We start from the raw sequence: 57,671 nt of genomic DNA on the forward strand, positions 1-57,671 counted from the left end.
CGGGGTCGCGCACGAGCGCAGGGACCGTTGAATTGTTGGTGCTGTTGTTGCCGAGCTGGCCATATTGGTTGTCCCCCCATGCGTAGGCGTATCCGTTGCTGCCGACTGCCAGCGAATGCGAGTATCCGGTGCTGACCTGTACGGCTTTCAGCCCTTGACTCGTATTAGTGGGGTCGGCGGGGTCGCGCACGAGCGCAGGGATCGTTGAATTGTTGGTGCTGTTGTTGCCGAGCTGGCCATATTCGTTGTCCCCCCATGCGTAGGCGTATCCGTTGCTGCCCACGGCCAGTGAGTAATGCTCTCCTGTGCTGACCTGTGTGGCTTGCAGTCCTTTGCTTGTGTCAGTGGGGCTGCTGGGGTCGCGCACGCGCACAGGAACAAACGAACCCGCACTGTAGCCCCTGGTGTTGTTGCCGAGCTGGCCATAATTGTTGTCTCCCCAGGAGTATGCGTATCCGTTGATGCCGATGGCCAGTGAATGACTATATCCTGCGCTGACCCGTGTGGCTTTCAGCCCTTGACTCGCATCGTAAGAACTAGCGGGGTCGCGCACGCGCACAGGAAAAGCCGAATTGCTGGAGCTGTTGTTGCCGAGCCGGCCATCGCTGCCGCTTCCCCAAGCGTATGCGTTCCCGTCCTTGCCCACGGCCAGTGAATGCCAGCCTCCGGCGCTGACCTGCATGGCCTGTAGTCCTTGACTCGCATCGTCAGGGCTGCTGGGGTCGCGCACGCGTACAGGAACAGAAGAATCCATCGTGGTGTTGTTGCCAAGCTGCCCAGAGCCGTTGGCTCCCCAGGCGTACACGTATCCGTCGCTGCCCAGCGCCAACGAATGAGAGGCTCCGGCGCTGACCTGCACGTAGGTGAAATCCGCAGGCACGTCCGGGTACGTCTTGCGATCAGGCTTCTTTACCATGACTGGCGTAGTCCGGGTGGTGGTTGTCTCGTCGCCGAGCCGGCCATACTCGTTGTTTCCCCAGGCGTATGCGTTCCCGTCACTGCCTACCGCCAAGGAAAAACCTTCGAAATAGTCTTTTCCTCCGCTGACTTGGCTGAACCTGATGCCTCGGCGGGTGTTTGGCGGGGTGATGGTGGTCTGCTGCCCGCCCACCTGGCTGCCCTTGTTTGGGTTGATTCTCCACGTGTTGTCGGGGTCTTGGCGTGTCCATTTGGCGGTGAGTGTGAGGTTTTCTGTGACGGGTTTGCTGAAGTCGTAGGCGACTTCGCCAATGAACCATCCGTCGAACAGGTAGCCTTTGCGCGTCGGGTCGGGCGAAGGTCTTTGCGCTCTACCGTACGGGTAGGGGATCTGCTGCAGGTCCGGCGCCTGGCTTCCTCCTGCTGTGTCGAAGCTGACCGTGTATGTGGTGCCTGTCTGTGTGTCTCTGGTCAGCTTCTGGTCGACCGTGTACTTCAGGTTCCTAGTGAAGGGCTGGCCGTCCTGTTTGCCGATGATAGTGATGGTGGCTTGTCCCGGCTTGTGGGCGGGAGCCTTGATCTGCCAGGATCCGTCCTCTTTGCTGAGTTTCATTGGCTGGCCGTCCATACTGGCTGTTTCCAGGATCGGTGCCTGCGTGGTGTTTAGTCTGATTGGTTTGTCTTGAGCGTCTAGGCTCCACATGGACATACCGCCCTGCCCGTCCAAGGCGGTGATTCTGTTGCCGGTTTCGGTGGCCTGCGTGTAGGGCTGGTTCCCGTTGTCTGCGCGCACGGGCCTATTGCCAGGCTCCCAGGACCATACATGACCGTCCGTGTCGGTGATGACGGCTTGGTCCTTGTTGGCGGTGATCCGGCTGGCATTCCCGCCGTCCGGCAGGCTGACCATGGTCATGCTGGTCTTGCCATCGGCCAGGTAGCGGGCCTGCCCGTTTGAATCCACGAGTAGGAACCCTTTGCTGAGGGCTTGGGCTTGGACGATGCGGATTCCTGAGTCTTGTTTGATGCGTGCGGGTTGGGCTTTTCCGATTGTGTTCGCATCCCAGATCCAGGTCTGTCCGTTCGCGTCCACGATGAGGATCCGGCTGGTGGAAGCGAGGGCTGTGACGACCTGCGCCGACCCGGGCAGGCTCGTTGCGGCTTGTTCTCCGGGCTTTGCAGTTGGGTCCTGGGTCTCAGACTGGCTGACTTGGAAGGTGTGGACCTGTCCTTGCTGGTCCACGGCCAGTAGCCTGTCATCGTTCATGCTGAGGCTGGTGAATTGGGTGTTCTGGCTGGTGTCGAGGATTGTGGGTGTGGGCTGTTGGTTGGTCCATGTGTAGATGTGATGGTCGGATCCGAGAGCTGCCTGCCGGTGGCTGCCGGCTGCGGCCTGCAGGTAGTGGAACCCGTCGGCAGCCTGGGCGGGGAAGGGGACCTGTTTTGGTGTACTGTCTTGTGTCCAAGTGTAGATGCGACCGTCACCGGTCAGGCCCACAATTTGGTCTCCCGCGGCGTGAATGCTCGTGTAGTAGGGCTCTTGCTTGTCGGGCGGGCTGATGGTCAGCTGGGCGCCGGTGGCGGGCCCATGGTTCGGGCTTAGGGTCCAGTCCGTGGTTTTGGCCCATTTTGCAGTCAGGGTTAGGTCTTGCAGGATGGGCATCTGGAAGTCATAGGGCTGGCCGTCAAGCGTCCATCCTTCGAACCGGAGGCTTTCACGTACAGGGTTGTGTTCTGGAGGGATGACGAGAGTGCCGGTTTTCACGGTTGACTGTGTCGGCTTGTTTCCGTTATTCGGGTCGAAGCGCACCGTGTGCGTGGCTTGATCATCCGGCTGTTGGGATGGCTTAGTTGAAGCGGAATTCGTACTGCCGGTAGTAGCCGTCGGCGATGACGGAGCAGATGGATCTGTTGTTTCGGGATTTAATGGTGATGTGGTTGTCAGTGGCGATGGTGTGGATAATGGTGTGTTAGTTGCGTTGCTGGGGAGAGTGCCGGAGTTTTGCTTAGCTACGCGAGGGGTCTGACGACCCCCCCCCCCCCGGTGAGTACAGGAGCGTCCGCCGCGTTTGCGGACGCGACGCCCAAGCCTGCCAGCAGGCCCAGCAGGACGATCATCATCGCCAACGCGCGACGCAGATGGGAAACCAGATGCATGACTCGTAAACCCCTTCATCAAATACCAAGCGGTATCAACGCCGCTTGCCTATTAAAGTTCTTCCTGCCAGCGCCCGCCCTACATCGGATTGCATGAGCAGTGTCGCAAGCCATTCGTCTTCTCGACTTCCCCTGCCTCTCACCCTATCACCAAGCTTACAGACAACACACAAGGTTACTTATGAGAGAAGATGCGTAACCGAAGGACTAGGCTTCATCAGCCTTGCCAAGCATAGTTTTTCCGGTTAAACGCATCCCTCGAAAAAGCGGCGCATGAGCATCGCACCGCTAGCTAGTTTCGTTTTCCAGGTTTCTATCTGCCTGGCAGTCAATTGGGCTGACTAATAAAAAATGAAAGAAAAGAAAAGTAATGACTGAGGGCACCGGCCTAATTCAGAGATAAGGCCGTTGCCGTTCTGGCGGAAGTATATGGGTGGCCCCATTGCGTTGGGGGAGTTGGGGCCACCCTTGTGGTCCGGGAGTGTGTTGGGGATAGTGATAACCCGGACCTACTTACACGAGGGAAGTCTTTATTGTTGTCGGCTGAGAGTTTCCAATCGGTGGCGCCTGGCTGCTGCGGCGCATGCAAAGGCGATCAGTCCTGCGACGAGCAGGGGAAGCAGGCCGCCTCCGCCGGCCCTGGGCAGTACGCTGATGGAGTTGTACCGATACGTGTTGCTGGTGTCGGGGGCCTGGGCTGCTCCGTTCAGTCTCCATTCGATGGTGACGGTTGACGTGCCGGGCATGTGTGCCGGCGTGGTCACCGTCCAGGTGCCGTTGGCGTTCTTGGTCAGGTCGGAAGCTTCCACATTGTCGAACTGGACGTGCGTGGGAATGCCAAGCCTGGGGAAGGTATCCTTGGCCGGGCTGGCGTCCTGAGTGCTGCCGGTGTCACGGCCCAGCTGGCCGCTTTCGTTGTCTCCCCAGCTGTAGAGGTTGCCGTCGGATCCCAGGGCCAGGCAGTACGATGCTCCTGCACTGGCCTGGGTGAAGGTGATCCCTGCCGGGGCATCCACCTTGTTGGGCCTGTCTGACGAGGTTTTGCCGCTGTCGCCCCAGGTGTAGAGGCTACCGTCGGATCCCAAGGCGATGGAATGCGCGCCTCCGGCGCTGGCCTGGGTGAAGGTGATGCCAGCCGGGGTTTCAACCTTGCCAGGCTTGTCTGCGGGGGCTTTGCTGGTGTCGCGGCCCAGGCGCCCATTGGCGGTGTTGCCCCAGGTGTAGATGCCGCCGTCGTCACTTACGGCCACGGAGTGGCTTTCGCCTGCGCTGGCCTGGGTGAAGGTGATGCCTGCTGGGGTGTCGGCTTTGCCGGGCTTGTCTGCGGGGGTGCTGGTGGTGCTGCGACCGAGTTCGCCCTGGGTGTTGTCACCCCAGGTGTAGACGTCGCCTTGCGTGTCCACTGCTACCGTGTGGCCCTGGCCTGCACTGACACTGGTGAAAGTTACGTCTGTTGGGGTGTCGGCTTTGCCGGGCTTGTCTGCGGGGGTGCTGTTGGTGACGGCACGGCCCAGCCGGCCAGCGTTGTTGTCTCCCCAGGTGTAGATGTTGCCATCCGAGCTTAGGGCCACGACATGGGATCCGCCTGCGCTTGCCTGGACGAAGGTGATGCCTGCTGGGGTTTCCACCTTGTTGGGCCTGTTGGCGGGGGTGTTGCTGGTGACAGTACGGCCCAGCTGGCCTCGGCTGTTGTCTCCCCAGCTGTAGAGGCTGCCATTCGAGGCCAGGGCCACAGAAAATCCGTAGCCTGCACTGACATGGACGAAGTTGACGCCCGCAGGAGTATCCGCCTTGCTTGGATGGCTGTCCTGCTTGTCGGCGGTGTCGCGGCCTAGCTGGCCTCGGCTGTTGTCTCCCCAGGTGTAGAGGCTTCCATCGGAACCTACGGCTGCGGAATGGAGGTCTCCTCCGTCAGCCTGGCTGATGCGGATGCCGCGTGCTGGCGGTGGAGTCAGCGTGACGGTCTGGCCGCCTGACTCGGGCCCGTTGTCCTTGTCGAGCTTCCACCTGTTGCTGTCGACACTGCTCCAGTGGGCGGTCAGGGTCACCTTGTCGGTGACCGGCCTGCTGAAGTCATAGGCTGTGTCGCCGATGAACCAGCCGTCGAACAGGTGTTTATCCTTGGTAGGATCCTTGGCAGGGCGTTTCACTCGGTTTCCCTCAGTGACGATTTGGAAACCGAACCCATTGCCACCGTCGGGGTCGAAAACGATAAGGTAATTGCCCAGGTACCTGTAGGACAGATGTGCGTCTGGACGCTCGCCGTTCATCCTCCAGGTGATGACTGTATCTACTCTGCCATGGTCATGTGGGGGCGTGGTGACGCTCCAGGTGCCGTCCGAGTTGGGGTCGAGGTTGGTTCCGGGCGTCCCGCCGAAACTCACGTTAACGGGCTTGGGATCCTCGGGGAATGCGACCATGCCGGGGCTGCTGTCGTACTTGCCGCTGGTGGGGCGTCCCAGTTCGCCATACTTGTTTTGTCCCCAGCTGTACAGGTTACCGTCGGAGCCGATGGCCAGGGAGTGGGAATAGCCGGCGCTGACCTCGGTGAATTGTGCGACACCTGCTGGTGTAGGCACTCTGCCCGGCTTGACGTCGTATTTGGCTGATCCGGTGTCGCGGCCTAGCTGTTCGCAATCGTTTAGTCCCCAGCTGTAGAGGTTGCCATCCGAACCCAAAGCCAGGGAATGCCTGTGTTCTGTGCTGACCTGGGTGAACTTCGTGACGCCTGCCGGCATGGTCACTTTGCGCGGTGTGCGGTCTTGCCTCGCCGGGGCGGTGTTGCGTCCTAGCTGGCCATATTCGTTCCATCCCCAGCTGTAGAGACTGCCGTCTGAGCTGGTGGCCAGGGATGTCCACTCTCCAGCCTTGATCCAAGTGAATTTCTTGACGCCTGCCGGCATGATCATCTTGCGCGGTGAACGGTCACGGAAGGGATATCCGCCGGCGTAGCGTCCCAGCTCGTCATAAGTGTTGTCACCCCAGCTGTAAAGGTCACCGTCCGAGTCCAGAGCCATGGAGTAGAAGGTTCCTGCACTGATTTGAGTGATTTTTGTGATGCCCTTCGGCAAGTTCACCTTGCCTGGCTTGACGTCGTATATGGCAGAACCCGTGTCACGTCCAAGTTCGCCGTACTTGTTTTGTCCCCAGCTGTAGAGGTTGCCGTCCGATCCCAGCGCAAGGGAATGCCATTTGCCTGCACATGCTTGGGTGAAGTGGACGCCGGCCGGTGGAGTGACCAGCCTCGGCTGATTGTCTATCTGGGAGTTGTCGTTTGGTGTTGTGCTGACAGTTTCACGTCCCAGTTCTCCGTCGGCATTGTGTCCCCAGCTGTAGAGGTTGCCGTCTGAACCGATGGCCAGGAAATGGAAGTTGCCCGTGCTGACCTGGGTGAAGTGGACGCCGGCCGGCGGGTTGACCAGGCTTGGCGTGCGCTTTTCTTCTTCAGGAGTTCCCAATTTGTAGTTGGTGTTTCCCCACCTGTAGAGGTTGCCGTCCGAGGCTATGGCCTGGGAGCCTTCTTCTTTTGCTGGGACGATATGGCTGAAGCGTATGTCTGGTGTGGTGGGCGGGGTCAGGGTGATCTTGGCGTATCCTGTGGTTTTCCCTGAGGTGGGGGAGAGGTTCCAGGCACTGGTGCCCTTGGTCCAGTGGGCGGTTAGGGTGAGGTTTGTGGTGACGGGTTGGGTGAAGTCGTAGGCCACCTTGGAGTCGCCCTTGGCGTCTTTGGTGAACCAGCCGTCGAACAGGTAGCCGTCCTTGATCGGGTCTTGTGCGGGACGACTGGCCTGGGTGCCTTCGGCAATGGTTTGTGAGTCGATACTGCTGCCGTTGTCGCTGTCGAAGACGACCTGGTACGAGGTTGAGCCTGCCTGAGCGCGGCTGGTTGCCGTGCTGATGGAAGCGTCAGTTTGCTGGGGTGGGCTGATCGGTTTGGCGACGGCGTCGGCCGCGGCGAGGCCACCGATGATCATGCTGGCTGGAAGAATGACGATGACCTTCAAAAGGTCTACAACAATGGCTGACCGGGAAGACACGTCCGGATGGCACATGATCGCTACAAACCCCTTTCCCAAGGTAAGGCGGTCCGATGATGAAAACCCCAAGTTTTTTCATCGGCTGCATGCCGGGCACGTTCCCGGTTGCTAGAAAGAACGCTAGCATGCAGGTTTGGGTCTGAAGGGGAGCAACACTCGGATAAAACGAGTAAAAAATATTATGTCAAGTTGGGAAGCAGATATTTTCCTCTAGGCGCAGAGATAAAAATGAAAATGGGTGGCTCCCTGATGTTAGCGGGGGGTGCGGAGCCACCCATCAAGGTCGGGCCGTTCTTGGGATGCGGCCCGACCGCTTACTCGAGCGAAGTGAATTCGTGCCTGTGGCGTCTGGCTGCCAGAGCACCGGCGGCGGCAAGCAGGCCGGAGGCGAGCAAGAGGAGTACCCCCGTGTTGCCTGTGAGGGGCAGGATGCCTTTGAAGGTATAGCTGAGGTGGGTCGGGGCTTGGTTGGCGGGACCCAGGGACCAGTCCACGATCACGTCAGACAGTCCCGGGTTGTGGGCTGGCGTGGTCAGGGTGACCGACCCATCCGCGTTCTGCTGCAGGCTGTTGGCTGCTGTTCGGTCGAACTTGACGCCGGTAATCAGCGGCGGCGGGTATAGCGCCACCAGCGTCGGCGTAATGATCTTCGTACCGCTGTTGCTGCCGATGCCGAGTTGCCCACGGTAGTCGTATCCCCAGCTGTAGCTCTTGCCGTCCTGACCGATGGCCAGGGAACAAGCCGATCCTGCGCTGATCCGCGCGACCGCGAACCCCTCGCCTGCGTTGCCCTGTCCGGCAGGGGGTGACACTTGCGAGGGAACGAGCAGTTCGAAGGTGTCCTGATTGCTGCCCAACTGATAAAAAATGTTTTCTCCCCATCCCCAGGCTTTGCCGCTCTGGTCGACGGCCAGCGAAGATGTGCCTCCGGCGATAATTTGGGCGGCCTTGAATCCCTGGCTGGGATCAGCAGGGTTTTTCACCTGCGTGGGTGTGGACCGGTCGGTTAGCGTGCCATCGCCGATCTGGCCATCCGCGTTCAATCCCCATGCCCAGGCTGTGCCGTCCTGACCGATGGCCAGTGCGTGGACTTCACCGCTGCTGATCATCCTGGCCTTAAAGGTCTTGCTGGCGTCCTTGGGATCGGGCACGGGAGCTGGGTCGGCAACATATGCGGTGCTGTATTTTCCTGTGCTTTGGCCGTTGCCGAGCTGTCCGTGGTTGTTGTATCCCCAGGTGTATACGTTGCCGTTGGAGTCCAGGGCCATGAGGAAGCCGTATCTTGCGCTTACCTGGACAGCCTTCAGCCCCTTGTCGGAGCCGCTGGGATCCTTGGCCAGGGTCGGCGTCAGTTTGGACGCGCTATAGGTCCTCTGGCCGTTGGTTTCGCTGCCCCAGACGTAGACGCGCCCATTCAGGTCGATGGCTGCCGAGTCGGTGAAGCCCGCGGTCACCTGAGTGGCCTTGAAGGGTTGGCCATCCGGACCCTTGACGGGTTGTGGCTTGGAGCGGTCTTGCGTGCTGCCGTCGCCAAGCTGGCCATATTGATTTTGGCCCCAGCTGTAGATGGTCTGGTCGGAGCCAATGGCCAGCACGTGGCTTCCGCCTGCGGCCACCTGCGTGTAGGTGAACCCGATGGGTACGCCGTCAGGCATGGGGACCTTGGTCGGCGCATTCTGTGTGGCTGTCGTACTCGGATCCTGACCCAGTTGCCCGTACTCGTTGTCGCCCCAGGCGTAGGCATTTCCATCGCTGGCCACCCCTACGGAAAAGCCGGTAAAATTATCGCTGGCGCTTATCTGGTTGAAGCGGATGCCCCGGCCTATTTTGGGCGGAGTAATGGTCACCTGCTGACCGCCCCGGGCATCGCCGTTATTCGGGCTGATTGCCCAGCTCCCGATGTCTGCCGGGCTCCAATGGGCCACCAGGGTGATGCTGCTGGTGACGGGCTGGCTGAAGTCATAAGCCACATTGGAATGGCCGTCGGCGTCCTTGAGGAACCAGCCGTCGAACAGGCTGCCGTCTCTGGTCGGGTCTGCGGTCGGCCGTGTGGCTTGCTTGCCTTCGGTGACGGACTGGGGCCCGGGCATGCCCGAGGGCGCCGGAGGTGAGTCACTGTCGGAAGAGAAAACGACATTGTAAGCGTTCATGTACTGGTAGGTCAGGTGGGTGTCGGGTCGGGGGCCGTTCATGTTCCAGGTGACGGTGACGTCGGTCTTGCCTGCTGCGTGCTGGGGCGTGGTGACGCTCCAAGTGCCGTCTGCCTTGGCGGTCAGATCTGCGCTGGGCGTGCCGCCGAAGCTTACGCTGATTGGCCTGGGATCCTCGGGGAACTTGACCATGCCGGGATTGCTGTCGGATCCGCCGATGATTTCGCGTCCCAGTTGCCCGTAGCGGTTGCTTCCCCAGCTGTAGACGTTGCCGTCGGAGCCAATGGCCATGGAAAAATTGTCTCCAACGCTGGTCTGGGTGCAACTGACGCCTGCCGGCAGGGGTACCTTGTCTGGCATGACGTTCCTCGTACTGCCAGTGTCACGTCCCAGTTGGCCATCGCTGTTGTTTCCCCAGCTGTATAGATTGCCATCCGAGCCCATGGCCAGAGCGTGTTCGTTTCCTGCGGTGAACCGGGTGAATCTTGTGACGCCCGCCGGCAGCGTTACCTTATCTGGCATGACGTTACTCATGGAATTACTGGTTTCGCGTCCCAGTTCGCCATCTTCGTTATATCCCCAGCTGTATAGATTGCCATCCGAGCCCATAGCTAGAGAACGCCATCCATTTATAGCGAATGAGGTAAATTTCGTGACTCCTGCCGGCAAAAGCACCTTGCCCGGCCGGTTTCGTGGCTCTGTACTGCTGGGGTAGCGTCCCAGCTCGCCTTGGTTGTTGTTTCCCCAGCTGTAGAGGTTGCCGTCCGAGCCCATAGCCATGGAGTAGTAGACTCCTCCGCTGACCTGGGTGAATTTCGTAACGCCGGCCGGCAGGGGCACTTTGTCTGGCGTGGCACTGTATGTGGCCGATCCTGTGTCGCGTCCCAACTGACCGTGATCGTTTGCTCCCCAGCTGTAGAGGTTGCCGTCCGAGCCGAAAGCCAGAGAATGCGTATAGCCAGCTTGGATATAGGTGAAGTGAATGCCATTCGGCGGGGTGACTAGACCTGGCATGCTGGCTGGCGTGCTTGTGGTGTCGCGTCCTAGTTGACCTAACCCGTTCCATCCCCAGCTGTAGAGGTTGCCGTCTGAGCCCAGGGCCAGGGAAAGGCTCAGGCCTCCGCTGATTTGGGTGAAGCGGACGCCTGGCGGTGCGGGGACCAGGCCTGGTGTGCTGTAAGGCGTGCCGGTTTTGTCGTCGCGTCCCACACTGTCGCTGTCTCCCCAGCTGTAGAGGTTGCCGTCCGAGCCTGTAGCCAGCGCCTGCCATTGGCCTGAACTGATGTGGCTGAATCGTATGCCGCGTTTGGCGGGCGGAGTCAGGGTGATCTTGTCGCCTCCTGTGGTTTTCCCTGAGGTGGGGGAGAGGTTCCAGGCGCTGGTTCCCTTGGACCAGTGGGCGGTCAGGGTGAGGTTTGCGGTGACGGGCTGGTTGAAGTCGTAGGCCACCTTGGAGTCGCCCTTGGCGTCTTTGGTGAACCAGCCGTCGAACAAGTAGCCATCCCTGGTCGGATCCTCGGCGGGACGGCTGGCCTGTGCGCCATCATCGACGCTTTGAGGGTCGACGCCTCTGCCGCCAGCGCTGTCGAAGGTGACGGTGTGCGTTGCTGAGCGTGCCTGAGGCCGGCTGGGTTGCGCAGGCGCCAGGGGCGTGGTTGTGTTCAGTGGCGAGGGCGTGGCCAGTGGGGACTGGGGTGTCGTCGGTGCGGTCTGCTCCAGCGGTTCGCTGTCGGTGTCGGCTGTGGCGAGGCTACCCATGATCAGGCTTGCGGGCAGGATGATGGCAAGCAAAAGGCTCACGGCAATGCATAGCCGGGCAGAAGCATCCCAATGGTGCACGATAGCTGCGAACCCCTTTCCCCAAACAGGTCGCTCGATGATGAAAATCCCCAAGTCGCTTCACGAGACGTGTGCCGGGGACCATCCCGACAGCTAGCTGACAGGCTATCATGCACGGACGGGTCAGAATGGGAGCAACACCCGAATGAAAAAAGAAGGGTGACTCCGCTCTGTTGGGGGAATGCGGGGCCACCCTTGTAGGTCCGGATCGTCATGATTTGGGGGATAGACGCAATCCGGACCTGCTTACTCGTGCGAAGTCTACTGCTTCTGGCTTCTAGCCTTTCTCAGGCGTCGCGCTGCAATGGTTGCCATGATGATGAGCAGACCGACGGCTAGGGGCAGGAATATGCCAGTGCCGCCAGCCCGAGGCAGGACGCTGATGGAGGTGTACAGGTAGGTGTTGCTGGTGTCAGGAAGTTGCTTAACCCCGTTCAGCGTCCAGTTGATGGTCACCGTAACCGGCCCTGGAGTGTAAGGCGGTGTGGTCACCTTCCAGGTACCGTCATTGTTGTCGGTCGGATAAATTCCGCTCGTATTGCCGAACTGAACGAGATTGGGAATGCCGACTCCGGGGAAGACGATCTTGCCCGGATGCGGATCCTGGTTGCCGCTGATGTCGCGTCCCAGTATACCTTGGTAGTTCTTTCCCCAGCTGTAGGTGTTGCCGTCTGATCCTATGGCCAAGGAGTGGTTTCTTCCTGCCTGAGGCTGGGTGAGGGTGATGCCCGTTGGAGCGTACGTTTTGGTGGGCAGGTAGTCGGATATGCCACTGGTGGTGCGTCCAAGTTGTCCGCAATCATTATATCCCCAGCTGTAGAGGCTGCCGTCCGATCCTGAAGCGAGGACAAAGTAACTTCCCGCCGCAAACCGGGTGAAGTGAACGCCTGAAGGCATGACGACCCTGGAAGGGGTCGCAGAAAGCAGTTCCGTGTTTCCCAACTGAGCTTTGTTGTTGCCTCCCCAGCTGTAGAGATTATTGTCGGAGCCGAGAGCCAGCGAGAAGTTCAGGCCCGTGCTGGCTTGCGTAAAAGTGACACCGGTTGGTGCCTTTATTTTGTAGGGCAGAGGGTCATATAGCCCAGTTCTCGGAGTACGTTGGCGGCCCAGTTGGGACGAATCGTTGTATCCCCAGCTGTAGAGGTTGCCGTCTGAGCCCAGGGCGAGGACATGCTTGCTGAATGGACCTGTGAAAACCTGGGTGAATGTGATGCCTTCGGGTGCAGCTACTTTACGGGGGTCTGTGCTCCTGAATACGGATCTGCCTTGCCCTAGTGCGCCTCCTCTATCGTCTCCCCAGGCGTAGAGGTTGCCATCGGAGCCTAATGCCAAGGCGAAGCCATCGCCCGCATAGACTCGAGTGTAGTGGATGCCCGCAGGCAGCGCGACTTTGTCGGGGGCATTGCCATTGATGCCGAAGACGTAGCGTCCCAGCTGTCCATTAGTGTTGTCTCCCCAGGTATACACATTGCCGTCTGAGCCTAATGCCAAGGCGAAGTTTTGTCCTGCAGCGGCCTGGGTATAGCGGACTCCAGCGGGGGTCTGCACCACGACAGGCTTACCTGAGGTGGTGTGTCCGAGTTGGTAAGTAAAATTAACACCCCAACTGTAAAGGTTGCCGTCTGAACCGAGAGCCAGAGAAAAATTATCTCCTGATTGGATCCAAGAGAAGCGGATTCCGCGTGTGCCTTGCGGTGGGGTAAGTTTGACGCTCTTACCGCCAGTTTCTGGTCCCTCTTTCTTGTCGATGGTCCAGTGCGAGACGGGACTGAAGTGGGCGGCCAAGGTGATGTCCCCGGTGACGGGCTGATTGAAGTCGTAGGCTATATTGGAGTCGCCCTTGGAGTCTTTGAGGAACCAGCCGTCGAACAGATAGCCGTCCTTGGCTGGATCCTTGTCCGGGCGAGCAGCCTGATCGCCATCCATGACCTGCTGGGTATCTGGTATTGGTGTACCACCCGCGCTGTCGAAGGTGACCGAGTACGTTGAACCATCATACTTGTAAGGCAGGTGTGCATCGGGCTGATGGCCGTTCCTGGTCCAGGCGACTGTTACGTCCACCTGGCCCTTTTCGTGCGCAGGGGTGCGGAAACTCAAGGTGCCGTTCTGGTTTTTGGTCAAGTCGGTAATCGGGGTTCCATCCAGTTTGGCGCTGACGAATTTGCATGCTTGTGGGTAGTCTGCCTTGCTGGGGGTCGTTGCTGGCACACCGCTGGAGGTGCCGGTGCCCTGCTGACCGCTGCTATTGTCACCCCAGCTGTAGAGGTTGCCGTCTGAGCCAAGGGCAAGGGTGTGTCTGTACCCTGCAATGGCTTGGGCATAGGTGACGCCGTCGGGCATGTTCGCTTTGTCCGGCTGGTTTGTGGTCTCACCACCAGTATTTCGTCCCAGCTGGCCGCTGCTGTTGTCTCCCCAGCTATATATGTTGCCGTCGGAACCAGTCGCCAGGGAATAGTCGTATCCCGCGCTGACAAGCTTCGTTTTGATGCCGTCGGGCAGAGCTACCTTGCTGGGCTGGCTGGTGCCGCCGTACCCCCAGCTGTATGCATTGCCATCTGAATCGATAGCCAGTGTGTGGCGGTATCCTGCGCTGATCTGGCTGAAGCGCATGCCGTCCGCCGTATTTATCTTGTATGCCCGATTGGCCGGTTCGCTGGCGGTGGGTGTACGTCCCAGCTGGCCGCTGCTGTTGTCTCCCCAGCTGTAGGCGCTACCGTCAGATGCGAGCGCAAGGGAGGACTTGCCGCCTGCCGTTACCTGGGTGATCTTCACACCTTTTGGCAGCGACACCGGGTTCGGGTACGCGTTCCCATAACTCTCACCATGGAGTCCGTCGGTATCTCGTCCAAGCTGGCCGCTGCTGTTGTCTCCCCAGCTGTACGCAGTTCCGTCCGAGGATGTAGCCAGCGCATAGTTTGGTCCTGCGCTGACTTGAACAAAAGTTTTGGAGGAATCTGCAAATGGGATCACCTGAGTTGGCACGTGGCTTGATGAGTGGACGGACCCTAGTCCTGACTGGCCTTTTTCATTGCTTCCCCAGCTGTATAGATGGTTACTGATATCGATGGCCACAACATATTCGTCTCCTGCACTGACCTGGATGAAGCGGGTGCCATCTGGCACGTCTACTCGTCCAGGCCGATCGGCAGGTTCGCTGGCGGTTGGTATGCGTCCCAACTGCCCCTCGCTGTTGTTCCCCCAGCTGTATAGCACTCCGAGCGAGTCGATGGCTATCGAAAAGTCTTTTCCTGCGCTGAACTGGCTGAAGCGAATATCTCCTATGGCCGGTGGGGTCAGGGTGGCTGTTGTGTTGCCGTCGGCAGGACCATGGCTAGGGCTAAGGCTCCAGGATTTGAGGCCCTTGACCCAGTGAGCTGTCAGCGTGAGGTTTGAGGTGACGGGCTGGGTAAAGTCATAGGCGGTATTCCCGATGAACCAGCCGACAAAGGTATAACCTTTGCAGTAGGGGTCTGGGGGACGTACCACTCTACTTCCTGGGTCGAGTGTTGACGGTAATACTGACGAACCTATCGTGCTGTCGAAAGTTACTCTGTATGAGGACAAGCGTGGCTGGACTGAGTTTCCGCTGTTTTTGCTGGCCTTGTCAGAATCCTTGGGATTATTTTCAGACGGGGTGGTCGTCGGAGCTGGGGAGGAGTCGGAAGAAGGATTCGGCTTGGTGGGATTCTGGGGCGCGGTAGTACCCGACGGGGAATCTGAAGTGCCTGGAGCGGTGGAAGGCGCTGTTGAGGTGTTTGGGGTTGCTGTAGGTGAAGACGGTGTCGCAGGTTTTGTTGACGGGCTCTGCGAGTTTACGGTGCTGGAGGAAGTGCCGGGGTTTTGCTTATCTACCCGAGCGGTCGGTCGACCCCCCCCCCCCGGTGCCATTTAGAGCAGTCTGCGCGCTCGCGCTGGCTGCTCTAGACTCATTCGTGACTGGCTCGGCATTGGCAGCAAGGCCAGTCAGAAGGCTGGTAGGCAGGATAATCGCGAGTAGAAGGCCAGCAACAGTGGATGACCGAATCTGCTTTTTCCGACGATGACGCATGATGGGTGCGATCCCCTTCCTCAAAATCAGCAGCTCTCCAATAAAAACCCCAAGAAAAACGAGCTGTCCGCCGAGAACTTCCCCGGCTTATAGGTCTTTATGCTACCACGGTCTACACACATTGACTGCCGGACTGCAATTTGGCGGGGTTGCAGGCAACTAGTTGCTGCCTTGCGGGTGTCTAAATTGCTTTGTTTTTCCTTTTAGCTTGGTGCTGTGGTTGATGTGAGAGGGAAATGAGGTGAAGAGGGGGTGGGTGGCTCCGCTGTGTTGGGGTCTGCGGGGCCACCCTGTTTGGCCGGGCCATCTTGGGGTATGGTCCGGCTGCTTACTCGTGCGAAGTCTTCAGGCTTGCGGGCTGCGTGCCTCCCGCCGGTGGCGTCCGGCGGCTGCGGCGCCGGACGCGGCGAGCAGTCCGGCGGCAAGCAGGAGGATCATGGTGCCATTGCTACCGGCGTGGGGGAGCATGCCTTCGTAGGTGTAGGCCAGGTGCGTCTGGGGCTGGACGACCCCGCCCAGGGTCCAGTCGACGATGACATCAGCCTGTCCCGGATTGTGGGCGGGGGTGGTCAGGGTGACGGATCCGTCAGAGTTCTGTTGCAGGGTGTCTACGGCCGTCTGGTCAAATCTGACACCAGTGATCAGCAGCACCGGGTTGAATGCCACTAGAGTCGGCGTGCGGCTCTGTGTCATGCTTTGCTCGGCTCCAAGCTGGCTGTAGCGGTTGTCGCCCCAGGCGTAGGCCATGCCATCCTGGCCGATCGCCACGGAATGGCTCCATCCTGCACTGATTCGTACGGATGCGAACCCGGTGCCGACGCTGCCCTGATCTGAGGGTGCCGAGACTGGCCTGGGCGTGGCTCGCTTGCTTGTGGTACCGTCGCCCAACTGGCCGTTAGCATTGTTGCCCCATCCCCAGGCAGTGCCGTCCTGGCCGATGGCCAGAGAATTCCATGTTCCTGCGCTGATCTGCTGGGCTTTGACATTGGGCACCTGCTTAGGCAATGTCACCTGCTTGGACGATGCCTGATAGTCGCTGCTGAAGCCGAGCTGACCGCTGTTGTTCATTCCCCATGCCCATACCGTGCCGTCCTTATCGATGGCCAGAGCATGCCATGCGCCTGCGCTGATTCGGGTTGCCTGCAGTCCTTTGCTGGTATCCGTGGGATCGCGCACCAGCGTGGGGTCGGAGGAGTAGACGGTCCAAGTATTGTTGGTTGAGGAGCCATTGCCGAGTTGCCCCCAGTTGTTGTAGCCCCAGGCGTATATGTCGCCATCCGCGTTCAAGGCCATGATGAAGCTCCAGTTGGCGCTGACCTGGACTGCATGCAGACCCTGGTTGGTGCCGCCTGGGTCGGCTACCGGGGTGGGCTTCGGTTTAGAGTCGGAATTTGCAGTGTTGACATTGTCGCCCAGGGTTGTGGCCTCGCTTCCCCAGCTGTAGACCTTGCCCGCAGTATCGATGGCGACCGAGTCGCAGGCTCCGGCGCTGACTTGGATGGCCTGGAGCGGCTGATCCGTACTGGGGTTGATGACGGCTTCCGGCTTGGCGTGGACGTTCGTATCCGTGCTGCCATTGCCTAACTGGCCGAAATCGTTGTGTCCCCAGCTGTAAACGATGCCGTCGGAGCCGATGGCTAGGGTGTGTGCGCCCCCTGCCGAAATCTGCGTGTAGGTGAAGTCTTTCTTCACGCCCTCCGGCTTGAAAATCTCGGTTGGTTTGTCCTGCTGTTTATTGTCGCCGGTGCCCAGTTGTCCGTACCTGTTGTTGCCCCAAGCGTAGGCGTTCCCGTCGCTGGCCACGCCTACTGAGAAACCGCGCATCTCCCTGTTTTGGGAGCCGCCGGCGCTGATCTGGTTGAAGCGGATGCCCCGGCTGGTCTTGGGTGGCGTGATGGTTACCTGCTGGCCGCCCATCGAGCTGCCCTTGATCGGGTTGATCGACCATTTGCCGTTGTCGGCGGGGCTCCAGTGGGCGACCAGCGTGATGTCCGCGGTGACCGGCTGGCTGAAGTCATAGGCGACCTTGGAATCGCCATCGGCATCCTTGATGAACCAACCATCAAACAGGCAGCTGTCCGCCTTCGGATCGGGGTACGGGCGCATGGCCTGCTCTCCCTCAGTGACGGACTGGTTTTGGGGCATGTCGGAAGATGCCGGGCAGGAGTTGTCTTCGTTGCTGAAGGAGACGGTGTATTTTGGTCCGTCGTATCGATAGGTCAAATGCACATCCGGCTGTGACGCCCCATTTATGGTCCATTGAACAGTCACGTCCGCCTTTCCCTTTGCATGTGGCGGGGTAGTGGCGTTCCAGGTGTCCTCATTCGTGTTCTTCGACAGATCTGTAATGGTTGTTTCGTCGAACTTCATGCCAGTGAGGTTGGGTGTGCCGAGTGCTGACACCACTCCGCGCTCTTCGTCGTTGACGGCCCCGTGTCCGAGTTCACCGTAATAGTTGAAGCCCCAGGTATACAGGTTGCCGTCTGAGCCGAGCCCCATGGTGTAGCCATTGTTTATGCTGGCCTGCTTCCAGGTGAAGTCATCCTGATTGCTGTCAGGCTTGGACACAATTCCCGGGCCGTTTACTGGTGTAGCTTGCCCAAGCTCGCCGTCACCGTCGGTTCCCCAGCTGTAGAGGTTGCCGTCTGAGCCGACCCCTATGGAGTGGTAGTCAGTCGTCATGCAGTCAATGTAATTGACGTTGGCGGGTTTATAGACAGCTGCCGGACGGTTGGCGACTTTGAGGCTCAGATCGCGCCCCAGCATAATTTCTTGCTCATCCGATCCCCAGGTATAAATGTTCCCATCTGAGCCAAGGGCCATGGAATTGTAATGGGCTGATCCTGTCTGGAGCCATGTGAAGTCGCTGGGAACACCTGCAGGTTTGTCGATTTTGCCGGGAATAGGATTGTTCGTCGCATCGGTGGTGTCGCGGCCCAGTTGATCGAAATCGTTGTTCCCCCAGCTGTAGAGGTTGCCGTCTGAACCGATTGCCACTGTATCGTAGAACCCTCCGCTTGCCTCGATCCAAGTGAAATTGGATGAAGCGTTTGCAGGTTTGTCGACTTTGGTTGGTTCTTTGACTTCTTGAGTTCCCCCATCATGACCCAGTTGCCCATACTCGTTCCATCCCCAGCTGTAGAGATTTCCAAGGGAATCAAATGCCATAGCGTGATTTGCTGCTGCCTTGATGCGGGTGAATTTGATGGTCTCCTGCTTGTCTACAGGCCTCGGCGTCCGATCACCGCCGAAGATATTGAAAACCCCGTCCCGCCCAAGCTGACGGAATTCGTTGGAACCCCAACTATAGAGAATGCCATCCGAACCGAGAGCCAGGGCAAAAGTGTCTCCTGCGCTGACCTGAACCCAGGTGAAGTCGGATGATACGTTTGCGGGTTTGTCAACTTTACCGGGTGTGGGATTTGGATCGTATAGGCTACTGCTGGCTATACGTCCCAGCTGGCCTTCCTGGTTGAATCCCCAGCTGTACAGGTTGCCGTCTGATCCCAAGGCCACGGCAAAATTATCTCCGGCACTGAATTGACTGAACCGAATATTAGGTATGACGGGTGGAGTAAGAGTGACCTTGGTGTTGCCGCTCGCTGGCCCATGGACGGGATCAATGCTCCAGGTACTGGAGCCTTTTATCCAGTGGGCTGTCAGGGTGATGTCGCTGGTGACCGGCTGACTGAAATCGTAGGCCACGGGTGTGTCACCTATGAGCCATCCGACGAATATATAGCCGATTCTTGAGGGATTGGCAGGTCGGCTTACGCGATTTCCATCCGTGATTTTTTGTTCTGTGCTGGTTTGCTGTTCAGGGTTGTTGAAGGTGACGGTATGTTGAGCGGATGAGCGTGGTTGTGGTCGGCCGTTTACATGTTCATCTGCAGCGATTCTTTTATTGGGCTCTGGGATGGTGGGTGACGGCAGCCGCGTTGTGTTGAGCGGGGAGGATGTAGCTAGGGGTGATGGTGTAGATAGGGGTGTGGTTGGAGTTGGAAGCGTTGCCTTGCTGGAGGAAATGCCCGAATTTTGCTTAGCTACGCGAGGGGTCTGACGACCCCCCCCCCCCGGTGCCTCCTGCTGTGGCAGGCGCGCTCGCGCCGGACACAGCAGGCTCGCTGGCCTCAGTGCTGGCATCGGCGCTGGTGCCGGCAAGCAGGCCTAGAGGCAGGATGACAGCCAGCAGTGTGCTGATGGCCATAGCCGGTCCGATAGACGTGTGCTGGTGCTGACGCATGATAAGCATGATCCCCTTCCCCAGGAACTGCGGCTACATGCCCGGAACTCCCCAGTCCGGATCCCCCGCCGCGCGCCGGGCACAATCCCGGCCTCATCTGCAACAACTTTATCACCCCGGTGGACATGCCTATTCAAAACTCTATCGAGGTCCTAGCAAGTCCAGGGAGATTGATCTTGTGCTGCCTGAGGAGTTTTGTTCTATCTGGTTCTTCTGTCTGGCTTATTGATTCTTCCGGCCGAGCGGAAGCAAAAGAGAAATGGGTGGCTCCGTTGTGTTGGGGTCTGCGGGGCCACCCTGTTTGGCCGGGCCACCTTGGGGTATGGTCTGGCTGCTTACTCGTGTGAAGTCTTCAGGCTTGCAGGCTGCGTGCCTCCCGCCGGTGGCGTCCGGCCGCGACGGCGCCGGCCGCGGCGAGCAGTCCGGCGGCAAGCAGGAGGATCATGGTGCCATTGCTACCGGCGTGGGGGAGCATGCCTTCGTAGGTATAGGCCAGATGCGCCTGGGGCTGGACGATCCCGCCCAGGGTCCAGTCGACGATGACATCAGCCTGTCCTGGGTTGTGGGCAGGCGTGGACAGGGTTACCGACCCGTCAGAGTTCTGCCGCAAGACGCTAACCACTGTCTGGTCGAAACTGACACCGGTGATCAACAGGACCGGGTTGAAGGCTACCAGGGCCGGGGTGCTGCTTTGTGTTGTACCCCCGTTCCCGAGTTGGCTGTATGTGTTGTCTCCCCAGGCGTAGGCGTTGCCGTCCTGGCCGATGGCCAGGGAGTGGTTTCGTCCTGCGCTGGCGCGTGCGGCTGTGAGCCCGCCGTCGGCCTTGCCCTGGCCGGCGGGCGGCGATACGCGCGTGGGCTTGGGCTGGTCGCTGGTGTTCCCGTTGCCGAGCTGACCGTCACTATTCCATCCCCAGGCCCAGGATGCGCCATTCTGGTCGACAGCCAGGGAGTGGTGCACACCTGCGCTGATCCGTGCGGCCTGCAATCCTTGACTGGAGCCCGTGGGGCTTGGCACCTGCCTGGGCGAGGGCCGGCTGGTTGTCGTCCCGTCGCCCAGCTGCCCGTGGTCGTTGTATCCCCATGCCCAGGCGGCGCCATCCTGGCTGATGGCCAGGGCGTGGTTGGCTCCTGCGCTGATCTGCGAGGCTTTGAAAGTCCTGCTGGTGTTCGCAGGGTCGGGCACGGGTGCCGGATCGGCGGCGTATGTGGTGCTGTATTCTCCTGTGGCCGCGCCGTTGCCGAGCTGCCCGTAGTTGTCGTATCCCCAGGCGTAGAGGCTGCCGTCCGTGTCAATGGCCATGATGAAGCTCCAGCCGAGGCTGACCTGGGCCGCGTGCAGTCCCTGGTTTGATCCGTTGGGGTCCTTGGCCAGTTTCGGTGTCAGTTTGGATGCGCTGTATGCGGTGTAGTTGTTGTTTTCGCTGCCCCAGGTGTAGACGCGCCCCTGCTGGTCGATGGCCGCCGAGTCGTAGGCGCCGGCGCTCACCTGGGCAGCTTTGAAGGGCTGGCTTTTGTCAGATGGGTCAGGCACGGGTTGCGGCTTGGAATGGTCGGTGGTGGTGCCGTCGCCCAGCTGCCCATGGTCGTTGGCCCCCCAGCTGTAGACGATGCCGTTGCTCCCGATGGCCAGCACGTGGTAGCCGCCTGCCACGGCCTGCGTGTAGGTGAAGCCGGCGGCCACGCCGTCGGGCAGTGGAACCTTGACCGGCGTTTTCTGCGTGCTGCTGTCGGCGGTGCCCTGGCCGAGCTGGCCGTGCTGGTTGCTGCCCCAGGCGTAGGCGTTCCCGTCGCTGGCCACGCCCACGGAGAAGCCGTGGAAGTCACCGGCCTGGTAGCCGCCGGCGCTGACCTGGCTGAAGCGGATGCCCCGGCTTATCTTGGGCGGCGTGACGGTCGCCTGCTGGCCGCCCATCGAGCTGCCCTTGACCGGGCTGATCGACCAACCGCCGGTGTTGGCAGGGCTCCAGTGGGCGACCAGCGTGATGTCTGCGGTGACCGGCTGGCTGAAATCATAAGCCACATTGGAACCGCCTTTGGCATCCTTGAGGAACCAGCCATCAAACAGACAACCGTCTGCTTTTGGATCTGGATAAGGGCGCTTGACCTGATTGCCCTCTGTGACGGACTGGTCTCCTGGCATACCCGAAGCCGCCGGACAGGCAGCATCAACGGACGTGAATCCTACGCTGTATTTGGGGCCGGTGTATGTGTAGGAGAGGTACGCGTCCGGCTGAGGTCCGTTCATGCTCCAGGTGATGGTGACATTCACCCAGCCCTTGCTGTGCGGCGGAGTGGTGACGTTCCAGGTGCCGTCCGGGTTGGCTGTCAATCCTGTGCCGGGTGTCCCGCCGAATTTGATGCTGGTGATCGCGGCATGGTTGGTCAGGGGAATCGTACCTGGCTGATAGGAATCCCTTTTGTTGGTGTCTCGTCCTAATTGGCCATTGGAGTTGCGTCCCCAGCTGTAGAGGTTGCCGTCGGAGCCGATTGCCACAGCATGATCACCGCCTCCGATAACCTGGATGTAGGTAACGTTCTTCGCTGGAGGGTCGATTTTGGTTGGTTGGGGATCTGTCGCACCCCAGTATGGCCGTGCTAGTTGTGCATGGCTGTTGTTTCCCCACGTATATAGGATCCCCTGATCGTCCAAGGCGAAACCATTCCAGTCTCCCGCACTAATTTGGATTATGCGTGTCTTTGTAGGTACGTTAACCTTGCCTCGTGGGTTGATCTTTGTGCTGCCGGTGTATCGACCCAGCTGGCTGAAATTGTTGTATCCCCAGCTGTAGAGCACCCCATTCGAATCCAAGGCCAGGCAGTGCATGCCTTTGGCGATTACTTGTGTGTAGCGGACTCCGGCAGCAGGCGTATCCACTTTCCCCGGACTGCCGGTCGGCGTGGTGCTGGCGTCGCGGCCCAGCTGACCATGACCATTGCCTCCCCAGCTGTATAAGTTTCCATCAGTGTCGAAAGCCATGCAGTAGTCATATCCAGAGGTGATCTGGGTGAAACGGATTCCCGTCGGGGTGTCCACTTTGCCTGGCCTGGTGGTCGGCGTGGTGATGGTCCCGCGTCCCAGTTCGCCGTCGCTGTTGTACCCCCAGCTGTAGATGCTGCCGTCCGAGGCTAATGCTTCTGAGTGGTACTTTCCTGCGCTGACCTGGGTGAAACGAATTCCTGCAGGGGCGTCCACTTTTCCAGGAGTATCGGCTGGTGTGGTGTAGGTGTTACGCCCAAGCTGACCATAACTGCTGCTGCCCCAGCTGTACAGGTTCCCTTCTGAATCAAGGGCTAGGGAGTGATCGTAACCTGCGCTGACCTGGATGAAGCGAAGTCCGGCTGGGGTGTCTTCCCTGCTTGGTTGCCAGTTGTAGTCGGAGCCATACATTTCTCCCCAGTGGTAGATGCTGCCGTCTGATCCCACTGCCACTGAATATTGGTATCCTGCACTGAACTGGCTGAAGCGGATGGTTCGAGCCGGAGGTGCAGTCAGGGTGATTAAAGTGTTGCCAGCTGTGGGTCCTTGAGTGGGGGAGAGGTCCCAGACATCACCGTTTTTGGTCCAACGGGCTTCCAGAGTCATGTCGCTGGTGACAGGCTGGCTGAAGTCGTAAGCGGTCAATGTGCCGCTGATAAACCAGCCATCAAACGAATAGTTGGGTCGGGCTGGATCGGCAGGCCTCAGCGCTTGGGCGCCTTCATTGACGGTTTGATCAGGCGTGGTGGTCCCGCCCTCTGTATCAGTGAACTTGATGGTGTACTGGGCGGCTGAGCGGGTCTGGGGATTTTCGGTATTCGTGCTTGGTGAGGCGGATGCAGTAGGTTGAATTGGTTCTAGGGGCGATGATGTGTTTAAAGGCGATGGGGTGGCTAGTGGTGATTGGGGTGTTTCTGATGTGGCTGTTGGCGTTGCCTTGCTGGGGAAAATGCCGGAATTTTGCTTAGCTACGCGAGGGGTCTGACGACCCCCCCCCCCCGGTGCCTCCTGCTATGGCTGGCGCGCTGGCCTCGGTACTGGCATCGGCGCTGGTGCCGGCGAGGAGGCCTAAAGGCAGGATAATAGCGAGCAGAAGACTGACGGCCATAGCCGGTCCGATAGACGTGTGCTGATGCTGACGCATGTTAAGCATGATCCCCTTCCCCGGAACCTGCGGCTACATACTCGGAACTCCCCAGTCCGGATCCCCCGCCGCACACCGGGCACAACCCCGGCCTCATCTGAAATAACTTTATCACCCCGTTGGACATGCCTATCTACACTTCACTTAGGCCAGTAGTGTTCCAGGAGATTGATCTCGCTTCTTTTGAGGATTGCTCGTTCTGTCGGACTTATCAGTCCTTCTGGGCGGGCGGTTGCAAGAGAGAATGGGTGGCTCCGCCGTATTGGGGGAGTGCGGGGCCACCCTGTTTAGCCGGGCTGTCTTGGGATGCGGCCTGGCTGCTTACTCGTGCGAAGTCTTCAGGCTTGCAGACTGCGGGCCTCCCGCCGATGGCGTCCGGCAGCTGCGGCACCCGCAGCTGCGAGCAGTCCTGCGGCCAGCAGGATTATGGCCCCACTGCTGCCGGCATGGGGCAGCATGCCTTCGTAGGTGTAGGGCAAGTGGGCTTGGGTCTGGACGATCCCGCCCAGGGCCCAATCCACGATCACATCGGCCCGCCCCGGATTATGGGCAGGAGTGGCCAGGGTGACGGAGCCGTCGGCGTTCTGCCGCAGGGCGCCGATCACTGTCTGGTCGAACCTGACCCCGGTGATGTTCAGGGGTGTGGGGTCGAACATGGTCTGTATGGGTTTGGGGCTGTTGCCTGTTGTGGGGATGCTGGTGTTGCCGAGCTGGTTGTAGTCGTTCTTGCCCCATGCGTAGACGTTGCCGTCCTGGCCGATGGCCAGGGAGTGGTTGTGGGATGCGCTGACGCAGACGGCCTTGAACCCCTGGCCTGTGCTGCTCGGACCGATCACTTTCGTAGGGGTATCCTGCGAATGGGTGTTGCCGTTGCCGGTCTGCCCGTATTGATTCCAGCCCCATCCCCAGGCGTTGCCGTCCTGGTCGATGGCCAGGGAATGCCATGTGCCGGCACTGATCTGGGTGGCTTTGATGGTTTTGCCGGTGTTGGCGGGGTCGTTCGTGGGTCTTGTGTAGTTGGTGTCGTTGACCTTGCCCCAGGTGTACAGGCTGCCGTCCTTCTTTCCGATGGCGAGGGCGTGCCTGGTGCCTACGCTGATCTGCGTGGCTTTGAAGATCTTGCTGGCATCCTTCGGATCTTGGACCGGCTTCGGGTCGTTGGCGTAGCTGGCGTTGCCGTCTCCTGTGGCTGTTCCGTTGCCGAGCTGGCCGTTGGTGTTGTATCCCCAGGCGTATACGTTGCCGTCCTCGTCCAGGGCCAGGATGAAGCTCCATTTGACGCTGACCTGGACCGCGTGAAGCCCTTGGCTGGAGCCGTTGGGATCCTTGGCCAAGGTCGGCGCTTTCTTATCCGTCCCGTAGTCAGAGTAGCTGTTATGCTCGCATCCCCAGGTGTAGACGCGGCCTTGGTCGTCGATGGCGGCCGAATCGAAGGCTCCCGCACTGATGCGCACGGCCTTAAACGATTGGCCGGTATCTGGGTTGTTGACGGGCTGGGGCTTGTACCGGTCCGTGGTGGTGCCGTCGCCCAGTTGCCCGTGGTCGTTGCGGCCCCAACTGTAGAGGATTCCGTCTGAACCTATGGCCAGGGTGTGGGCGCCGCCTGCGGCAACCTGCGTGTAGGTGAAGCCGGCGGCCACGCCGTCAGGCAAAGGAACTTTAGTAGGCGTGTTCTGCATAGTTGTTTTGGCTGGGTCTTGACCCAGTTGCCCGTATTGGTTGTTGCCCCAGGCGTAGGCGTTCCCGTCGCTGGCCACGCCTACGGAGAAGCCGATGACGCTGGCCTGCTCGCCGCCGGCGCTGACCTGATTGAAGCGGATGCCACGGCTGTGATCAGGAGGGGTTATCGTCGCCTGCTGGCCGCCAAGCACGTTGCCTTGGCTAGGGTTGATCGACCAGTGCGTGTCGACTGGAGACCAGTGCGCGACCAGACTGATGCCGCTGGTGACGGGCTGGCTGAAGTCATAAGCCACATTGGAATCGCCTTTGGTGTCTTTGATGAACCAGCCGTCGAACATGCAGCCGTCTGATTTTGGATCGGGATAGGGACGCTTAGCTTGTTCGCCTTCAATGACCGATTGGTTTCCGGGCATGCCTGAGGGTACCGGGCAGGAGTCGTTCTTGGAAGTGAACCCGACGCTGTATTTGGGGCTGGTATAAGTGTAGAGCAGGTGTGCGTCAGGCTGCTGGCCGTTCATACTCCAGGAGACGGTAACATCTACTTGGCCTTTGCGATGTGACGGAGTAGAGACGCTCCATGTACCGTCTGAATTTCTGGACCGGTTGGTACCGGATATCCCATCAAACTTAATATCGGAGATTTCTGGCTGTTCAGGGAAAGGAATCTTGCTCGCACATATGCTGTTTTTGGTTGATCCAGTGTCGCGTCCCAGCTGGCCGCTGCTGTTATCTCCCCAGCTATATAGGTTGCCGTCTGAGTCCAGGGCCAGTACGTGTTGGTTTCCGGTTCTGACCTGGGTATAGGTGACTCCAACGGGCGTGTATATTTTGGTAGGGTCAGCAACAGTGCTATAGTCATTTGGATCTTTTGCCAGCTGGCCCTTGCTGTTGTCTCCCCAGCCATACAACATGCCATTAGATCCGATCGCGAGTGAGTATTCCCATCCTGCACTGATCTGTTTCCAAGCGAAGTCTTTTGCCGTGTCAGATGGATGAGCAATATTGCACTTGACATGGGTTGTATCGCAACTTGCTGTGCTGTATAGCTGGCCATTTGCAACAAGGCCCAGGGAATGTGCGTATCCTGCCGCGACCTGCTTCCAAGTGCTTCCGGAAGGACCGAATTCGGTTATTTGGGTTGGTATCGTTGCTTCGTAATTGAGACCTGGCATTGAAGGTGCATGAACCCCAGGGAATCCATTCCATCCCCAGCCGTACAGTTTTCCGCTCGTGTCAATAGCCAAAACGTGTTGGAAGCCTGCGCTTACCTGGGTGAAGTGAACTCCTGAAGGCATAGTGACTGGGCTAGGTTTGCTGGACGGTTCACTGCTGGAGGTAGGACGTCCTAGTTCACCGGTGTAGGCGTCTCCCCAACTGTATAGCTTGCCATCAGAGCCGAAGGCCAGAGCAAAGTCAGCTCCAGCAATGACCTTGGTCCAAGTGAAACTTGAATCAGCCTTTGTCGGTTTGTCGACTGGTTTGGGAGTAGGGCCAGCCTTCATGGTGTTTGAATCATCTGTGTCTGTTATGCGCCCTAGCTGGCCGTAATCGTTGTATCCCCAGCTGTAGAGGTTGCCGTCGGAACCAATGGCCAAGGAATAATCTCCTCCAGCCTCCGCTTGAACCCAGGTAAAGCTGGAGGATGCTTCCTTGGGCCTTGCGACCAGATTTGGCTCGCCACTTGGTGTTTCATTGGTAACAGTGCGCCCTAGCTCCCCGCCGCCGTTGCTTCCCCAGCTGTAGAGGTTGCCGTCTGAGGCAATGGCGAGGGAATGAGCCCCTCCTGCACTGATTTGAGTGAAGTGGATGCTGTTTGCTGCCGGCGGGGTTATGGTGATTTTGGTGCTTCCGGCTGTTGGCCCATTATCAGGGTTGATGGACCATGTGCTTGATCCTCTGGTCCATTGGGGAAGCTGCTTGGTCCAATGCGCATTAAGGATGATGCTGCTGGTGACTGGCTGATTGAAATCGTAGGCAAGGTGTGCGCCATCCTTGAACCAGCCTTCGAAAACGTAGCCGTTCCTGGTCGGATCAGCGGGTCGCTCCGCCAGTTCACCAGCCTTGACGTTTTGCCTCATGCTGGTGTGCTGGTCGGGGTCGTTGAAGGTGACGGTGTACTGAGAGTCCGGGGTCTGATCGGTTTTAGTGGATTCTGTCGGCGTGGGGTTTAGGGAAGATGGTGTGGATAAGGGGGATTGTGGTGTACTTGGCGCTGATGTTGGAGTCGCGCTACTGGGGAAAGTGCCGGAATTTTGCTCAGCTACGCGAGGGGTCTGACGACCCCCCCCCCCCGGTGCCTTCTAGTGTCGCCGGCGCGCTGGCGACACTAGACTCGTTGGTGGCCGTGTCTGCTGCGGCGAATCCACAGATAGCCAGGCTGGCTGGCAGGATAACGGCCAACAGTAGGCTGACAGCCCTTATTGGACGGCTTGGCATGTTCGTATGCTGACGCATGATAAAGCAAAATCCCCTTCCCCAAAGGCTGACCAACCGGCCCCTACCGGTAGAGATACCCTTGGATGCTTCCTGACATAGCGCATATCCCCATCCCTCTGTGCGAGGGTGCGAGCAGGAAGCCTTGCGTCTCTCAACTATACTACCTGCTGATAAGGTTCTCTCAGGTGGAATGTCGGGGAAGCACTCCTAGGCAGGATTAATGGTGCGGTGATTTTGCTGAACTGGTTGGCAGTCCCGGGTCAGGCAGGCCAACCGGCGATGAGGGCGTGCAGGCCCTTGCGGTAGCTGGTCTCCATAAGGGTACCTATTCCGTCATCCGTAGAGGCGAAGAGCGTCTTCAGGTCATCGAATCCTTGGGTGTCTTTGGCCAGTCTTTTGGCCAGATCCGTATTGGTCTGGCCGCCCGCACCGCCGACCGGGGGAGAGGCTTGGGCGATGGCGCTGCCCAGGGTCAGTCCGGCCAAGCTGTTGAGCAGGTGGATGGTGTCTGAATCGACCTTGAGCCCGTGGGCGGTCAGCTGGTTCAACCAGGTGCTGACCATGTGGAAGGACTGGTCCGTGTTGATGGGGTGCGTGGCCATGAGCGGGAGTGCCCGGGGATGCGAAAGCAGCGTTCGGTGAACCTGTAGCATGACATCTTCAAGGGCTTGCCGCCATCCCATGCCCTGGGGTATGGAGTCCAGGTCGGTGGCTGACTGCCAGATGAGCTCGACGATCCCATCGAGCAGAGCAGCCTTGCTGGGCACATGGCGGTAGATGGCCGGCCCCGACACTCCCATCTGCCTGCCCAGGGCGCGGATGTTCAGGGCCTCCAGTCCGTGCTCGTCGACGAAATAGAGGGCGGAACGCAGAACGTAGTCGCGGTTGAGCGTCGTCTTGACGGGTGCCTTGGGTGGGTCAGCCATGCTTTCTCACTCCTTCCGCTGTACTCCTCTCTTGAATAGTACCGTTGCCAGGAGAGCCAGGGCGAGCAGGAAGGCCAGCAGGATGCGCAGATCCGGCCAGACATCCTCCATTCCGGCATGGTCGAAATTGATTTTTCCTACGGCATCCATGGCCCAGTAGACGGGGCTGCCCTTGGCCAGTTTCTGCGCCCAGTCGGGGAATCCGGAGACAGGGCTGAGCGCGCCGCCCATGCCAGCCAGGAGCATGCCAAGAATGTTGTTGAAGGACATGGCCATGTTCTGCGAGGACGAGAAGATGTAGAGCAGCAGGCCGAAGAGGGTCAGCACAATCGAAATGACCAGGCAGACTGCGGCCAGGGCCAGGACTGATCCATTGGGTCGATAGTGGTAGAGCGCCGTCCCAACCAGCATGACCAGAGAGACCTGGACCACCTGCACCATGAAGGACACGCTCAGTTTGGCCATGACCAGGTCGAGGAGGGATACCGCCGACACCCGCATTCTGTCCCAGGTGTGCCATTCGTGCTCCTGGAAGAAGAGTTGGAGAACCAGCTGCAGGGAGAACATGGAGAAGAGGATGGCGAACCCCGGAAGCGCCTGCTCGGATCCGTTCGCGCCCAGATGCCCCTGGGCTCGCAGTGAATCCCGATAGGAGGGCAGCATGAAGGGGATGATGATCAGGGGAATGGCGACGATGACCGCCTGCAGCCAGATGCTTCGCAGCTCGATTTTGAAATTCAGGCGGAATGTCGCCAAGTATCCGTTGAAATGCATGACGCTCACCTGTCTTCCCATGCTCGTGACCCGGCGGGATCGCTTGAGGATGTACCCATGACGGTCATGTAGGCCGATTCGATGTCCGGCTGGACGATGGTGATCGACGCCAGACGGGCCTCTTTCATGACTGGCTCCTGCAAAAGGCGGGCCAGCTCCTGCTCTGGACTGGATACCGCGTGGTCGGGTTCCAGGAAGCCCTCTGCCATCTGCCATCCGGGGACCTGGCCTGGGGTCTGCCCGACGAAGGAGATGCGCAGGGATGCCCGGGCATATTTGTGGAGCACCTCCTGCAGGGAGCCCTGGACCTGGATCCGCCCGTCGATCAGGAAGGCCAGGTCCGCGCCCATCTCTTCCAGCTCCTTCAGGTAGTGGGTGGTGTAGATGATGGTGGTGCCCTGCCGGCTCATGGCCTTGACCATGTTCAGTATTCTGGCGCGCGCCTCCACGTCCGCTCCGACTGTCGGCTCGTCCAGGAAGAGTACCGGGGGATTGTGGACCATGGCCATGGCAGTGTGGAGGCGTCGTTTCTGCCCTCCCGATAGATCCTCGGCTGCTGTTCCTGACTGGGATCCCAATCCCATGAGCTCTATCAGTTCGTCGGCCCTTTTGCTGCTCTGCTTGGTGCTCAGTCCCTGCAGGCCGGCCATGCCGCGCAGGTTGTCTCGGACGCTGAGATGGGGATAGATGCCCAGGTCCTGGGGAGCAAGTCCGATGACCTGGCCGAAGATGCGCGAAGGGGTGCGATAGGGGTTGTGCCCCTCGACTGTGATGTGGCCTGAGTCCGGCTCGCCCAGCCCGGTCAAGGCTGAGATCAGGGTTGACTTGCCTGCTCCGTTCCTGCCCAGCAGGCCCAGGATGCTTCCGCGCCTGACTTCAAGATCCACACCCTTGAGCACCTGCCTGCTTCCGAATGATTTGCGCACCTGGCGACAGGACAGGGCGTATTCCCCTGAGTCGTTTTTTGCAGGTTGCAAGGTATACCTCCTGACGATTGTTGGTAGTTAACGATGTAAACTATAATAACATTGTTAACAACTCAGTCTCACCATGATTCTTGTGGACTGCGCCAGCTCTCGGATATTCTGACGTGGCGTGGTGGGGATATACGCCTCGCATCGTCTTGGAAGTATTATGCTTACCTCAGCAGTGTTGGGAATCCGATAATTTCTCTTCAACGAAGAAGACCCGGGGGATTGTTCAAGTACGAGCGGGGCAGGATGCTGTCTATGCCGCTATGCCTTGGTTGGCCGTAGCCTTGGCTTAGTGATTCCGCAGGCGCCAGCCTTCAGGGTCCCGGTGGGCGTGGCAATAGCTGGTGTATACAGTAGCTGGAATATGGCAGAAGACTGTTGGTGCTGCTTGTCAGGAAGCTCCAGTTGGGGAACAAAGCAGGAGATTGAAGAAATGGGGGTGGCTCCGCAATCTTGGGGGTTTGCGGGGCCACCCCGCTTACTCGGGCAAAGAGCTCAGTGGCGGCGGCTGCTGGTTTCCCGCTGGTGGGAGGCTGCTGCTGTGGCGCCTGCAGCGGCCAGCAGTCCTGTGGCGAGTAGGACAAGCAGGCCGGTGCTGCCAGCCATGGGCAGGATGCCTTCATAGGTGTAGCCCAGGTGTGCGGTCGTCTGCGCGACTTGGTCGATGGTCCAGTCGACGGCCACATCGACGTGTCCTGCGTCGTGTGGTGGGTTGGTGATGCTCCAGGTGCCGTCGTCGTTCCGGTACAGGCTGGTCCCGGGGATGCCGCCGAACTTGACGCCAGTGAGAACCAAAGGCGTCGGATCGAAAGCAACCGCCATGGGGGTCGTGCTTTTGGCTGCCGTTTGATTATTGCCCAGTTGCCCGTACTGGTTGTCGCCCCAGGCCCAGAGGTTGCCATCCTGCCTGATGGCCAGTGAATGGAGTTGCCCCGCGCTGCTTCGAACGGCCTTGAATGCTTGGGCCTTGTTGGCGGGGTCCTTGATGAGCGCGGGCTTTGTCTGATTGACGGTGTTGCCGATGCCGAGCTGTCCGTTGCTGTTTAATCCCCATGCCCAGAGACTGCCGTCCTGGCCGACCGCAAGGGAGTGATTCACGCCCGCACTGATCTGGGCGGCTTTAAGGCCTTGGCTGGTATTAGTGGGGTTCTGCACGGTTTGAGGTTTGTATTTATCGCTGGTGCTGCCGTCGCCCAGCTGGCCGTATCCGTTGTATCCCCAGGTCCAGGTGTTCCCCTCCGTATCGATGGCCAGAGCATTCCAGCTTCCCGCGCTGATCTGGGCGGCCTGGAAGGACTGGTTGGGCAGTCGGGCCGGATTGGATGCGTAATTGGTGCTGTCACTGGTGTTGTTGCCGAGCTGGCCATTAGTGTTGTATCCCCAAGTGTACACGTTGCCGTCGGCATCCAGGGCCATGGCGAAGCTCCAGTTGAGGCTGACCTGGACCGCACGCAAGGTCTGTCCCGGATTGTCCGGGTCAGCGGCTGGTGTCGGGTTCTTCCTGGTTGTGCTGTATGCAGGCGTCTGCCCCTTGCCCGTGCTTTCGCTGCCCCAGGTGTAGACGCGGTTTTCAGAGTCGATGGCGGCCGAGTCGGCGACACCGGCGCTGACCTGTACAGCTTTGAATGGCTGGCCGCTGGTGTCCTTGACGGGCTGAGGCTGGTACCGATCCGTGGTGGTGCCGTCACCAAGCTGACCGTGGTCGTTGCGTCCCCAGCTGTAGAGGATGCCATTGGATCCGATGGCAAGAGCGTGCGAGTCGCCAGCTACAACCTGGGTATAGGTAAAGCCGGAATCCGCCCCGTCGGGCAGGGGAACTCTGACAGGGCCCTTCTGCATGCTGGCATCGGACGGTTTCTGAGCCAGCTGCCCGTACTTGTTGCTTCCCCATGCATAGGCGTTTCCGTCGCTGGCGACTCCTATGGAGAAACTGTTGGCGCTCGCGGTCTGGTAGCCTCCGGCGCTGACTTGGCTGAAGCGGATGCCTCGGTTGATTGTGGGCGGGGTGATGGTCACGTGCTGGCCGCCGAGCACGTTGCCTTTTTCGGGGTTCAGGGCCCAGTGGTTGTCCATCTTGGTCCAGTGGGCTGCCAGGATGACGTTGCCGGTGACGAGCTGGCTGAAGTCGTAGGCGATCTTGGAGTCGTTGCTGGCGTCTTTGATGAACCATCCGTCGAATAGGCAGCCGTCCGCCTTCGGATCAGGGGAGGGGCGTTTGGCCTGTTTGCCTTCGGTGACGGTCTGGCTTAGAGGCATGCCCGAGGGTGTCGGGCAGGAGCTATCCGCACTGGTGAAGGCGACGGTGTAGGAGTCCAGGTACCTGTAGGCCAGGTGGGCGTCCGGCTGCTGGCCGTTCAAAGTCCATGAGACGGTTGTGTCCACTTTTCCTCGCGCATGTGCGGGCGTAGTGACGCTCCATGTGCCGTCAGCGTTCTTGCTTATGTTCGTGCCTGCCATTCCACCGAAGCTTACCGCGGTGACTGTGGTAGTGCCGGGCAGGTTCACTGGGCCGGGGATATGACGCTCGTTGGTGGTGTTGTCGCCCAGCTGGCCGTTGGCGTTTTTGCCCCAGGAGTACAGGTTTCCGTCTGAGGCCAAGCCGAAGGAGTTGTTGTCCCAACCGGCGCTTGCTTGGACCCAAGTCAGTCCTGTTGGCGCGTTTTGCGGCGCAGCAACCCGGATAGGGGTGTTTCGCTGCGTAGTGGTGTTGTCGCCCAGCTGGCCATTGTTATTGGCGCCCCAGGAGTAGAGGTTCTCGTCTGAGCCAATGGCCAGTGATGCAACAGATAGGAGGCTTACTTGTTTCCAAGAGAAATTAGGTAGCACTCCATTGGGTTTATGTGCTTGAGTTGGCCCGTACACGTCAACGGTGGACCCATTGCCAACGTTGCCGTTTCCGCCGTAACCCCATGTGTATATGTTGCCGTCGGATCCGATAGCTTGCGAGTAGTAGTCCCCCATTTGGAACTGTCCCCAAGTGAATCCAGAGGAAGTCCCTTGTGGCCAGGCAATTCGGACGGGCGTGATCTTATTATCGGTGATTGATCCTGTGCCCACTTCACCACGGGTATTTGCGCCCCAGCCGTAGATCCAGTTATCCGATCCCAAGGCCAGAGAATGCCATCCCCATCCGCTCATCTGCTTCCATACGAACCCGGAGGACGCTCCTTTTGGCATCTTCACCAGGACTGGGGCATGCCGTTCAGTGGCAGTGCCGTCCCCCAGTTGGTTATGATCGTTGCTGCCCCAGCTGTAGAGGTTGCCGTCAGATCCTAGGCCAAGAGCATGTAGGCTACCAACCGCTTCCTGCTTCCATGTGAACCCAGATGGAGCATTTTGTGGCATATTAACAGGTTGGGGGGTGTGATGCTCGGTTGTAGTGTTGTTCCCCAACTGACCATAGGTGTTGTCACCCCAGCTGTAGAGCTTGCCGTCTGATCCCAGAGCCACAGAGAACAAGTATCCGGCTGAGGCCTGGACCCAGGTAAAATCCTGGGATACTCCTTGGGGTTTCTTTACCGGGACCGGCTCATGACGTTCAGTGGTGGTCCCATCGCCGAGTTGGCCATGATCATTGCTTCCCCAAGAGTAAAGGTTGCCGTCCGAGGCGATTGCAAGGGTGTGCCCTCTTCCTGAGCTGACCTGGCTGAAACGAACTCCTCGGGATCCCGGCGGGGTCAGGGTGACTTTTGTGCCGCCTGCTACCGGCCCCTGCACAGGGCTCATGCTCCAGACATCTGCCCTGGTCCAATGGGCGGTGAGTTTCAGATCTCCGGTGACGGGCTGGCTGAAATCGTAGGCGACGGGTGTTGAGCCAATGAACCAGCCGTCAAAGAGATAGCCGTTTCGAGTCGGATCTGCTGGGCGCTTCGCACGTTCTCCGTCCATTACTGTTTGTGTCGTGTCGGTGCCTTGGGGACTGCTGAAGGTGACGGTGTGCGGTGTGGAGGCGCGTGCCTGTAGCTTGGCGTTGTCTTTGTCTAGCGTGGGAGCGATGGAGGGGGTCGGCTGTTTGGGATTCAGCGGGGAAGATGTGGCGAGGGGGGATGGCGAAGTAGGAGTTGTTGCTGTATCTGTTGGCTGGGTGGTGATATTGGGAGAGTTACTGGATTGCTGTTGAGCTTCACGATCCGCCTCCTCCCCGCTGTTTGCTTGTGTGGTCGGTGCTACTGTGTGGGTCGCGCTGGACTCGTTTGCAGTGTTGTCTGCCGTGGCATAGGTGCAGGCTAGGAGACTTGCGGGTAGGACGATGGCCAGCAGGAGGCTGACCAACAAGGCCGGTCGAGCCATTATATTCGAGTGCTGACGAGGCATAAGTAGATCCCCTTCCCCAGGAATCGCAGCCGCGTTGTCACGAATCCCCAACATTCGGCGAGACATGCGCCGAAGACAACCTTGGCTACTTATACAAATTTACCATATATGTGAAGGCAGAGTGAAAATGAAACATGGAAAAATATCGCCAGTCATACGGTGTATGACTGTATTTTTGCTTCTTATGTGTAAATGAATACGTGATTTCAAGTTGTTAGCGATTATGGATCCATCCTATTGGTCGGACCGCTTACTTGATGTAGCTGCGGGCTGTTGCAACAGTCACGGAGAGAAGCCCAAAAAGGAGCTGAAGAAGGATTCCGATGCTGTCCGTATGGCCCGTTGCCCTCCTAGGCATAAGGCTAATTGGGCTGGAGCATGATTGCAAGGCGCTTGAAGGCCTACACAACCGTTCCGATGTTAAATGGACCTACATCAAGCCCTGCCGCTGATTTCCAAGCCGATGGAAAACGTACCGGTTCATACGGGTGCAGGCGAAGAATTGACGACAAATGCCAAGGGGGAGAGTTACGTCAGCTAGGCCGATTATGCAATTGCTGTGGTGGATGAGGCCGAGTCAGGCAAACATGTAGATGAACGCATTTCCGTTTATGCCAAGTAGCTGCATCGAGTTGAAGCTCTTCAATTGGGAAACCGGTATTAATCTGCTTCTTTTCCGATATCGCCGATTCCGTCGTGAGAAGTTGAAGGAGATGCCTATACCAAGATACCTTCGTAGATGTATCCCATTAGTGCGGTCGTCTGTAAGGCTCGGTCTAAGGTTCAGTCGATGGTCATGCCGACAGATCCTGCGTCGTGGGGCGGGTCGGTGATGCTCCGGGTACCGTCAGTGTTTCGGTAAAGGCCGGTACCAGATATGCCGCCGAACTTGATACTAGTGAGAACCACAGGTGTCATTTCGAATATTGCTTGGGCGGGCATAAGGCTGTTCGCTGCATTCCCGATTCCAAATTTGCCTGTACTAGTTGTCAACACAGGCCCAGATTGTAAGCATCCTACGCTGATAATGGCTGCTGGGAACTAGTTGACTGGCGGGGGGGGGGGGGCACTCCTCTTCAGACACTGATGTATCCCTCATCCTTTTGATGCCTAATTGGTTACGATAGTCAACTTCTCACACGCCGTTTTTGCTGATGCATCCTCTCGAAAAGTTCTGGGGTGTTGTTTGCTTGGTACCCTCGGCGCTGTCCTGGTTGAAGTGGATAAAAGATTGATTGCGCGCGTGGTGGCGTTCAATGTGTGTCCGCGTTTTAGCTGTGTCCGTGCCTGCCGATCCGCCGAGTCCGGCGGCCTTTGAATCACCATTTTGCGCAAGATCTGACTCTTGAGAACAATATCTGTCCGTTAATATGGTTTGTCTATTCCCAAATAATTGATCAACGTATCGTAAGTGTATGGATAGAAAGATAGTACGAAGCAGAAAAGCTCGAAGAAGGGCTGCACGAAAATGGGGAGCACGCAGGACGATCGTACCGAGCGTACAAGGACGAGTGCTTGATCGATTCAGGGATAGCGTGAAGTTGAAGGGGAAAAGTCGCTCGGAAAAAGCAGAGGCGATAAGCTTTATCAACGACATTGTGATCGCCGTTCTAGCAGGTATTTTGATTATATTTATGTTTATCTTGCAAGCTAGCTTGGTCTCGCAGCTGAGCTACCGTCTTATGATCGCAATAACCTATCTTTTACCGCTAGTTCTTCTAGTTTGTCTTTTTCTAACCCTCATAACGCCTATGGACCTGACTGTCAATTTGTCTTTTGCTGCCCATAGCCTCTATGCTTTTTGCCTTACAATTTCTGGGATTGATTTTGTTAATCTATTTGCTGACAAGCTAGTAAAATTGAATCATCAAAAGGAATCTGCAGCTTTGCTGAATCTACTGGCGCCTTGCATGTGTTTTACGTTAATGGAGTTGGTCGAAATGGTCGCCTTGTTTTGCTGTCTTTATGATGTCGTTCATGGTCGAGTTGGGCGGTCATGGGATAGGTGGTGGATTCAGACTGCTGTTTACCCCCTTTTGGGTGTAATACTCTTGATGGTCTTCTGGATATTGTTCGAGGATAGGGGGGAAGCAGGCGTTTATAGTTCAAATATTTGCTCTGTCCTCATTTCTTTGCTTGTTGTCGGCTTTCTACCACAGATCATCAAACAGCGCCTATCCTTTAAAGATGATAAATTCAAGCAGAAACAAATTAACCTGCTCTCTATTCGTTAACCTTTGAGATAAAGCGAGTTCATCCTTGACTTAAGGTTGGTCTGAATGCTGCTTCACAGATTGATGTTTTGTCTGGAATTCTAGAGTAAAGAATGACTAGAAGCCTTAACGCTCTTTGACGATGTGATTTGTCCTATATACTCTTCGCTTAAGAGAGTTTCGGGACTCAGCTCAGGGACTATGGTCTTTTCCTGATGGCAACGATAATATCGGTAGGTCAGTACTTTGCCAGGGTACATTTTACTGCTGAGAACTTGAATCACAAGGCCATCTTCAATGTCACCGAAACAAATACCTACGAGGGTGAAAGCACGGGGTCACCAGCATCTTGGTTGGATAGGAGTAGCGAATGGTATGAGCAATTTCTTCTTAAGAGATTACTTTTCCAAAGAAGCTATCAATAATGCCCCGGGTCAAATGGTGTTCTACAGCATGGATCCAGATATAGTTGACGCAAACATCCAGTTCGAAGTGCGTAGAGATTCCCGCCCAACAGTCACCACCGAGACGTTGCTCCAGGAGCTTCAACGCGTGCGAAAGGTGACTAATCAGGTCGCTTCCGGCATCAATGCCACCGAAGGGAAGAGTGGGTGATCGACCCGCAGAGCTTCGTCGCGGCCAGAGTTGGGGCAGTGGTGATGACTTACATGCGCGGGTGCTGTTCTTGTGATTCATGGGGTGGGAATGCTAGCGATGCCTAGCTGGGTGGGTGCGGGTGTGCCCTCTAGGAATCCAGGCTGGTCTTCGTTGTCTTGCTCGAATTCACGGCCATGGTCGATCTCGTCCATGGCGAACTGGACCTGAGCATCGTCTGTGCCGGCATCCGGCCGTGGATCAGCGACTGACTGGGAATCCTGCTCTGGCATCCGGTTAAGGTCAGCGTTTTCTAGGAACTGCTCCCAGAAATTGTCTTCTGTTCTTCAGATCAGCTGAGGAGCCTTACTGGCTCTATAGTCTTTGCCGTGGCTAAATTCGGCGCTCTAAGATAGCCGCTCGGCAGATCTCCGTTCTTTAACAAATTTGTTTTCTGCGATCTTGGTGAGGTCTTTATCGTCGTGTCATGAGGGATGATTGCGCTTTCCTTCCAGAGCTGAAGTCAGCCAACAGTGAAAAACAGTTGCAACAATCATCATTGTTTGATTCAATATGTTTAGCAAGCTTTGCTAAAGGCAATTATACTAATTCTAATTGAAAGGAAAAACGATGATATCGATATTATCGTCAACAGCGGGATATGCAAATGAGGCTGTGAAAGAGTCAAGGAACCGCCTCAATGAAGCCATGAAGCGGGCGTATGAGGAGCGGGCGACCATCGAGAGTATTGCCGAAGCCGCTGATCTGTCAAAAGCTGAGGTGGAACGAGTTGTTAAAGATATGGATTTGTCCTGGAAAAACGTATCGCTGGTAGTGAAAGCGCTAGCTTGCCAAAAGCATCTACGACTGACTACATACTCTGCGGTCGCCAAGGCGCTGGGCAGGAAAGGGCAGGCGGCGATCGCCGTCGGGCGGGCTCTGGCTACTAAAGGTAAGACGACTCCTCTGGAAGGGGCCATTGTGCTTACTTCCAACTGGAGGAATCCTGACTACGGTGGCTATCTAGTCCCCTTCGAGGAGCCAGACTGGGACATTGTCCGCGGTTCTGATTGTCCCCGCTACGAGGTGCTCATTCACCACGGCGTCGACGTGCGCGAAGGGCCGGACTCCGGCCACTACTTGATCCCTGATGATCTGGTCATCACCATGCCTAACGAGTTGCGCAAGATCGCCGGCCTGCATTAAAACCATTAGATTTTGGCATATTTCTGCCAATCATATGATGAATGCGGGATGGTTGATCCGTCCGTCGTGGTCTATTGCTTCTACGCGTGATGGACAGACTGATTAGCTATTTCGCATTCATATGGTCAGCAGAAATCAGGATCTACCAATCCTGAAATGAGACAGGGGTTGAGGGCAAGAAGGAGTGTTTATGGCGGATCAGGGGGAGGACGGGAACACAGGCCTGCAGAACGTGTCCAATCCTGTGGAAGACGAGACTTCGGCCCTGCCGGCGATTGTGCCAGAGGATGGGGGAGACTCTTCGGGTGAAAGGCATCATCCGAAGTGGATAGTTCCGCTGATCGTTACTGTTGTGGTTGTGGCTGGTCTTGTGGGCTGGCGCGTGCTTGAGTCCCGCCGGCATGATGCGGCGCTGGACTCCTGCAGCCGGGCTGTCAAGGCCCTGCAGGGGAAGACCAGCTCGGCCCGGATGGCTGTTTACCGTGAAGCATCCGGAGTGAAGGAGAATCAGGTCAAGGATGCTCAGGCCGTCAGGGCCTTGGCCAGCAGCGTGAAGGCGGCCGGTGGGCTCAGACCGCAGACTGTGCAATGCAAGGCTTCCATGTCCACGGATACTTTGAACGCTGTCGCCGGTAAGGCTGGCAAGGAGAGCGGCGCATATGCTGCTGTGGGCAGGGATTCCAGGATGGTTTTGGCTTCCCGGGATGCGAAGGTCCTGGATGATGCGAAGGTGGCCTTGAATGCGAAGAAGGACGAGGCGGCCAGGCTGCTGGATGATTCGGATGGGAAGGTGGCTGACAATGCGACTCGTGACGGCCTGCAGAAGGCCATCGACCAGGCAGGCCAGGTGAAGGGGGATGAAGCGAAGGCGTACCAGGATGCGGCGGACGCCTTGCAGTCGGCTATCAATCAGGTGAACGCCTCCGTTCAGGCCAAGAGCCAGGCTGACAAGCTGGCCGCTCAGCAGGCGGCGTCCTCGAATACCAACGGCCGAAGCGGCTACACGCCCTCCTACCGGCCGTCCGCCAACAGAGGTGGCAGTGGAGGCGGATACGTACCAGAGCCCGCGCCGGCAGCATCTCAAGGCGGAGGGGTTGATTGGAATGACTGGTTAAATCGTCCGGATACTTCAATGCACGGCTGCAATCCAGATGGTTCTTGTGGTATCGGCTGAATGATTGAATAAGTAAAAGAATTTGCCAGCGGGACTGGTTGCTTGGTATGTCTCCTATCCCGCTGGATCTATTTGCGTGCGACCAAATTGGTCGGCTATCCCCTTCATGGTTCTGGAAGGGGAATACGAACGATGACACCAGGAAAGATCGGCCGCTGGGCCGGTCGGCTTCTGCGTCTTGGATTCGGATAGGCTGACAGGGTAGTGGCTGTGGCCACCGCCGGGGCCATGCAGGTGCTGAGCTGCCAGTCTGGTTTTCGCGGTAGGAGTTCAAGCATTCTTTGCCGTATTGGCCGGAGAATGCAATGTGGTTCGGTTCAGGTGTGAATGTGCCAAGTATGGATTATTTACGCTTGACTGGTTCTTCAGAACCTATCTCGTTTTTACCAGAAGCCGTGATCCAGGAAGGCCTAGTCGAAGCAAACTGATCGGTCTATGAATCGGAAAAGACCAAGCGACAAGACGATTCGTTGCTTAGGAGGCACTTACTAATAGGAGTTAGGAGTCCAACGATTAAAGCCGGAATCGACGTGTCGTAACAGCGCGGAAAAGCAATAACCGGAATTATGCGGCCTGCTTTGGCAGGCTCCGAACGTGAGGATCGAGCAATGCAATCATTTCGACACCATCCGGCTGGTTGCATGAGAGCTTGTGCGAGTTGCCCTTTTTAATGTCGATTTGTGCAAATGGGAAGAAATTCTGCCCGTCGCCTGCAGGATAATTCAAGTTTGAAGAAGATCGCTGCATGGATTGCCCATTTACCTTGCATTGCGGGGGTTTTGCCTGCTTAAAATCGCCCCGCCGTGCAAGTACATACAGGGTTCCTGATTTGTTTGCAGAGATGGTTTTGACGCTGCCATCACCAGAAACGTCGTACTTTGTCAAAGATGAAAAATAATCGGAGGCCTGTTCCACTGACGGCTCTGACTGATTCGCCCCCTGGCAGCCCGAAAATAGGGCCACGCTCATCAATACTGCTATCAGGGCAATTATTTGTTTTTTCCAAATAGCCGCAGCCGTACTTGCTTCGCTATGGAATCGGGCTGGCAATGTCGCCAACTGTTCCATGCGTCCATGGGAATCCCCCTGAGATGCCTCTGCCGGATCAAAGTCCGTCTGTCCAAAAGCCTTTGTCTTCTTCATCAGTTCTCCTTAGGGAGGTGAGGAGGGTTCACGACGCTGTTAGTTAGATTTAGTTTCATAACCTAGAAGAGCAATTATTAGCTGAAGCAGGTTTAAGTCTTTATTTAAAGTATACAAATATTAGCCGACTTGTATCATCAGTGGTCGAATGCTGGCTATGTTTGCGTGGTATTAGCATGACGCGTTCAATCTCCACCGTCTGCAGACCCGAAGTCACAGCGCCTGCTCAAGGGTCTGGCCGTCGGGTTGGTTCTGGCTGGCACAGGTCATCGCAGGCCTGGCGCTGACCAAACATTTCAATCTGAATGCCGTCATCACCTTCGCCTTCTTCACGCCGACCATGCCCGCCCTGATTCTGGGTGGGAGCGGATCCTCCGGCTACTCCCTCTGGTTGATGCTCTACCACCATGCCTTCATAGACCTGTCCGACCAGCAGATCTATCTCTTCCCCATCATGGCTGTGGCCCTGGTGGCCGTTGCACTGGCACTGAGTTTTCAGCCGTCGCATAGAGAGGCAGATGGCGGCATGAGTGAGAGATTCAGTATGAGCAGCTCCATCAATATCAGCCGGGTCCTTCGCAGATCATGCATGCATAACGACAGGTTGTGCTTGGGCATTGATGGACGTATGCGCGTCCGATAGTGTTGGCTTCTACAGACATAACTTTTCGAAGTCTCCTGGCCATCTGTGTTGATGGCTTTGGGGCTGTGACATTGCATTGGTCCGGCCGCATGGGAGCTTCATTTCAACGAGGAGGTTAACAGCATGCTTCAAATAGCATGGTCAGACGTGGTGGGAGTCATAGATGCCATCAAATGGTATCTGGTGGTCTTCGCGCTCATCGTCATTGCCGCCATTATTGTTGCGGCGCTCGCTCATCTTTGGTCTGTTCCGGTCCGCAAACTGGTCCGGTCCAACGCCATAGCCGTGCCCTTGGTGGCCCTGGTTGCTGTGGTCAGCATGATACTGACAGGGCCCATGTCCACGCTGTTGAATTTGTCCATGAACTCGGATGCGGCAGGAAAGGCGACGATTTCGGACGCGACCACTGCCCAGGCTGGCAAGGTGGCCAAATCCATCGCAGGAGAAGGATTCGTACTGCTGAAGAACGATGATGGCCTTCTGCCGCTCACCGATACCAAGAAGCTCAACCTCTTTGGCTGGGCCTCGGAGAATCCCGTATACGGAGGCACAGGCTCGGGCGCCATCAATGCCAGCTATGACATCCAATCCCTCAAGGATGGTCTGCATAAGGCCGGTTTCCAGACTAATGATGACTTGAGCGCGTTGTATTCCAAACTTGGCAAGCGGGATTCCTCAAACAGCACCTTCAACAAGGGTTGGTCGCTGCCCGAAGTCACCGCAGACCGCTACACCGATGAAATCATGACCAAGGCCAAGGCTTTCTCGGATACCGCGGTGATCACACTGGCCAGAGTCGGTGGCGAGGGCTACAACGACATGCCCCAGGATATGAGCCAGCTGCCTGCTGACAAGTATCGCAACAATTCCGACAAATATGCCGACTTCCAATCAGGTGAATCGTATCTGCAGACCTCCCGTACCGAGCGCGACATGATCGACCTGGTCTGCAGAAACTTCGACAAGGTCATTTTCCTTTACAACGGGTCGAACCCCATGCAGTTGGGCTTCCTTAAAGACCATCCTCAGATTCGTGCCGCCCTGTGGGTTCCTGCTCCCGGCAATGTTGGATTCGATTCCCTGGGGGAAATCCTGTCCGGTCGCATCAATCCGTCTGGACGTACGACCGACACCTTCCTCTATGACATGCGCAAGGCGCCGTGGTGGAACAATGCCGCAGCCACGGACTATGAGAACCTGAAAAGCAAGGCTGTCAGCCTGCCGGTGGCCAAGGGCATCACCTTCAAGCTCAAGCCTTCATACATCAACTACGTGGAGGGTATCTACGTCGGGTACAAGTATTACGAGACGGCCGCCTCCGAAGGTGCCATCGACTACGACTCCACAGTTCAGTTCCCATTCGGCTACGGCCTGAGCTACACCAGTTTCAGCCAGAAAATGTCCGATATCAAAGACGAGGGCGATTCGCTCGGGTTCGCCGTCACCGTCACCAATACCGGATCCGCTTCGGGCAAGGATACGGTCGAGGTGTACTCCAATCCGCCTTACACCAACGGCGGCCTGGAGAAAGCCACAGCCAACCTGATCGCATTGAAAAAGACCCGTCTGCTGGATCCCAAGCAGTCCCAGACCATCAAGGTGTCCATTCCCAAGGAACGGCTGGCCTCCTATGACTATCTGGGTCACAAGGCCTATGTGCTTGAGCGCGGTGCTTACGAGATCTCCATCAAGACCGACTCACATCACGTGATCGATCATAAGGAGTATGCAGTCGATAAGGACGTGGTCTATGGAAAAGGAAATCCCAGGCCCAGCGACAAGACAGTGGCGACCAATCATATCGACGAAGTTGCCGGTGACGTCCACTACCTGTCCCGCAAGGATCATTTCGCCAACTATGAGCAGGCGACTACTGCCCCTGCGCTGAAGGAGCTGCCCAAGAAGTATGTCGACCAGTACCATACGAACGCTGACTTCGACAGGGCTACATACACCCGCAAGCAGGATGCCATGCCCACCACAGGTGCTAGGAACAATCTGAAGCTAGCCCAGCTGCGCGGCGCGTCGGCTGATGACCCCCGCTGGGACAAGCTGCTTGATCAGATGTCAGTCAAGGACATGTCCGATCTCACCTCGATGGCTGGCTTCCAGACGGCTGCTGTCGACTCCATCGGCAAGGTGGCGACGACGGATGCGGATGGTCCTGCAGCCATCAATAACAACTTCACGAAGAAGGGTTCGCTCGGATTCCCAGTAGCCGTGGTTCTGGCCAATACTTGGAGTGCGGACCTGGCGCGGCAGTACGGCGAGATCATGGGGAAGATGGCACGTGAGATGGGCATCGTTGGCTGGTATGCGCCGGCGATGAACACTCATAGGACATCCATTGGCGGCCGAAACTTTGAGTACTTCTCAGAGGATGGCGAACTTGCCGGAGTCATTGGTGCCAATGCAGTGGCAGGGGCCAAATCCAAGGGTGTATACGCCTATATCAAGCATTTCGCCCTCTATGATTCGAATGCGATGATGGTCAGCATCTGGTCCAATGAGCAGGCAGCCAGAGAGGTCTATCTGCGGCCCTTCGAGATGTCCGTCAAACAAGGCAAGGCCGACGCGACCATGGTCGGCTGGGACTACGTAGGCACCAAGTGGTCCGGAGAGCAGGGGTGGATCAACACGATCATGCGCAACGAATGGGGTTTCAAGGGCATGGCTCTTACGGACTCCTTCGGGGCTGACGGCCGTGGCTTCATGAATGCGGACAACGCTCTGCCCAATGGAGTTGATGCCATGCTCTCGACGTACGGGAATGGCCCCAATGTGGTCGACAATCCCAAGTCCCCGTCATCGGTGAAGTATCTGCGTCAAGCCAGCAAGCACATCCTCTACACGGTGGTGAACAGCGGCGCCTATGACGACGGTGGAGCCAAGGCGAATGCCATGCCAGCATGGAAGAAGATGGTGATCGGCGTGGATGTCCTCACGGCCATACTCGCGATTGCCGCCGAGGTTCTATTCATTAGACGCTATCTGCGTCGGCGCTCGCAGGCTGACGCGGTCGTCACTGGTCGTGGTGACCTGACGGACCAGAATGGGCAGCAGGAATCCTGACGATTCGGGTCTCCAAGGCGGGGCAGGGGCATGATGGCTCCTGCTCCGCCTTAGTATTGATATCAGAATCGGAGGCTTAACCTTACTTGGCTTGCTTGTTTGGGATCGATGCCCGAGGGGCTCGGCTTTCCCTGGTCTGCACGACATGATTCGGGTATTGGATATTAAATTCCACTGCGGTTTCTGAGAGCGGGGTGATGGAGACGACGACCAGCAGGTAGAGGGTAGTCATCCATTGCAAGCTGGAGGTCACGATACCGAAATGGCTCATGAGGGCTGGGAAGGTGATGTTCATAGCCGTTTCCACGATCACGCCGCAGAAGGACATGATGCTAGTGGCTACCACCGCCCCGATGACTCTGCGGGGGATTGCTGTGCTTGGTGCTTGGGTTGCGCTCATGAGCGAGACTCCTTCCCGGCCAGGGAGGAATCATGGGAGTTCAGAGTGATGAAATAGGCCAGCATGCGGTCGAAAGTAGCCAGATCACGTTGGTCGAACCGGCGTTCCATGGCTGTTTGCTGCCCGTCTAGGCACCAGTGATCTGACATCTACTTGGGCCAAGGCAATGATGCTGAATCGGGATGGTTTAGGGGAGGGGGTCGCTGACCTTACCCTGATTATTCCTGACGCTGGCTGATGTCGATGACCGAGCCGCGCTGGATCAACTTTGCCGGAATAAGCGTCTTGGTGTTTGTAGGAACGTATTCTCCCTCACACTGGAGCTTGACCTTGGCAAAGGCCTCACGCCCGATGGTCTCAAAATCCATGCGCATGGTGGTCAGACTCAATCTGGGGACTGTCCCGATCAGAGAATCGTCGACACCGATCACGCTGACATCCTCAGGTACTCTTTTGCCGGAATCCTTGAGGCCTTCAATGGCCCCATAGGCCATCTGGTCGTTGGCTGCATAGATGGCTGTGCAATCAGCTTCATGCGCCAAGGCTCGTCCTGCCTCATACCCGCTGTCTGCTTCCCAATCACCTATATAAGTCGGCGGCACTGGGATGCCGTGAGCCTGAAGGACGTCTCTCCAGCCCTTGGCCCGGCTTTCCGCAGCTCGTGAGGTCGAGGGGCCTGAGATGTGGTAAACAGTGCGGTGGCCTTTTTTGAGCAGATATTCGACAGCCGAAGTCGAGCATCCGTATTGGTCGGCATCGATAGTGGGGCAATGAGGGGAAGGCTTCTCGGTGATGAGCACGACGGGAAGCTCCTTGCTGGGTCTGAAACGATCAAAATCGCCGACTCTTTGTTCAAGCACCACGATGACGCCGTCCACAGGCAACTGCTTCATCTGCTCTACGATGTCCGCTAAGGTAATTTCCGATGAGTGGTTGACGACGTGCACGGTCGCCGCATATCCGAATTCTGATGCGGCTTCCACAGCGCCGTCCAGAATGCGTGCATTGCCAAATGTGGTGATGTTGAACAGGACGATGCCAATGTTGTTGAACCGGCCGTGTTTCAATGCCCTGGCGGCATAATTCGGTCGATAGCCCAAGGCTTCCATGGCGTTCAGCACTTTTTGCCTGGTGTGGGGGCGCACAGCCGTGCTGTCATTGACGACTCGCGACACCGTTTGCGGCGATACCTCAGCAAACTGTGCAACGTCCTGTATCGATACCTGTTTCTTCCGTCCCATGCCTACCTGATCCAGCTCATGGGAGCTTGCCGTCCTTAGCGTCGGTTGCTCCTTGGTAGCAGACAATATGTTTGCGACACCATTTTATAAACACCAGTATATCAAAGATTGAGAGAATACTGGATTCTCTGATTCATGCTATTATGGTAACGAAAACATCCGGTGAACGTCCATTGCAGTTCGATATGGTCGGAGCTTGATTGTTTGTGTTGTTGCAGAGCTTCGAGGGAGAAGGTCAGATATGGCTGCTGTCACTAGCGGCGCTGCTACCCAATCGAGTAGTGCGCCCCGGGGCCACATGGGTTCTCGTTGGCGTGGTTGGTTGTTTATGGGGCCGTTTGCGGTGGTGTTTGTGGTGGTGTTTGTGGTGCCGGTGTTGTATGCGGTGTGGATTTCCTTGTTCCAGCATCGGATGGTCGGCGGGACGGTGTTTGTTGGGTTGGCGAATTATCGTCGTCTGCTGGCTGATGGGCAGTTCTGGTCGTCGGTGCGCCGGGTGGTGGTGTTCACGGTGGTGCAGGTGCCTATCATGTTGTGCCTGTCGGCGTTGATGGCTTTGGCTTTGGATTCGCTGCGTCTGCATGGGATGCGGTTCTTCCGTATTTCGACGTTTCTGCCCTATGCGGTGCCGGCGGTGGTGTCGGCCCTGGTGTGGGGGTTCATGTACGGGGCGAAGTACGGGCTGGTGGGTTCGTTGAACGCGTGGCTGGGCACGCATGTGGACGTGTTGCAGCCGTCGGTGCTTTTGGCGTCGATCGGGAACATCAATACGTGGGAGTTCACGGGGTATAACATGCTGATCTTCTATTCGTCGCTGTCGACGGTGCCGCGTTCCTTGTATGAGGCGGCGGCGATCGACGGGGCGAGCGAGTGGCAGGTGGTGCGCCGGGTGAAGCTGCCGGAGCTGCGGGGCTCGCTGGCGATCACGGTGATTTTCAGCATCATCGGCTCGTTCCAGCTGTTCAACGAGCCGAGCGTGATGCAGAACATGGTGCCGGGCAATGCGATCACGACGTATTACACGCCGAACATGTATGCGTATAATCTGAGTTTTTCGGGCAATCAGTCCAATTATGCGGCTGCGCTGGCTATTGTGATGGCGGCGTTGACGATGCTGGTGGCGTATGCGGTGCAGCTGCGGAGCATGAGGGAGCAGATGCGATGAGCGTGCTGGATGCTGAGGGCCGCCGGGTGCGTGCGGCGGAGCGTGCGCGGGCGCGCCGCGTGGCGGCGGACGAGCGGGCGGAGCGGCGTCGTGCGGCGTCGAGCGGGTTCTCGAACCCGTCGAACCCGCGCCGGTCGGTGTGGCTGACGCTGGCGTGCGGCGTGTTCGCCGTGTACTGCCTGTTCCCGTTCGCCTACCTGCTGGTGAACGCGACGAAGACGCAGGCGGATTTCACGAGCACGTTCGGCCTGGGGCCGGGACGCTCGTTCGCCCTGTGGGACAACATCCGGGAGGTGTTCTCCTACCAGGACGGGATCTTCGCCCGCTGGCTGGCGAACACGCTCCTGTACGTGGTGGTGGGCGCTGGGGGCGCCACGCTGCTGGCGGTGATGGGCGGGTACGCGCTGGCCAAGTTCCGGTTCCCGGGCCGCAAGGCGGTGTTCGCGGTGGTGCTGGGCGCGATCAGCGTGCCGGGCATCGCGCTGGCGGTGCCGCAGTTCCTGCTGTTCGCGAAGCTGGGGCTGACCAACACGCCCTGGGCGATGATCATCCCCAGCCTGATCAGCCCCTTCGGCCTGTACCTGATGTGGATCTTCTCGGACCAGGCCGTGCCCGGCGAGCTGCTGGAGGCGGCGCGCGTGGACGGCGCCTCGGAGTGGCGCACCTTCCGCACCATCAGCCTGCCCCTGCTGGCGCCGGGGATCGTGACCTGCGCCCTGTTCACGATCGTGGCGACCTGGAACAACTACTTCCTGCCCCTGATCATGCTCAAGGACGCGGACTGGTACCCGCTGACCATCGGCCTGAACCAGTGGAAGGACCAGGCCAGCACCGCGGGCGGGCAGGCCATCCAGAACCTGGTCATCACCGGCAGCCTGATCACCATCATCCCCCTGGTCATCGCCTTCCTCCTCCTGCAGAAATACTGGCAATCCGGCCTCGCCGCAGGAGCCGTCAAAGAATAACCAAAGAAACTCAAACCGTGCTATAGGCCTTGAGCCATAGGACAGTGAAAGATATCAGTAGTCATGTGTTGTTGCCAAGGACAACAGAAAAGGAGATAGGGACAATGAGGTTCGAAAAGATGACGAAGGTCATAGCCCTGACAGGTGCTGTGGCCATGGCGTTCGGACTCGCCGGCTGCGGCGGATCGGGCAGCGGTTCCTCTGCGTCGGGCAAAGGGGGGAAGACCGAAATCTTGGTCTGGTCCTGGGATTCGACTCTTCCTCGGACAGTCAAGGGATTCGAAGCCAAGAATCCCGACATCAAGGTGAAGGTCACCAATGTCGGCACCAACAAAAAAGAGTACACGGCCTTGAACAATGCCCTGTCCGCCAACAAGGGCGCCCCTGACCTTGCACAGGTCGAGTATTATGCACTGCCTGAATATGCCACTCAGGACAAGCTGCAGGATCTGTCCGACATGGGCGCCTCCGGGTACAAGAGCTTCTACACGCCAGGCACTTGGGATTCAGTGAATTTGAATGGGGGCGTCTACGCGCTGCCTATGGATTCCGGCCCCATGGCTCTGTTCTACAACAAGGAAGTGTTCGACAAGGCCGGAGTGACCGAGGTCCCAACGACCTGGGATGAGTATTACGAGGCAGCCAAGAAGATCAAGGCTGTTGGTTCCTACATTACCTCGGACTCAGGCGATGCAGGATTCTTCGATTCCATGACCTGGCAGGCCGGCGCCAAGCCCTTTGCGACCAGCAAGGATGGCAAGACCGTCACCATCAATCTGACCGGTGACCCCAAGGTCAAGAAGTGGGACGACTATTGGCAGAAGATGATCAATGAGGACTTGATCAACACGAAGATTCCCGGATGGTCGGACGACTGGAACAAGGGCCTCAACGACGGATCAATCGCCTCCTTGCTCACCGGCGCCTGGATGCCCTACAACCTGCTGTCTGGTGCCCCTGATGCCTCCGGCAAGTGGCGTGTGGCGCAGATGCCTACCTGGGAGAAGGGCGGCACAGAGAATTCCGAGAACGGCGGGTCTTCCCTGGCTATGATCAAGACCAAGGACGATTCCAAGAGCAAGGCCGCATATAAGTTCTTGGAATACGCTTGCCACAACGCCGAGGGCATTAAGACCCGTGTCGATGGCGGCGCCTTCCCGGCTGACAACAACACGCTGAAGTCCAACGAGTTCCTCTCTATGACCAGCTTGAAGGATGCCAACGGCAAGGACAACGCCTACTTCGGCGGCCAGAAGTTCAATGAGGTCCTGTCGCAGGCCGCCAAGAACGTCCTGCCTGGCTACAAATTCCTGCCCTTTGAGGTCTACGCACGTGGAATCTACGGTGACAAGATGACCGCTTTCACCTCCAAGTCGGCCACATTGGATCAGGGGATCGCTGCTTGGCAGAAGGATCTGCAGAACTACGCCAAGCAACAGGGCTACACGGTGAAAAAGTAGCAAGCCAGGCTCTGCAGAGTAGTTCTGTAATGAATGGTCGGCCAGGGAGAGATGGTCTTTCCCTGGCCGACTCTTGCATACGTATCGTGGTGTAGGCCTGCAGTATTCAATTTACACTTATGGCAGTGAGAATCAGATTGAAGACTGTGGCTCCATTCCTGCCTTTATGTACCGATGAGCAATACGAGGGTGTTCTTCGATAACCGTAACTGGCGTGTGTGGTGACACAACTTATTTTGTATAGCTCTTTTCGATTGATGTCGCCGAAGAGGTCAATGCTAAATCAGCTATATGCAACTCACGGCCAGCCAGTTGGTCGGAAGTCAGGTAAAAACAGCCGATGCAAAGCATAACTGGCATGAGAGAATCTTAAGCAGCATAGGATCAGAAGGAAACGTACATGAGCGAGTATGGATCACTGAGCACCAAACAAGTTGCCCGGCTTCTGTACTCCATGGGCCGAACCTTTGATGGATTGCAGTCGACATTCATGGCCACTGAGGAGTTCCTGCGCACGGGCAATCCCCAGGTCGTCAATTCCAAAGCCGACTACAACCTTCTGCTTGACCTGCGGCAGGCCGCAGAGCACACCCTGCACTACGACTATGCTCACGAGCCGATTGACATGGCGTACGTGAAGTCCATTAACGCGCGGTTGACAAGGACTGCCGCCATGGAACCCGGCAAGCTGCGCGACGAACGCACCCCTGTCATGGTCAATACCACTTTGGGAGGGTATGAGCCGCCCGTGCCTGATGCAGTCGCTCTCACATCCCTGATAAGAAGCACTGTTGAGGGAGCAACTGGGGAAGACATCTTGGAGGATGCGGTGCGCCTTTTCGCTGGCTTAGCCAAGATGCAGCCATTTGGCGACGGCAATAAGAGGACTGCGTTGTTCGCCGGTAATGGGCTGTTGTTCGCGCATGGCAACCGGCATCCGCTCACCGTGCCTACCAATGATAAGGACAGGACCTGGTTCGACCGGGAGCTGGCTGCTTATTATCTCAACAATGATCAGACGATTATTAGTCATTTGGCAAGGTGGAACCGGCAGCAGGCACTGCTGGCCGAGCAGAGAGATAACGAAGATGAAATGCCGTTCGCCGCCCCTGAGCAGACTCACGGAATGCAGATGGACAGCCCCACTCTATAGCCTCTTCTTCTTTCGGCTTGGGACGGTCAAACAAGCACAGCAATCAGTACATAGTGTAAGTCAGCCCGGGCCTGATTGGCTGCTCTGACTTCGATGGTCTGCCTGGCACCTGTGTCAGCCGAACTGCGTATAAGTCTGACTAACAGTACCGACACCTCGTCCAGGACGGGCGATGCTTGAGGCGACGCGTCAGGATACAGAAGTCATTGGGCCGGAAAATGATTGCAGAGAGCAGAGCCAGGTACTTCCTTATGCCGGACCTCTGTGGTGCCCCGGATGCGATTCGAACGCACGACACCTTCTTTAGGAGAGAAGTGCTCTATCCCCTGAGCTACCGGGGCAACGGAAACTACTGTACCACGAAGTGCGACTCGGGCAGGTCGCCGGTGTGCGGGCTAGCGCCATGCGCTTCTTGCAGAAGTTAGCTTCCTATCCCTGCCTGCCATACGGTCATGGTTTACAATTGCTCAACGGTCAAGCTGACTGTGTATCCTTTGGGAGGAGACCATGGCGAAATTCAGACAGTCCTTCCTGGTGAAGCATGTCTTTGGGTGGACGGCCAGACTGCTGACGTTGGTCAGCTTGTTGGCCCTAGCGGCGCGTGCCTGCCCGGCATGGCTGTCCGCGATACCCTACCTGCCTGATCTGGCTGCTCTGACACCCTGGTTGATCTTCTTGTGCCTGCTGGCCCTGGTCCTGGCTCTGATGGCTTCGCGATGGTTTACGGCTTTGGTGCTTATCGCTGCCTTGGCCCTGAATGTCTACTGGCAGTACCCTTTCTACCAGCAGGGATCCGAGCTCAATGGGCAAGCGGATCAGCTCATGTCCCTTGAGCATCCTGACCGGTATGACAATGTGGCCCGGGTCATGACCCTGAACGTCTACAAGGGTCAGGCTGATGCTGATCAGGTAGTCAAGACGGTCAGCGACAACCGGGTCGAGGTGCTGGCTTTGCAGGAGGTCAGCAAGGATTTTGTGGACCGTCTGCACAAGGCCGGCATCGACCGCTATCTGCCCCACGAGCAGCTTTCCACATCTTCTAAGGAATACGCCAACGGTCTTTGGACGGCCGCGCCAATGCAGTCTCCATCAAAGGACGACGTGGGTTCTCGCTCCTCCATGATGCCGGCGGCCAGCATTGACTTCGACAGGGGCAAAACCAGTGTCAGATTCGTCTCGGTCCATACCACCTCGCCGCAACCGGGCAGTTGGAATGCCTGGCGACGCAGCGTGTCCGACCTGGGAAAGCTGCGGAAGCACGAGCACACGCGATACGTGCTCTTGGGGGACTTTAACGCCACCTACGATCATGCAGTTTTCCGAGACATGCTGGGGGAGCGGTTCAGTGATGGGGCACGTCAGGCTGGGCATGGTATGAGCATGACCTGGCCGGCCAATAGGGCCCCCTTGCCCAGGTTGGTGGCCATCGATCATGTGGTGGTGGACCGCGGCATCAGGGCCAATCGGCTGCAGACCATACCCATCGATGGTTCGGATCATGCAGCTCTGCTTGCCACGGTGATGGTGGAATAGGGGGCTCTTCAGGCATCCAAGTTGGACTGGGTGCCAGCCTGTGCGCCGGCGCTGGCCTGCTCCTGCTGGGCGGCATCGAGCTTGGCCCGCACCTGGCCCAGCAGCTCCTGGGCACGCTTGGCCAAGGCCTCGCCGATCTCCCACTGTCGCATGGAGGCATCCAGGTCCAGGCCGCCGGCCTCCAGAGCCTGAACTGCCTGGATCAGCTGATCCCGAGCCTGCTCATAGGGCAGTTTGGCGATGGTCTCGCGTTCCTTCTGGCTCAGGGCCGAGGCCAGTACCGGCTCTTCCTTGCCCTGCTCCTTCTCCTTCTGCTGGGTCTGCTCCTCGTCGGTGTCGCTCATGCCTGCTCCTCTTCTTATACGGTGTGTTAATCAAAAATCCTGATGACGTGGATGATTATATGTGGCTGACCACGTGGGATCGGTCACTGCCCGCTGACGACCCTGGTCTCGATCCGGCCCTCTTTGACGGTCAGGGTCAGATCCTGATCGGCCTGAACCTGCTGTGGGCTGACGACCACCTTCCCGTCCAAGGTCTGCACGACTGCGTATCCGCGGTCCAGCGTTGACTGGGGAGAGAGTGCGGTCAGCGAGGACTGGAGCTTCTCCACGGTAAGGGAGGCATCGTCCACGATCCGCCGAAGGGCGATGTCCAGGCGAACTAGGGAGTCGTCGACCAGTCGCTGGGGCTTGTCCAGCATGGTCTGCGGCTTGGTCAGGCTGGGGCGGTTGGCGTATCCCTCAATCAGCCGTGTCTCGCCTTCGACCATATTCTCGATGCGCGCGTTTATGCGCATCCGGGCCTCCTGAATGATCCCCTCCTGCTCGACCAGGTCGGGCACCACCCGCTTGGCTGCGTCGGTAGGAGTGGAGGCGCGCAGATCCGCCGCCAGGTCAATCAGGGTCCAGTCATCCTCGTGGCCAATGGCCGAGACGATGGGAGTGACGCAGGCCGCCGTGGCCCGGACTACGGACTCGTCCGAGAAGCCCAGCAGATCCTCGAAGCTGCCGCCGCCCCTGGCAACGATGATCACTTCCACAGCCGGATCGGCATCCAGCTTCCGGATGGCCTCGACCACCTCGGGCGGGCACTGAGGTCCCTGGACGTGGGCATGCACCACGGAGAATTCGATGGTAGGCCAGCGCAGGCGAGCATTGGTGATCACGTCCCCCTCGGCTCTGGCCTTGGGTGCGCAGATCAGGCCGATACGCCGGGGAAACTCGGGCAGGGGAACCTTGTTTTCTGCATCGAAGAGGCCTTCGCCTTTGAGCTTGCGCCTGAGCTGGTCGATCTGCTCCTTCAAGTCGCCGGTACCGACGCGCTTGATCCGGTCGGCCATAAAGCTCAGACGGGTCTGTTTGATCCACAGGTCGGGCCGCCCGTGCACCACCACGCGGTCGCCCTGGCGGAATTCCCTGGCTTGGGTGGCGAAGGCCCGGAAGCCCATGACGTTGATGGAGATGTCCTCGAAGTTGTCACGCAGGGTCAGATATGCCGAACCTGTACGGCGGGTGTTGATCTCCACGATCTGACCCTCCACCCAGGCTCCGGGCCAGCGGGCCACGGCGTCGTGGTACTTTTGGCTGAGCACGCTGACCGGCCAGGGGTCTTCCTCGGTGGTATCTCGTGCCAGGCGGGGCAGCTGATCCAATGGTTTGGGAGACAGTCCTGAAGGTGCTGGGCCGGTCGGCGCCCCCATCGACCCGCGCATGTTCGAACCCATGTATGCTCGCACCTGATGCCTCCTGACCATCGGTTCCGCCAGCCTGACCAACTCACCTGGCATAGCCTGTACAGGATGGCATTCGGGTTGGTCAGCGAAGGAAACGTTCTTTCAGGGTCTCTCAATACGGGGACAATTCTGTATACTCTTCAAGCTCCCTGAAAGCCCTCTGTCGATTGATCCTGAGCCGATTACGCCAAGGGCACAGCGGCTTTTCTTCCATGTACGAGCCGGCTCGAATTGAGGCGAAAGTGTGGAGGACAAGGGTTGAAACCAACGCCCTAATGTACCTGCCCTGGTCCGCGGCTTACCTGCAGCAGAGACAGTTTTGCTGGTAGATGTGTCGAAGGTGACAGTCTTGATTCCTTGACATCGCAAAAGTTATTCACGCTCTGGCGGTAGCATAAATAGAGTAAGCCGGATATGATGTGGTGTCTGCTTTTCGAACCCATCAAGCGGCGGTCTCACGGATTGAGGTTGTTTCATGTCTGATGGCGTCGACATAACGGGTCGATATAAGGGCACAGGACCGCGGGATCTCCTGCGTGTGGGATTGGATATCGGATCCACCACAGTCAAGGCCGTGGTTCTTGGCACAGGTGACAGGCTGGATCAGGCGCTTTTCAGCGACTATCGCCGCCACCACGCCAATGTGCGCCAGTGCGTGGCGGAACTGGTCACCGACATCAAGCTTTCCCTGTCACGGGTTGGTCTGGCCGGCAACCCCATCAGCCTGGTGATCACCGGCTCGGGCGGGCTGGAACTGGCTAGTCAGCTTCAGGCGGAGTTCGCCCAGGAGGTCATCGCCGAGACCGAGGCCATCAACGCCACCTACCCCGAGGGGGATGTGATCATCGAACTGGGCGGCGAGGATGCCAAGATCACCTATCTGAAGCCCACGCCGGAGCAGCGGATGAATGGGTCCTGCGCAGGCGGGACCGGAGCCTTCATCGATCAGATGGCCACCCTGCTCAACACCGATGCTTCCGGCCTGAACGATATGGCCTCCAAGTACAAGACCATTTATCCTATTGCTTCACGCTGCGGGGTCTTCGCCAAGTCCGACCTCCAGCCACTGATCAACGACGGAGCCGCCAAGGAGGATCTGGCCGCTTCTATCTTCAACGCCGTTGCCACACAGACCATTTCCGGTCTGGCCTGTGGACGTCCCATCCGTGGCAATGTGATTTTTTTGGGCGGACCTCTCTTCTTCATGAGCGAGCTCAGGGAAGCCTTTAAGCGGATTCTCCAGGACAGGGTCAGCCGCTATATCATTCCCGAGAACGCGCACCTCTATGTGGCTTATGGTGCCGCCATCATGGCTGGTCGCCACGAGCAGGATGACCAGGACAGCGCAGCGCAGGTCAAGACCGACTATTCGCCAGAAACCGATGTGAACGACCCCTTTGGTCCGGCTTGGGGGCTGGACCAGGCGGAGGTCGACAAGGCACGCTCCGAGAAGGCTTCGAACCTGGACAAGATGGCTCTGCAGGATGCCATGCAGGACGGCCGCACCACCACACTGGTCGATGGTGAGGAAAAGGCTTCTCCGGCCGAAACCGCCAAGGATGCTCGCCAAGATCAAGACATGCACTTTGACCTGACTTCGCTGGATGGCGTTCTCTCCGCCCTGAAAGGCCTGGAGAACATGCCCTCCACGGCCAGAACGATCCGCCCGCTCTTCCTGAATGAAGACGAACGCAAGGAATTCAACGACCGGCATGGGGCCCAGGTCATCCCCACCGGTGACCTGTCCGGAGCCAAGGGGCCGCATTTCCTGGGCATCGATGCAGGCAGCACGACCATCAAGGCCGTGCTGATCAACGACGACAAGACCATCGTCTGGTCCACCTACGGGGTGCATAAGGACAGCCCGTTGATCGCCGCCGCCAACATCGTCAAGGAAGTCCGGAAGTGCCTGCCGGAGGGCGCCTACATTGCCCGCGCCTGCGCTACTGGTTATGGTGAGGGCCTGGTCAAGGCCGGCCTGCATGTTGACGAGGGCGTGGTCGAGACCATGGCCCACTACCGGGCAGCCGAGGAGATCAGCCCCGGAGTCACCTCGGTCATCGACATCGGCGGGCAGGATATGAAGTACATCGCCGTCAACGATGGGGTCATCGATTCGATCTGTGTCAACGAGGCATGTTCGGCCGGCTGCGGATCCTTCCTGCAGACCTTTGCCCAGTCCATGGGTATCAGCATCCAGGAGTTCACCAAGCAGGCGCTGGCCTCCGAGGCTCCGACCGATCTGGGCTCCCGCTGCACGGTCTTCATGAACTCCTCGGTCAAGCAGGCTCAGAAGGAGGGTGCCTCCCCGGAGGACATTGCCGCCGGACTCTGCTACTCGGTGGTCAGGAACGCCCTCTACAAGGTCATCAAGCTGCGTGACGCCAACGCCCTGGGGCCCGTGGTCGTGGTCCAGGGAGGCACCTTCCTCAACGATGCCGTCCTGCGGGCCTTTGAGCTCCTGACCGGTCGCAAGGTGACCAGGCCCAACATTGCCGGGCTCATGGGGGCCTATGGCGCCGCTCTGACGGCCCGGATGCACTGCCCGCAGAATGACGAGGTCGAGGATTTCGTTGCGGCCAGCTCCCACATGGCCGACGGGGTGAAGTCCGTGGGCAGCACGCCCACAACCCCTAATATGACTCCGACTCCCACCAAGTCACAGTTGTCGCCGGCCGCCGTCAACAAGATTGCCTCCAAGAACGACCAGGGGTTCAAGACGACCCTGCCTGACCTGAAGGTGGAGGCTGGCCATGTGGTCAGCTCCATCCTGGCCGGGGATGATCTGGACAACCTGTCCATGACCACCACCCACGATGTCTGCAAGCTCTGCCAGAACCACTGCAAGCTGACCATCACCGAATTCGAGGACGGCGGCCGCTACGTGACCGGGAATCGCTGCGAACGCGGTGGCGACAAGAACAGGAAGCGTTCCGACAGGCCCAATCTTTACGACTTCAAGTACAAGCGGGCCTTCGCCTACCGCCGTCTGACCCCGGACAAGGCCACCAGGGGTGATATCGGCATTCCCCGTGTACTCAATATGTATGAGGACTACCCCTTCTGGTTCACCCTGCTGACCTCCCTGGGCTTCCGGGTCATGATCTCCGGGCGTTCCAACCATGAGCTCTTCGAGAGCGGCATGGAGTCCATCGCCTCCGAGAACATCTGCTACCCCGCCAAGCTGGTTCACGGGCACATCCATTCTCTGGTCGACAAGGGTATCAAGACCATCTTCTACCCCTGCGTCACCTATGAGCAGGAGCTGGTTCCCGATACGGACAACCACTACAACTGCCCCATCGTGGCCAACTACCCGGTGGTGATCGAGGCCAACATGGCCGAGCTCAAGGAGAA

At 58.1% G+C, this 57,671-nt stretch carries 31 protein-coding genes, 1 tRNA gene and 1 pseudogene (1 of these 33 running past the window's edge); 12 read left to right on the forward strand and 21 right to left on the reverse strand.

Going from position 1 to position 57,671, the window contains the following annotated elements:
* The 13 genes and pseudogenes from CI601_RS00775 to CI601_RS00835 all read right to left on the reverse strand — a co-directional run.
* On the reverse strand, positions 1 to 2,680 hold a 2,680-nt coding region (locus CI601_RS00775; protein ID WP_259465267.1), incomplete at its 3' end, for an InlB B-repeat-containing protein.
* 922 nt (positions 2,681 to 3,602) lie between these two features.
* Positions 3,603 to 7,124, reverse strand: coding sequence for an InlB B-repeat-containing protein (locus CI601_RS00780; RefSeq protein WP_121913961.1), 3,522 nt, complete (start codon positions 7,122 to 7,124; stop codon positions 3,603 to 3,605).
* 299 nt (positions 7,125 to 7,423) lie between these two features.
* Positions 7,424 to 11,059 (reverse strand): InlB B-repeat-containing protein, encoded by a 3,636-nt coding sequence (locus CI601_RS00785; protein ID WP_147437923.1) that lies wholly within the window; start codon positions 11,057 to 11,059, stop codon positions 7,424 to 7,426.
* 300 nt (positions 11,060 to 11,359) lie between these two features.
* Positions 11,360 to 14,986 (reverse strand): InlB B-repeat-containing protein, encoded by a 3,627-nt coding sequence (locus CI601_RS00790; protein ID WP_121913963.1) that lies wholly within the window; start codon positions 14,984 to 14,986, stop codon positions 11,360 to 11,362.
* Between the two features lie 505 nt (positions 14,987 to 15,491).
* Positions 15,492 to 19,289: an InlB B-repeat-containing protein gene (locus CI601_RS00795; protein ID WP_121913964.1), complete on the reverse strand. Its 3,798-nt coding sequence runs from the start codon at positions 19,287 to 19,289 to the stop codon at positions 15,492 to 15,494.
* Complete coding sequence (locus CI601_RS08400) at positions 19,186 to 19,398, reverse strand: hypothetical protein (protein WP_183129696.1); 213 nt, start codon at positions 19,396 to 19,398, stop codon at positions 19,186 to 19,188. The genes CI601_RS00795 and CI601_RS08400 overlap by 104 nt, the downstream gene beginning before the upstream one ends.
* A gap of 343 nt (positions 19,399 to 19,741) precedes the next feature.
* Positions 19,742 to 23,320, reverse strand: a complete 3,579-nt coding sequence (locus tag CI601_RS00800) for an InlB B-repeat-containing protein (RefSeq protein ID WP_310886176.1) — start codon at positions 23,318 to 23,320, stop codon at positions 19,742 to 19,744.
* Between the two features lie 531 nt (positions 23,321 to 23,851).
* A complete protein-coding gene (locus tag CI601_RS00810) occupies positions 23,852 to 26,365 on the reverse strand; it encodes an LPXTG cell wall anchor domain-containing protein (RefSeq protein WP_259465274.1) in 2,514 nt (837 codons plus the stop codon).
* A 33-nt stretch (positions 26,366 to 26,398) separates the two neighbouring features.
* Positions 26,399 to 27,298 (reverse strand): annotated as a pseudogene (locus CI601_RS08490) (InlB B-repeat-containing protein); the annotation flags it as partial.
* A 591-nt stretch (positions 27,299 to 27,889) separates the two neighbouring features.
* On the reverse strand, positions 27,890 to 28,555 hold the full coding sequence (locus CI601_RS00820) for a TetR/AcrR family transcriptional regulator (RefSeq protein ID WP_024627309.1): 666 nt from the start codon (positions 28,553 to 28,555) through the stop codon (positions 27,890 to 27,892).
* A 6-nt stretch (positions 28,556 to 28,561) separates the two neighbouring features.
* Positions 28,562 to 29,329, reverse strand: a complete 768-nt coding sequence (locus CI601_RS00825; protein ID WP_024627308.1) for an ABC transporter permease — start codon at positions 29,327 to 29,329, stop codon at positions 28,562 to 28,564.
* Between the two features lie 5 nt (positions 29,330 to 29,334).
* On the reverse strand, positions 29,335 to 30,306 hold the full coding sequence (locus CI601_RS00830) for an ABC transporter ATP-binding protein (RefSeq protein ID WP_024627307.1): 972 nt from the start codon (positions 30,304 to 30,306) through the stop codon (positions 29,335 to 29,337).
* Positions 30,307 to 30,798: 492 nt separating this feature from the next.
* The gene (locus CI601_RS00835) at positions 30,799 to 34,617 is read right to left on the reverse strand and encodes an InlB B-repeat-containing protein (RefSeq protein WP_172637243.1); all 3,819 of its coding nucleotides are present in this window, start codon (positions 34,615 to 34,617) and stop codon (positions 30,799 to 30,801) included.
* Between the two features lie 1,511 nt (positions 34,618 to 36,128).
* On the opposite strand from CI601_RS00835, the gene CI601_RS00845 reads away from it, so the two are divergent.
* Together CI601_RS00845 and CI601_RS00850 are read left to right on the forward strand one after the other, a co-directional pair.
* Positions 36,129 to 36,851 carry a hypothetical protein gene (locus CI601_RS00845; protein ID WP_024627305.1) on the forward strand — a complete coding sequence of 241 codons (723 nt, stop codon included), beginning with the start codon at positions 36,129 to 36,131 and terminating at the stop codon, positions 36,849 to 36,851.
* Between the two features lie 354 nt (positions 36,852 to 37,205).
* Positions 37,206 to 37,445 (forward strand): hypothetical protein, encoded by a 240-nt coding sequence (locus tag CI601_RS00850; RefSeq protein ID WP_024627304.1) that lies wholly within the window; start codon positions 37,206 to 37,208, stop codon positions 37,443 to 37,445.
* Between the two features lie 77 nt (positions 37,446 to 37,522).
* Here CI601_RS00850 and CI601_RS00855 read toward each other — a convergent pair whose 3' ends face one another.
* Positions 37,523 to 37,717 (reverse strand): hypothetical protein, encoded by a 195-nt coding sequence (locus CI601_RS00855; RefSeq protein ID WP_024627303.1) that lies wholly within the window; start codon positions 37,715 to 37,717, stop codon positions 37,523 to 37,525.
* 337 nt (positions 37,718 to 38,054) lie between these two features.
* On the opposite strand from CI601_RS00855, the gene CI601_RS00860 reads away from it, so the two are divergent.
* Both CI601_RS00860 and CI601_RS00865 read left to right on the forward strand, forming a co-directional pair.
* Entirely contained in the window at positions 38,055 to 38,630 is a 576-nt protein-coding gene (locus tag CI601_RS00860; RefSeq protein WP_024627302.1) for an MGMT family protein, read from the forward strand.
* A 190-nt stretch (positions 38,631 to 38,820) separates the two neighbouring features.
* Complete coding sequence (locus CI601_RS00865; protein ID WP_024627301.1) at positions 38,821 to 39,804, forward strand: hypothetical protein; 984 nt, start codon at positions 38,821 to 38,823, stop codon at positions 39,802 to 39,804.
* 564 nt (positions 39,805 to 40,368) lie between these two features.
* On the opposite strand, the gene CI601_RS00870 is transcribed toward CI601_RS00865, so the two are convergent.
* Both CI601_RS00870 and CI601_RS08495 read right to left on the reverse strand, forming a co-directional pair.
* Positions 40,369 to 40,947 carry a hypothetical protein gene (locus tag CI601_RS00870; RefSeq protein WP_024627300.1) on the reverse strand — a complete coding sequence of 193 codons (579 nt, stop codon included), beginning with the start codon at positions 40,945 to 40,947 and terminating at the stop codon, positions 40,369 to 40,371.
* A 213-nt stretch (positions 40,948 to 41,160) separates the two neighbouring features.
* Positions 41,161 to 41,289, reverse strand: a complete 129-nt coding sequence (locus tag CI601_RS08495) for a hypothetical protein (protein WP_257468465.1) — start codon at positions 41,287 to 41,289, stop codon at positions 41,161 to 41,163.
* Between CI601_RS08495 and CI601_RS00875 the strand changes: the two genes are divergently transcribed.
* Both CI601_RS00875 and CI601_RS00880 read left to right on the forward strand, forming a co-directional pair.
* Positions 41,288 to 41,590: a hypothetical protein gene (locus CI601_RS00875; protein ID WP_024627299.1), complete on the forward strand. Its 303-nt coding sequence runs from the start codon at positions 41,288 to 41,290 to the stop codon at positions 41,588 to 41,590. The genes CI601_RS08495 and CI601_RS00875 overlap by 2 nt on opposite strands.
* Before the next feature lie 123 nt (positions 41,591 to 41,713).
* Positions 41,714 to 44,662, forward strand: coding sequence for a glycoside hydrolase family 3 protein (locus CI601_RS00880; protein WP_121913968.1), 2,949 nt, complete (start codon positions 41,714 to 41,716; stop codon positions 44,660 to 44,662).
* Between the two features lie 82 nt (positions 44,663 to 44,744).
* Here CI601_RS00880 and CI601_RS00885 read toward each other — a convergent pair whose 3' ends face one another.
* A complete protein-coding gene (locus CI601_RS00885; protein ID WP_121913969.1) occupies positions 44,745 to 45,062 on the reverse strand; it encodes a hypothetical protein in 318 nt (105 codons plus the stop codon).
* Positions 45,063 to 45,280: 218 nt separating this feature from the next.
* Entirely contained in the window at positions 45,281 to 46,303 is a 1,023-nt protein-coding gene (locus tag CI601_RS00890; protein ID WP_121913970.1) for a LacI family DNA-binding transcriptional regulator, read from the reverse strand.
* Positions 46,304 to 46,544: 241 nt separating this feature from the next.
* Here CI601_RS00890 and CI601_RS00895 point away from each other — a divergent pair, with 241 nt between their 5' ends.
* The 4 genes from CI601_RS00895 (at position 46,545) to CI601_RS00910 (ending at position 51,046) form a co-directional block, all read left to right on the forward strand.
* Entirely contained in the window at positions 46,545 to 47,468 is a 924-nt protein-coding gene (locus tag CI601_RS00895) for a carbohydrate ABC transporter permease (protein ID WP_121913971.1), read from the forward strand.
* Positions 47,465 to 48,433, forward strand: coding sequence for a carbohydrate ABC transporter permease (locus tag CI601_RS00900; RefSeq protein WP_121913972.1), 969 nt, complete (start codon positions 47,465 to 47,467; stop codon positions 48,431 to 48,433). Before CI601_RS00895 ends, CI601_RS00900 begins: the two co-directional genes overlap by 4 nt.
* 104 nt (positions 48,434 to 48,537) lie before the next feature.
* The gene (locus tag CI601_RS00905) at positions 48,538 to 49,893 is read left to right on the forward strand and encodes an ABC transporter substrate-binding protein (protein WP_121913973.1); all 1,356 of its coding nucleotides are present in this window, start codon (positions 48,538 to 48,540) and stop codon (positions 49,891 to 49,893) included.
* Between the two features lie 400 nt (positions 49,894 to 50,293).
* Complete coding sequence (locus CI601_RS00910; RefSeq protein WP_259465268.1) at positions 50,294 to 51,046, forward strand: Fic family protein; 753 nt, start codon at positions 50,294 to 50,296, stop codon at positions 51,044 to 51,046.
* Between the two features lie 265 nt (positions 51,047 to 51,311).
* On the opposite strand, the gene CI601_RS00915 is transcribed toward CI601_RS00910, so the two are convergent.
* A tRNA-Arg gene (locus CI601_RS00915) sits at positions 51,312 to 51,387 on the reverse strand.
* 166 nt (positions 51,388 to 51,553) lie between these two features.
* On the opposite strand from CI601_RS00915, the gene CI601_RS00920 reads away from it, so the two are divergent.
* On the forward strand, positions 51,554 to 52,579 hold the full coding sequence (locus CI601_RS00920) for an endonuclease/exonuclease/phosphatase family protein (protein ID WP_121913974.1): 1,026 nt from the start codon (positions 51,554 to 51,556) through the stop codon (positions 52,577 to 52,579).
* Between the two features lie 8 nt (positions 52,580 to 52,587).
* Here CI601_RS00920 and CI601_RS00925 read toward each other — a convergent pair whose 3' ends face one another.
* Both CI601_RS00925 and xseA read right to left on the reverse strand, forming a co-directional pair.
* Positions 52,588 to 52,923, reverse strand: a complete 336-nt coding sequence (locus CI601_RS00925; protein ID WP_121913975.1) for an exodeoxyribonuclease VII small subunit — start codon at positions 52,921 to 52,923, stop codon at positions 52,588 to 52,590.
* 83 nt (positions 52,924 to 53,006) lie between these two features.
* Entirely contained in the window at positions 53,007 to 54,281 is a 1,275-nt protein-coding gene (gene xseA / locus CI601_RS00930) for an exodeoxyribonuclease VII large subunit (RefSeq protein WP_121914044.1), read from the reverse strand.
* 508 nt (positions 54,282 to 54,789) lie between these two features.
* On the opposite strand from xseA, the gene CI601_RS00935 reads away from it, so the two are divergent.
* On the forward strand, positions 54,790 to 57,671 hold the 5' portion of the coding sequence (locus CI601_RS00935) for an acyl-CoA dehydratase activase-related protein (RefSeq protein ID WP_121913976.1). It continues 2,572 nt past the right edge of the window; 2,882 of the gene's 5,454 nt are visible here — the first part of the coding sequence; it begins with the start codon at positions 54,790 to 54,792; its stop codon lies beyond the right edge, outside the window.

The organism is Bifidobacterium sp. wkB344 (assembly GCF_003688305.1).
GTDB lineage: Bacteria > Actinomycetota > Actinomycetes > Actinomycetales > Bifidobacteriaceae > Bombiscardovia > Bombiscardovia mizhiensis.

Excerpts from the sequence above, each read along its gene's own strand:
- CI601_RS00780 (WP_121913961.1), bottom strand. The coding sequence starts at position 7,124 with ATGTGCCATCCGGACGTGTCTTCCCGGTCAGCCATTGTTGTAGACCTT.
- CI601_RS00790 (WP_121913963.1), bottom strand. The coding sequence starts at position 14,986 with ATGGCACCGGGGGGGGGGGGTCGACCGACCGCTCGGGTAGATAAGCAA.
- CI601_RS00795 (WP_121913964.1), bottom strand. The coding sequence starts at position 19,289 with ATGCCAGCACTGAGGCCAGCGAGCCTGCTGTGTCCGGCGCGAGCGCGC.
- CI601_RS08400 (WP_183129696.1), bottom strand. The coding sequence starts at position 19,398 with ATGCTTATCATGCGTCAGCACCAGCACACGTCTATCGGACCGGCTATG.
- CI601_RS00810 (WP_259465274.1), bottom strand. The coding sequence starts at position 26,365 with ATGCCAGGTCTCAATTACGAAGCAACGATACCAACCCAAATAACCGAA.
- CI601_RS00820 (WP_024627309.1), bottom strand. The coding sequence starts at position 28,555 with ATGGCTGACCCACCCAAGGCACCCGTCAAGACGACGCTCAACCGCGAC.
- CI601_RS00825 (WP_024627308.1), bottom strand. The coding sequence starts at position 29,329 with ATGCATTTCAACGGATACTTGGCGACATTCCGCCTGAATTTCAAAATC.
- CI601_RS00835 (WP_172637243.1), bottom strand. The coding sequence starts at position 34,617 with ATGCCTCGTCAGCACTCGAATATAATGGCTCGACCGGCCTTGTTGGTC.
- CI601_RS00850 (WP_024627304.1), top strand. The coding sequence starts at position 37,206 with ATGAGCAATTTCTTCTTAAGAGATTACTTTTCCAAAGAAGCTATCAAT.
- CI601_RS00855 (WP_024627303.1), bottom strand. The coding sequence starts at position 37,717 with ATGCCAGAGCAGGATTCCCAGTCAGTCGCTGATCCACGGCCGGATGCC.
- CI601_RS00860 (WP_024627302.1), top strand. The coding sequence starts at position 38,055 with ATGATATCGATATTATCGTCAACAGCGGGATATGCAAATGAGGCTGTG.
- CI601_RS00865 (WP_024627301.1), top strand. The coding sequence starts at position 38,821 with ATGGCGGATCAGGGGGAGGACGGGAACACAGGCCTGCAGAACGTGTCC.
- CI601_RS00870 (WP_024627300.1), bottom strand. The coding sequence starts at position 40,947 with ATGAAGAAGACAAAGGCTTTTGGACAGACGGACTTTGATCCGGCAGAG.
- CI601_RS00875 (WP_024627299.1), top strand. The coding sequence starts at position 41,288 with ATGCCCGCCCTGATTCTGGGTGGGAGCGGATCCTCCGGCTACTCCCTC.
- CI601_RS08495 (WP_257468465.1), bottom strand. The coding sequence starts at position 41,289 with ATGGTCGGCGTGAAGAAGGCGAAGGTGATGACGGCATTCAGATTGAAA.
- CI601_RS00880 (WP_121913968.1), top strand. The coding sequence starts at position 41,714 with ATGCTTCAAATAGCATGGTCAGACGTGGTGGGAGTCATAGATGCCATC.
- CI601_RS00885 (WP_121913969.1), bottom strand. The coding sequence starts at position 45,062 with ATGAGCGCAACCCAAGCACCAAGCACAGCAATCCCCCGCAGAGTCATC.
- CI601_RS00890 (WP_121913970.1), bottom strand. The coding sequence starts at position 46,303 with ATGGGACGGAAGAAACAGGTATCGATACAGGACGTTGCACAGTTTGCT.
- CI601_RS00895 (WP_121913971.1), top strand. The coding sequence starts at position 46,545 with ATGGCTGCTGTCACTAGCGGCGCTGCTACCCAATCGAGTAGTGCGCCC.
- CI601_RS00900 (WP_121913972.1), top strand. The coding sequence starts at position 47,465 with ATGAGCGTGCTGGATGCTGAGGGCCGCCGGGTGCGTGCGGCGGAGCGT.
- CI601_RS00905 (WP_121913973.1), top strand. The coding sequence starts at position 48,538 with ATGAGGTTCGAAAAGATGACGAAGGTCATAGCCCTGACAGGTGCTGTG.
- CI601_RS00910 (WP_259465268.1), top strand. The coding sequence starts at position 50,294 with ATGAGCGAGTATGGATCACTGAGCACCAAACAAGTTGCCCGGCTTCTG.
- CI601_RS00920 (WP_121913974.1), top strand. The coding sequence starts at position 51,554 with ATGGCGAAATTCAGACAGTCCTTCCTGGTGAAGCATGTCTTTGGGTGG.
- CI601_RS00925 (WP_121913975.1), bottom strand. The coding sequence starts at position 52,923 with ATGAGCGACACCGACGAGGAGCAGACCCAGCAGAAGGAGAAGGAGCAG.
- xseA (WP_121914044.1), bottom strand. The coding sequence starts at position 54,281 with ATGGGGGCGCCGACCGGCCCAGCACCTTCAGGACTGTCTCCCAAACCA.